This is a genomic window from Mariniphaga sp. (assembly GCF_041687215.1).
In the GTDB taxonomy this organism is placed as follows: domain Bacteria; phylum Bacteroidota; class Bacteroidia; order Bacteroidales; family Prolixibacteraceae; genus Mariniphaga.
On the sequence record NZ_JAWLCI010000043.1, the window covers coordinates 1 to 44184 of the forward strand.

37 protein-coding genes are annotated in these 44184 nt (G+C 39.1%); 7 read left to right on the forward strand and 30 right to left on the reverse strand.

The genetic code is table 11. The features are described from left to right. The first annotated feature begins 148 nt into the window (after nt 1–148). A complete protein-coding gene (locus ACESMA_RS14355) occupies nt 149–1675 on the forward strand; it encodes a DUF1846 domain-containing protein (protein WP_372949537.1) in 1527 nt (508 codons plus the stop codon). Nucleotides 1676–1684: 9 nt separating this feature from the next. Here the strand turns inward: ACESMA_RS14355 and ACESMA_RS14360 are convergent, their stop codons facing one another. The 8 genes from ACESMA_RS14360 to ACESMA_RS14395 form a co-directional block, all read right to left on the reverse strand. Then, a complete protein-coding gene (locus ACESMA_RS14360; RefSeq protein WP_372949538.1) occupies nt 1685–2956 on the reverse strand; it encodes a TRAP transporter large permease in 1272 nt (423 codons plus the stop codon). A 1-nt stretch (nt 2957) separates the two neighbouring features. Further along, a complete protein-coding gene (locus ACESMA_RS14365) occupies nt 2958–3410 on the reverse strand; it encodes a TRAP transporter small permease (protein ID WP_372949539.1) in 453 nt (150 codons plus the stop codon). After that, complete coding sequence (locus ACESMA_RS14370) at nt 3394–4395, reverse strand: TRAP transporter substrate-binding protein (protein WP_372949540.1); 1002 nt, start codon at nt 4393–4395, stop codon at nt 3394–3396. The genes ACESMA_RS14365 and ACESMA_RS14370 overlap by 17 nt, the downstream gene beginning before the upstream one ends. A gap of 183 nt (nt 4396–4578) precedes the next feature. Continuing rightward, nucleotides 4579–5295: an energy transducer TonB gene (locus tag ACESMA_RS14375; RefSeq protein ID WP_372949541.1), complete on the reverse strand. Its 717-nt coding sequence runs from the start codon at nt 5293–5295 to the stop codon at nt 4579–4581. Between the two features lie 292 nt (nt 5296–5587). After that, a complete protein-coding gene (locus ACESMA_RS14380) occupies nt 5588–6148 on the reverse strand; it encodes a hypothetical protein (RefSeq protein ID WP_372949542.1) in 561 nt (186 codons plus the stop codon). Nucleotides 6149–6337: 189 nt separating this feature from the next. Beyond that, entirely contained in the window at nt 6338–8404 is a 2067-nt protein-coding gene (locus ACESMA_RS14385) for a helix-turn-helix domain-containing protein (protein ID WP_372949543.1), read from the reverse strand. 34 nt (nt 8405–8438) lie between these two features. Then, nucleotides 8439–10490, reverse strand: coding sequence for a helix-turn-helix domain-containing protein (locus ACESMA_RS14390; RefSeq protein WP_372949544.1), 2052 nt, complete (start codon nt 10488–10490; stop codon nt 8439–8441). 18 nt (nt 10491–10508) lie between these two features. Beyond that, nucleotides 10509–12557: a helix-turn-helix domain-containing protein gene (locus ACESMA_RS14395; protein WP_372949545.1), complete on the reverse strand. Its 2049-nt coding sequence runs from the start codon at nt 12555–12557 to the stop codon at nt 10509–10511. Nucleotides 12558–12788: 231 nt separating this feature from the next. Here ACESMA_RS14395 and ACESMA_RS14400 point away from each other — a divergent pair, with 231 nt between their 5' ends. Continuing rightward, on the forward strand, nt 12789–13817 hold the full coding sequence (locus ACESMA_RS14400) for a glycoside hydrolase family 5 protein (protein WP_372949546.1): 1029 nt from the start codon (nt 12789–12791) through the stop codon (nt 13815–13817). Nucleotides 13818–13852: 35 nt separating this feature from the next. After that, nucleotides 13853–15580 carry a cellulase family glycosylhydrolase gene (locus tag ACESMA_RS14405; protein ID WP_372949547.1) on the forward strand — a complete coding sequence of 576 codons (1728 nt, stop codon included), beginning with the start codon at nt 13853–13855 and terminating at the stop codon, nt 15578–15580. On the opposite strand, the gene ACESMA_RS14410 is transcribed toward ACESMA_RS14405, so the two are convergent. Further along, the gene (locus ACESMA_RS14410) at nt 15536–16465 is read right to left on the reverse strand and encodes a hypothetical protein (protein ID WP_372949548.1); all 930 of its coding nucleotides are present in this window, start codon (nt 16463–16465) and stop codon (nt 15536–15538) included. The genes ACESMA_RS14405 and ACESMA_RS14410 overlap by 45 nt on opposite strands. Beyond that, nucleotides 16465–17073 (reverse strand): hypothetical protein, encoded by a 609-nt coding sequence (locus tag ACESMA_RS14415; RefSeq protein WP_372949549.1) that lies wholly within the window; start codon nt 17071–17073, stop codon nt 16465–16467. The genes ACESMA_RS14410 and ACESMA_RS14415 overlap by 1 nt, the downstream gene beginning before the upstream one ends. A gap of 102 nt (nt 17074–17175) precedes the next feature. On the opposite strand from ACESMA_RS14415, the gene ACESMA_RS14420 reads away from it, so the two are divergent. Together ACESMA_RS14420 and ACESMA_RS14425 are read left to right on the forward strand one after the other, a co-directional pair. Further along, nucleotides 17176–17475 carry a nucleotidyltransferase family protein gene (locus tag ACESMA_RS14420; RefSeq protein WP_372949550.1) on the forward strand — a complete coding sequence of 100 codons (300 nt, stop codon included), beginning with the start codon at nt 17176–17178 and terminating at the stop codon, nt 17473–17475. Continuing rightward, nucleotides 17468–17707 carry a DUF86 domain-containing protein gene (locus tag ACESMA_RS14425; RefSeq protein WP_372949551.1) on the forward strand — a complete coding sequence of 80 codons (240 nt, stop codon included), beginning with the start codon at nt 17468–17470 and terminating at the stop codon, nt 17705–17707. Before ACESMA_RS14420 ends, ACESMA_RS14425 begins: the two co-directional genes overlap by 8 nt. 160 nt (nt 17708–17867) lie before the next feature. Here the strand turns inward: ACESMA_RS14425 and ACESMA_RS14430 are convergent, their stop codons facing one another. From ACESMA_RS14430 to ACESMA_RS14440, 3 genes are all read right to left on the reverse strand, one after another. Further along, the gene (locus tag ACESMA_RS14430; protein WP_372949552.1) at nt 17868–20669 is read right to left on the reverse strand and encodes a M16 family metallopeptidase; all 2802 of its coding nucleotides are present in this window, start codon (nt 20667–20669) and stop codon (nt 17868–17870) included. A 54-nt stretch (nt 20670–20723) separates the two neighbouring features. Then, nucleotides 20724–21563, reverse strand: coding sequence for an HAD family hydrolase (locus tag ACESMA_RS14435; RefSeq protein ID WP_372949553.1), 840 nt, complete (start codon nt 21561–21563; stop codon nt 20724–20726). Between the two features lie 87 nt (nt 21564–21650). Beyond that, a complete protein-coding gene (locus ACESMA_RS14440) occupies nt 21651–22829 on the reverse strand; it encodes an alpha/beta hydrolase family protein (RefSeq protein ID WP_372949554.1) in 1179 nt (392 codons plus the stop codon). Nucleotides 22830–22937: 108 nt separating this feature from the next. Here ACESMA_RS14440 and ACESMA_RS14445 point away from each other — a divergent pair, with 108 nt between their 5' ends. After that, nucleotides 22938–23870, forward strand: coding sequence for a sugar phosphate isomerase/epimerase family protein (locus ACESMA_RS14445; RefSeq protein ID WP_372949555.1), 933 nt, complete (start codon nt 22938–22940; stop codon nt 23868–23870). On the opposite strand, the gene trxA is transcribed toward ACESMA_RS14445, so the two are convergent. The 7 genes from trxA to ACESMA_RS14480 all read right to left on the reverse strand — a co-directional run bounded on the left by trxA (nt 23867) and on the right by ACESMA_RS14480 (nt 31459). Further along, on the reverse strand, nt 23867–24172 hold the full coding sequence (trxA, locus tag ACESMA_RS14450; protein ID WP_372949556.1) for a thioredoxin: 306 nt from the start codon (nt 24170–24172) through the stop codon (nt 23867–23869). The two genes, ACESMA_RS14445 and trxA, sit on opposite strands and share 4 nt — an antisense overlap. Then, nucleotides 24169–24396: a DUF6132 family protein gene (locus ACESMA_RS14455; RefSeq protein WP_372949557.1), complete on the reverse strand. Its 228-nt coding sequence runs from the start codon at nt 24394–24396 to the stop codon at nt 24169–24171. The genes trxA and ACESMA_RS14455 overlap by 4 nt, the downstream gene beginning before the upstream one ends. Nucleotides 24397–24487: 91 nt before the next feature. Then, nucleotides 24488–25855: a serine hydrolase domain-containing protein gene (locus ACESMA_RS14460; protein ID WP_372949558.1), complete on the reverse strand. Its 1368-nt coding sequence runs from the start codon at nt 25853–25855 to the stop codon at nt 24488–24490. Nucleotides 25856–25915: 60 nt separating this feature from the next. After that, nucleotides 25916–27298, reverse strand: a complete 1383-nt coding sequence (locus ACESMA_RS14465) for a hypothetical protein (RefSeq protein ID WP_372949559.1) — start codon at nt 27296–27298, stop codon at nt 25916–25918. 243 nt (nt 27299–27541) lie between these two features. Further along, entirely contained in the window at nt 27542–27898 is a 357-nt protein-coding gene (locus tag ACESMA_RS14470; RefSeq protein ID WP_372949560.1) for a hypothetical protein, read from the reverse strand. A gap of 157 nt (nt 27899–28055) precedes the next feature. Next, nucleotides 28056–29687 carry a T9SS type A sorting domain-containing protein gene (locus tag ACESMA_RS14475; RefSeq protein WP_372949561.1) on the reverse strand — a complete coding sequence of 544 codons (1632 nt, stop codon included), beginning with the start codon at nt 29685–29687 and terminating at the stop codon, nt 28056–28058. 341 nt (nt 29688–30028) lie between these two features. Next, complete coding sequence (locus ACESMA_RS14480) at nt 30029–31459, reverse strand: S8 family peptidase (protein ID WP_372949562.1); 1431 nt, start codon at nt 31457–31459, stop codon at nt 30029–30031. A 417-nt stretch (nt 31460–31876) separates the two neighbouring features. Between ACESMA_RS14480 and ACESMA_RS14485 the strand changes: the two genes are divergently transcribed. Continuing rightward, complete coding sequence (locus tag ACESMA_RS14485) at nt 31877–32413, forward strand: 2'-5' RNA ligase family protein (protein WP_372949563.1); 537 nt, start codon at nt 31877–31879, stop codon at nt 32411–32413. 30 nt (nt 32414–32443) lie between these two features. Here ACESMA_RS14485 and ACESMA_RS14490 read toward each other — a convergent pair whose 3' ends face one another. The 10 genes from ACESMA_RS14490 to ACESMA_RS14535 all read right to left on the reverse strand — a co-directional run. Further along, nucleotides 32444–32926 carry a hypothetical protein gene (locus ACESMA_RS14490; protein ID WP_372949564.1) on the reverse strand — a complete coding sequence of 161 codons (483 nt, stop codon included), beginning with the start codon at nt 32924–32926 and terminating at the stop codon, nt 32444–32446. 73 nt (nt 32927–32999) lie between these two features. After that, complete coding sequence (locus tag ACESMA_RS14495; protein WP_372949565.1) at nt 33000–33470, reverse strand: hypothetical protein; 471 nt, start codon at nt 33468–33470, stop codon at nt 33000–33002. 195 nt (nt 33471–33665) lie between these two features. Then, nucleotides 33666–34847 carry a radical SAM/SPASM domain-containing protein gene (locus ACESMA_RS14500; RefSeq protein WP_372949566.1) on the reverse strand — a complete coding sequence of 394 codons (1182 nt, stop codon included), beginning with the start codon at nt 34845–34847 and terminating at the stop codon, nt 33666–33668. Then, nucleotides 34840–36543: a hypothetical protein gene (locus tag ACESMA_RS14505; RefSeq protein ID WP_372949567.1), complete on the reverse strand. Its 1704-nt coding sequence runs from the start codon at nt 36541–36543 to the stop codon at nt 34840–34842. The genes ACESMA_RS14500 and ACESMA_RS14505 overlap by 8 nt, the downstream gene beginning before the upstream one ends. A gap of 11 nt (nt 36544–36554) precedes the next feature. After that, a complete protein-coding gene (locus ACESMA_RS14510; RefSeq protein ID WP_372949568.1) occupies nt 36555–37340 on the reverse strand; it encodes a hypothetical protein in 786 nt (261 codons plus the stop codon). A 624-nt stretch (nt 37341–37964) separates the two neighbouring features. Beyond that, entirely contained in the window at nt 37965–39248 is a 1284-nt protein-coding gene (locus ACESMA_RS14515; RefSeq protein ID WP_372949569.1) for an aspartate aminotransferase family protein, read from the reverse strand. Between the two features lie 61 nt (nt 39249–39309). Beyond that, entirely contained in the window at nt 39310–42108 is a 2799-nt protein-coding gene (locus tag ACESMA_RS14520; protein ID WP_372949570.1) for a T9SS type A sorting domain-containing protein, read from the reverse strand. 44 nt (nt 42109–42152) lie between these two features. Further along, entirely contained in the window at nt 42153–42587 is a 435-nt protein-coding gene (locus ACESMA_RS14525; protein ID WP_372949571.1) for a hypothetical protein, read from the reverse strand. Between the two features lie 57 nt (nt 42588–42644). Further along, nucleotides 42645–43451 carry a thioredoxin family protein gene (locus tag ACESMA_RS14530; RefSeq protein ID WP_372949572.1) on the reverse strand — a complete coding sequence of 269 codons (807 nt, stop codon included), beginning with the start codon at nt 43449–43451 and terminating at the stop codon, nt 42645–42647. 179 nt (nt 43452–43630) lie between these two features. Further along, nucleotides 43631–44184 (reverse strand): T9SS type A sorting domain-containing protein (locus ACESMA_RS14535; RefSeq protein WP_372949573.1); only part of this gene is annotated, 554 nt, incomplete at its 5' end.

A 44184-nucleotide genomic window follows, 5' to 3' on the forward strand; every position in this document is an offset into this window, starting at 1 on the left:
TCTTCTCACCCCGACGAAATTGAAAGGACCGGCATATGATTGCCGGTTTTTTTATTTCTTTTTTCTTTACCCGAAATTTCCGAAACCTGATTTTTTTCCGATTTTTGCAGCTTCAATTTTAAATCGGGGAAAAAATCAAACAGGCAGCATGACAAACATCAAAAAACAAATGGGGTTCGACAACGAAAAATATCTGCAGGAACAAACGGTTGCCATACTCGAGCGGGTTCATCGTTTTAACCACCGCCTCTACCTTGAATTTGGCGGAAAACTGATGTTTGATCATCATGCGGCAAGGGTACTTCCGGGATTCGACCCCAATGTAAAAATGCGGCTTTTACAAAAGCTGAAAGACAAAACCGATGTTATTCTTTGTATTCATGCCGGCGATATTGAGCGCAAAAAAATGCGGGCCGATTTTGGCATTACCTACGACGTGGATGCCCTGAAAACCATTGACGATTTCAGGGAATGGGGAATAGAAATTACAGCGGTGGTTATTACCCGTTATCAAAACCAGCCGCCTGCCGAAGCATTTAAAAACAAGCTGGAAATGCGGGGAATTAAAGTGTATTTGCACTACCCCACCAAAGGCTACCCCACCGATGTGGATTTGATTGTGAGCGACCAGGGTTACGGAGCCAACCCATACATTGAAACCACCAAACCCATTGTGGTGGTTACCGGTCCCGGCCCGGGAAGTGGCAAACTGGCCACATGCCTCAGCAACCTGTATCACGAATATAAAAAAGGAATCAAAGCCGGTTATGCCAAATTTGAAACTTTTCCGATTTGGAATTTGCCGGTGAACCACAAGGTAAACATTGCATATGAAGCAGCCACCGTTGATTTGGATGACAAAGTACTGATTGACGAACACCATTTGAGTGCTTACAATGAGGAAGTGGTGAATTACAACCGCGACATTGAAGCTTTTCACTTGCTCAAACGAATTTTTGAAAAAATTACCGGTGGGGAATCCATGTACCAGTCGCCCACCGACATGGGGGTGAACCGGGCCAGTGCAGGAATTATCGACGACCGAATCATTTCTGAGGCATCGCACCAGGAAATAATCCGGAGGTATTTCAGATGTGCTGTGGAATATGCCATGGGACTGGCAAATAAAAACACTGTTGAACGGATAAAAAACATCATGGATAAGGTGGGTGCAAAACCTGAAGACCGGAGTGTAGTGCAGCCGGCGCGTGATGCAGCCAAAAATGCCGAAGCTACCGGAAAAGGCAATCAGGGCATTTACTGCGGAGCTTCCATTGAACTTCCCGACGGCACTATCATTAAAGGAAAAAACTCACCGCTGATGCACGCGTCATCGAGTCTTATTTTAAACGCCACAAAACACCTGGCCGGACTGCCCGACAGCATGTACCTCATTCCGCAAAGTATTATTGACTCAGTTACCCACCTGAAAAAAAATATACTGAACGGAAAAATGACCAGTCTGGATTTGGATGAAACGCTGATTGCGCTTGCTATTAGCGCGTTATCTAATCCGGCAGGACAAATGGCGCTGGAAAAATTGAAGTATTTGGAGAATTGTGAAGTGCACCTTACCCACATTCCCACTCCGGGAGATGAAGCCGGTTTGCGTAAACTGAAAGTCAACCTCACTTGCGATCCGGAATATTCAAGCAAAAGCTTGTTTATGAGTTAAAAAACAGTTCTAATCAAACAATCCGGGCAGAAACAGCGACAGTGCCGGGATGTAGGAAACCAGCATCAAAATAAGAATACTTACCAAAAGAAACGGGAAGCCGGCTTTAGCCACTTTTTCCATCGAAACTTTTCCGATGCCCGAAGCTACAAACAAACAAACGCCTACTGGTGGCGTGTTTAAACCTATTATCAGATTCAGTACGGCAATTACGGAAAATTGAATGGGATCAATTCCTACCGAAACCGCAACATTCAACAAAATCGGGTAAACAATTAACAGGGCAGCAATGGTTTCCATAAAAGACCCGATTATTATGAGCAGTATATTAATGAGCAGCAACAGCAAAAACTTGTTTTGGGTGATGGTAAGCAACCATTCGGCCAAACTCTGAGGTATTTGTTCGCTAATCAGAATCCAGCCAAATAAATTGGCAAATCCAACTAGCAGCATCAGCGAGGCGGTGGTTCCGGCCGAGTTGGTCATCACAGAAACAATGCTTTTCCAGGTGAGTGTCCGGTAAAACAAAGTTCCTATAAGCAAGGCATATAAAACAGCAACTACCGAAGCTTCGGTTGGGGTAAAAACACCACCGATTATTCCGAAAAGAATCAGAAAAGTCATCAGTAATGCCCAGAAAGCATGAATGAACCCGCTTCCTCGTTGTTTCCAGCTTGCTTTTGATTGTTTGGGATGGTTTTTCCGGATGGAGATATTGTACGAAACCACACCCAGACCAATGGCCAGCAATACTCCCGGAACGGCGCCTGCCAAAAATAATTTACCGATGGAAATGCCTGTGAGGGAACCTGCAATAATCATGGGCAAACTAGGCGGGATGATGGGGCCGATGGTAGAGGAAGCAGCAGTAACGGCACAGGAAAAATCAGCTTCGTACCCTTCCTTTTTCATAGCAGGAATCATAATCGAACCAATGGATGCCGTGTCGGAAATGGCGGTACCGGAAATGCCGGAAAAAATCATGGATGCTCCGATGTTGGCCAGTGCCAGCCCTCCCCTGATGTGCCCCAGCAGATTGTTGCTGAACCGGATGATACGGTCAGTCATGCCGCAACTGTTCATTAAATTGCCGGCCAGAATAAATCCGGGAATACTCAAAAGCACAAAAACATCAATTCCGGAATACATTTTCAGGGGAATAATAACCAACGGATATCCTTCGAATAAAATATAGGTGAATGTTGAAATCGCCAGGGCGAAGGCAATGGGAAAACGCAGGAGCAACAAAACGAAAAAAACTACAAACAACAGCCAAATCATACTATTTCCGCTTAAATGAGTGATAAAGATTTGCAAACGTGAAAAGAATTACCGACAGTCCGATTAACGTGATGCTGATAAACACAAAACCCATGGTGATTTGCAGGGCCGGCGAAAGTTCATCCATTCCAAGCTGTACAAATTTTACACTGTGAACAGTTAAAATGATCGCAAAAACAACAACCGCCACATCCGTAAAAAAATTCAGCCATTTGTTCAGCCATTCGGGCAAATATTTGGTAATCAGATCAAGCCGGATAAAATCGCCGTTTTTTATTCCAATTGCAGTACCAAACCCCACGGAATAAACAAAAAATATGCGGGCGGCTTCCTCTGTCCAGTGGGGTGCGCTTTCCAGGAAAAACCTGGCAAAAACCTGTATGGTAACAGCCGCAATCATGGCCACAAGGCTAATTAAGGCACCGGCTTTAAACAGTTTATAAATCAGATTCATCGGTTTCATTTTCAATTCCCAGTTCGGTAATTTTTTTATACAATGCCCCGTACGCTTCGGGCAGGGCTTCCAGCACAGCAGCTTCGGCTTTTTTCCTGAAAGCCTCCACATCCGGTTCAATAAATTGCATTCCCTTATCTTCCAGTTGATGCCGCAAAAGTTCTTCCTGCTTCACAAATTCTCTTTCATGATATTGCTGCATCTGTTTTCCGGCCTCCAGAACCTTTTTCTGCAAATCTTCCGGAAGCGACTGAAACTGTTTTTCGCCAATCACCACATAAATCCAGCTTGTTACATGGCGGGTGAGATTCAGGTATTTCTGCACTTCGAATAGGCCGGCACTATAAATGAGCGCAAACGGATTCTCCTGCGCCTCCACTGTTCCCTGCTGAAGGGCGGTAAAAACTTCGGAGAAAGTCATGGGTGTGGGTTTGGCTCCCAGGGCCTGCCAAACCTGCACAAACAGCGGCACATTGGGCACTCTGAGAATGATTCCTGCGAGGTCTTCGGGTTGGGTTATCGGCCGGTTGGAAGTGAGGTGCCGTGGCCCGCGTTCAAAATAGCCAATGGGCCTGACACCAATTTCACGGATCATTTCAGTGGCTATCTCCTGCCCTATTTCACCTTCAACCACTTGTTTCAGATGTTCGGAATCGCGGATAAGATAGGGCACTGCCAAAAGTGCCGTTATACCTGCCCAGTTTTGCATGCTTTCTCCGGTAATGGTCATTTCCACAATTCCGGCCCTGATGCTTCGTATCATATCCAGTTCCACGCCAAGCTGCTCGGCAGGGTGCACTCTTACTTCAATCCGTCCTTCGGAAAGTGAATCGAGAACATGGGCAAAATGCAGCGCCGAACGATGCCAGATATCCTGCTCATTAGCCTGGTGCCCCAGCCGTAAAATATACTCAGGACCTTCACCCGAATTCCGACAGGAGAAACAAAAAGTTAAAATCAGAAGAAAAACAGTAAAAAACTTCATACAGGTTTTATTTCACAGTTTCACTTTCCTAGTTTGTCAGAAGGCTAAAATTAGGATTTTTATTAAAACAGAACCACTCCTTCAATAAAGAGTGGTTCTTATTATCAAAAATAATCTATGGAAATTTGTTCAACAGGCCAATTCCCAAGCCCTTTTGTTTTCAGTATTCATGCTATTTTCGAATTACTGTATCACCAAATCCGATAATATATCGTAACCTTTAAATCCATAAAAACTTTCAGCATACTGCTGAAATTTAGACCGGCTGTTTTCAAGTGCTTTCATCCGTTCCCAGTCATTCAAGGCACCGTTTTCATCGCCGAGTTCGTAGCGGCAGATTCCTCTGAACATGAGCAATGATTCATCTTTTGGCAAATACCTTATGCCAGCATTAAAATGCTTCATTGCTTTTTTCGGCTTGCGATAAACCAGCAACTGCCTGCTGCCTTTATCAAAATGTAATTTTGCTTTCTCGTGGAAATCAGCAGTTTTCAGTTCCTTAAATTCATTCCATTTAAAAACAATGCTTACTTCTGATCGCATTGGAACAACATTGTTGTTGATTCTTCCAGGTGTCCACATGCCACTGGTTTTCTCCAATAAGCTGATAACATGGCCATCAATTTCAGGCGACAGGCTGTTTATCACATAGAATGCAGTCAGTTTCCCTTCGGGAGTAACCACAAATTCAACAACCTCGGTACCTTCTACTTTTTGCTTGATGCATTCATCGGGATAACAAGCGCAACCCCGCAAATAATCATTTAAAGATGCACAGGTTTTACCTTGTGTGAGCATCTCGAAATTCTTCCCGTTAAATTCGGGCTGGGTCAATTCTTCCTGGCCCCATGCCATGGCAGAAAATACCAGGCACATTGTAAATAAAATAATTGTCTTCATGGCTTTGAAATTTTTGTTAAACAATTGAACTATTTCCTTTATTCAAAGTTCCGGTAAAAAGCCATGCAACGCATAGCAACCATTTTGCAATGGGTTTAACTTATTTATAAAAGTTTGTACTTATTTTACAGAAATTGAAATTATTTGTCAGTATAAGTTTTCATGCATTTAAATGGTGCTTTAATTTAAAAAAAAAATCCGGAAACCATTTTTGGGAAATTAAATTTGTGTGTTTGGGAAAACAATACATTTTTAAAACATTTGAGATTCCTGGCTGGATATTGCTGCGTAATTAGTCGCTGAAAACCCAAAATCCTTCACCATACATTGTTGCAACGTTGGTTTCAAAATTGTACATTCCGGTTATGGCTACTTCGGCAGTACCCCCTTCAAATCTGCCAACACCTTCGTAAACGTTTATCACACCTGCAATTGCTCCGTTTGTAATATTCAGACTCAGAGTGCCGGTGTAGAGAAAATAGTCACCCCTCATCATGGTGTGTTTTCCCTCGACATGCTCAATAACCAGTAGTTTTTCGGAATCGAAATCACAACTGACAACATTCCAGATACTTTTTTCAGTGTCCAGTTTTCCGCCTTGCGCTTCAATTCCCGACATCCAGCCGCCTTTTAAAACTTCCACCTCAAGCTCTCCGGGGGTACATAAAACAGAACCCTGCGAAAAATCAGGTACGCTGGTAATCCAGCATTTTGCTGGTATGGGCACTTTGGCCTTTTTAAGTTCGGAGTTATTTTCCGGGTTTAAAAAATCCTGGTTGGTTTCAAATTCTGAACATCCGGAAATCAGAAAAGCAATCAGAAAAAAAACGAAGAAATAATTTAGTTTTTTCATGACATGTAATTTTAAGTTTATACTGAAGAAAATCTATCAATTACAATGTCTGGATTAATAGTCGGAAAGCGATTGAATCTTTTTTCAAATGATTACAATCTCTGGTCAATTCTTAAAACTATTTTTAAAATGTTTTAATTTTCTGTCAGGGGATTTATATGTTCAGTAAATGCTGGTATTTTTTATGAATTAATCACTTTCTTCCACCCATTTTTTTACACGCTCATGTTCTGCCAGGTATTTATTTTCCATTTGTACAAGCAGCTCGCTGAACCGTTTTTCATCCGCAATCTTTTCAAACAAAGGGTCATCTTTGGCCAGGTTAACCCACCAAAACGGAAACGTTTTATTTTTAATGAATTCATCGAGCAAATGATAGGCTTCTGCCTTTTTTCCCTGAAATGCATAAACGGCTGCCAAATCGTAAAATGCCCTGCTGTTTTGGGCAAAATCGCGCTGTTTTTCAATAGCCTCCAGACAGTAATTTTCTTCCAGTGCAAAATATTCATCAGCCTTTGCATGTTGCCCCGTTTTGTTGTATGCCAGTGCAATGCGATGTGCTTCACCCAGGTCGAGAATATTCAGCGAGTCTTTTTGTTGCATCCATTTTTTATAATAGTACAACGATTTTTCGTAGTTTTTCAGAAGATTGTAATTGCCCCCCAACCGGCGCAATAAATTCACATTACCGGAATCAAAACTGAGGGCCAAGTCCAGGTATTTTTCAGCCTTCATATAATCCCGGAAATATTGTTCAATTGTACCAACTGACAGGTAATAATTTAAGGAATCGCCAGTGTTGGTTAAATCAAATGAATTTTTAAAATGCGCTTTGGCCTCCTCTTTAAAACCTGCACAGGCAAAGGCAAAACCAAGCTGACTGTAAAGCTCTGCAAAACCAGGCCCCTGATTGAGCGATATGGCTTTTTGTCCGTTTTGAATTGCTTTTACAAAATCGGGTTGCCGCCAGGTATAAATGCGGGATAAAACCGAATAAGCTTCCCAAAAGTTTGGATTGATTTCCAGCGCATTCTGAATATCGGCCAATGCTTTGCGGTCGTCGTTCATTTCGTAGTAGTATTTTCCGCGAATTAAAAACGCCTCTTCCGATTGTTTATCGTAATCCAACGCACGCTGAGCCAGGTAAAATGCAGAATCCAGAAAATTCTCTTCAAAATAGGTTGTATTGTAGTTTTTTTCCCAGTAAATAGTTGCCAGTGCGGCAAAGGAGGGAGCATGTGTTGAATCAGCAGTCAGCGCTTTTTCGAAAAAAATTGCCGCTTTGTCTAATACTTCCCTGCGGCTGTTGTCCAGTTGATACATAAAAAACTGATTTCTTCCCTGCCGGAAAAAATCATGCGCCTCCACATTGGTTTCATTTACTTTCTCCAGCAACTGTTTTTCTGTTGGAGACAAGCGGACGTGCAGTTCATTCGCCACCAGTTGCGCCGCTTCATTTTGAAAAACAGAAGCATTTTCCGGGTTCTCCTGAAATTTTCTCTGCCAAATCAGTTCTTCATTTTCTGCATGATAGAGTTTTAAAAAAAGAATAGGGCCTTCTTCTGTTTTCTGAAAAGTAGATTCCAGCAATGCAGAAACTTTCAGTTCCTTCCCAATATCTTTAATTGATTGGGAAGTTTCGCGGTATTTTTCCACAGAGGTGCGTGAAATAACACGCAAATCTTCCAGTTTCATTAATTTGTCCAGTATCTCTTCCATGCAACCTTCTGCCTGATATTGATAAGCCGGAGGACCAATATATTTTACGGGGAGAACGGCTATGGATTTTTCAACCGGAACATCACTGTTAATACCGGAAATCCGTCCGGTTAAAAAAAAGTAAACGAGTGCAAAAACTACAATCAAAGCACCTGCAAAAAAGAGTATTTTGGGAATTTTCCCTTTTGCTGGTTGTGCTTCACTGGTTTTTATTTTTTCACTTTTTTTATACTCACCTGGCGAAATGCCAAAATATTCATGAAAACACTTATTGAAATAGGTTGGGCTGCTAAAACCCACTTTGTATGCAATTTCAGAAACTGATAAATTTTCATTCAGAAGGATTTCTTTTGCTTTTTCCAGCCGTTTTTCGCGGATGAACTGGCTGATGTTTTTTTGCAGGTTTTCTCTTATCCGCCGGTGGAGGGAGGAATAGCTCATTCCCATTTTGGCAGCCAACTGTTCCGGGCCAAAATTTTCATCGGACAGATTCGCAAGAATAATTTCATTTATTTCATCAATGAATAAATTATTCATAAACAACTAATTAGGTATTTAACAATCCACCCAGCTAAAATTCATACAATTTATTTTCAACAAGCCATTGCTTTACCTGCTCCTTTAAAACCAGATTTTTATATTCTACTTCAGCAACTATCTTCTGAAATTCAGCTTCATACCGGATGTTTTCAAAAAGAGGATCTACTTTTATAAAATTCCCGAAATATTCAGCCATGCTATATTCCGCTGAATTAAATTCATGCAGGTACTTGTAAGCAGAGTCCCTTTCATTCCGGAAAGCATAAACAGTAGCAAGATCATAATACCTTACCTTCCACCATGGCCGCTGTTCTTTAAGTACATCAGTGGTATATTTTATCTGCAGATCAAAACACTGATTGGCCATCTTGTAATCACCAGTCATCCAGTAAAGATATCCTAGCCTATGCGTAATATGGTGCATTAATCCCTCCCGATTTCCAAGGATTTTCTTTATGCGTAGAAAATAATATAAAGCTTTTTCATAATCTCCTGAAGCCTGTTTACAATAGGCCAGATGCTCTAAAACAGAAGTGCTGTTACTGTCTGATAAATAAATCTTCAACAGATCCTGCTCAAGTTTATCATCCCATTGCTGCATGGAAAAAGCCTTTGACGCCTTAAAAAATACATAACTTAAACTATCTTTATCCAGGTCAATAACTTTTTTATAATAAAACTCAGCTATTTCATAAAAACCAATTCTCATATAAACAATACCAATATTCCTGATAATATTTATCTTTTCTTTCGAGTTACAAAGACTTAATGCTTTATGGAAATCCTTCAATTGCAGAAGCCAGTCATATCTTTCAGACTGGCCCCTTCTGAAATAAGCCATCCAATCGCTGGGATTTAATTCAATTGCCTTGTTAAAATCATTTCTTGCCTCCTCCAGATGATTCTGGTACGCATAAACATCTCCGCGGCAACGGTATGCTTCGGCTAAAGTTTTATCGTGGTAAATAGCTTTATTGGCATAAAAAAGGGCTGAATCCATTGGATCATCAGCAAAAAACTTTCTCCACCAGTTATAATTCATATAAAGACTTGATATTCCAACGTATGCCGGAGCACAACAAGAATCAAGCTGTATTGCATTTCGCAATAAATTTCGTGCTTTATGAAAAAGAAGCGTATCTCCTGTAATTTCATAATTCCATACCAAATCTCTTGCCTGCATATAATAATCATAAGCAGTCAGGTTTAGAGTTGAAAATTGTTCAATCAGGTACCTTTCCCGTGGAGTTATTGTTGCACCTGTTTTATCAGCAATTGCATCAGCAACTTCACTGTAAATTTTAAATATTTCTTCTTTTTCCCGGTGAAACCTTTCGTTCCAGATAATCTGCCTGTTATCTCCTCTCATCAGACAAGCATAAATCAATATGTCTTGAGCTTCATTCAGATATGTCAGCTTTAAATAATAGCCTGCTGATATATTACGCATAAAACTCTGCTGGTTAAAAACAGAATCTGTTTCAAATACCACCAGGTCGTGTATCCTGGAAAGATGATTTATGATGTCGGCCCGGGCGCCTCTTCCCTGGTAGCTGAATTCAGGATGGCCAAGATACTCAACCGGTAATACTGCAACCGATTTTTCGAGTGGAATTTCTTTCTTAAACCAGTTGCCTTTAAAAATAACCAGGGCAATAAAAGCAATAATGACAAATGGAACGAAGTAGGCATAAACCGGAAACCTTTTTTTGTGGAGTTCCTTCGCATTAGAATCTTCTGAGTCTGGATCCGGATTATTTTCAGGTTTTTTTCTGTATTCTCCGGGAGAAACTCCTAAAAACTCATGAAAACACTTATTAAAATAAGTAGCACTTCCAAAACCTACTTTGTAAGCAATTTCCGAAACCGACAAATTTTCATTCAGCAGAAGTTCTTTCGATTTTTCCAGGCGCCTTTCGCGAATAAACAAACTAATGGTTTTGTTGTATTTGGATTTTATTTTTCGGTGCAAGGCAGAATGACTCATTCCCATTTTGGCAGCCAACTCTTCAGGGCCGAAATGCTCGTTGTGCAGGTTGGCATCAACTGTTTCCGTTAACTCCTGAATAAACTTGCTTTCCATAGACAATTTTTTTAAACCTTATAAAATGTTCTGTTCATCGAGCCATTTTTTTACGCGCTCGTGTTCTTTGAGGTATTTGTTTATAATTTCTGCCTCAATTTTTTTGAATTCTGAATCTTCCCGAATGGAATTAAATAAAGGATCCATTTTAATTAATTGTGAAATAGCAAATGTAATAACCTCAGCTTCACAAAATTTTTCAAGATTTTCCAGCGCTTTTTCTTTTTCACCAAAAAAAGCATGCAAGGCAGCCTCATCGTAAAAACTTGCTCTGTTAATTGCGTAAGGCCTGTTTTTTTGAGCTGACTCTTTGCTGTATTTTTGTTGTACGTACATAAATTCAAGGCCCATTTCTTTCTGACCTGCTTTCCAGTATGAATATCCAATTCTGTGGCTTGTGTTTAACAACATAATTCCAAGTCCATCTCTAAGGGCTAATTCAAAATATTCCAGCGACTTTTCATATTCCTCCATAAAACTATAGGAGCAACCTAAAAAGATTAAAAGTGTCTCATTTTCAGGATCGATTGAAATTCCTTTTAGTGCATAATATATCGATTTATCAAAATCACCTGAGTAAAACAAATTAGAAGTTAGATATACATAATAAGAAACAGAATCATTGTCAAGCATCAACTTTTGGTTCATTAATTTTTTTGCATAATCCACCATTCCGGCACTTGAAAAGACACCAATCAACTTTCTAAGGATGATTGAATATTCTTTACCTCTGTTTAAACGAGTGGCCTCATGATAATTTTTAACCGATAAAACAAGATCGCTTAAACGGTATAAGTCTCCCAAACCCAGATATGCTTTCCAGTCATTTGGATTGAGTTGCAGTGCCATCTCGAATTCTTTTTGTGCATTTTTTCCATCATCGTAAAAAAGGTAATAGTAACCCAATAATGTATGTGCTTCATTTATCTGGTTATCTATTGAGATTGCTTTCTCCAGAATAATTTTTACAGAATCGATAAAATACGCTTCAAAATAATTTTTCCAATAATAATTTTCCCAGTAAACAGAAGCAAGCCCTACATAAGCTTTAGCGAAAAGTGAATCAACTGCAATGGCTTTTTTAAAATAATTGCTTGCAGCTTCAATATATTCTTTATCGTTATAAATCTGAAAGTTTATAAATTCTTCATTTCCACGGCTGTAGAAATCATAGGCAGTCAGATTCAGACTGGGGATTTTCCCCACTCGCAGCTTTTCCTGTTCCGTCAGTTCAGCATTAAGCTCCCGGGCAACTGACTGAGCAATAATCCCTGGCAATTCAATGATATTGTTTAATTCATTTTTGTAATTAAATGATTTAATAACATTTTCATTATCAGCATCAACCAGGGTGAGAATCAGATTCATTTTACCATCTTCAACATATAAATTCCCATTAAGTATAAAAGAACAGTTTATTTTTTTTCCAATAACTTTATCTGTCTGATTTAAATACGGAAGTACGGACGTTGATGACATTACCCTTAACCCTTTAATTTGCGAAAGTTGATTTATTATTTCCATCATCATGGCGTTAGCGAGATAACTTTTATCAGTGTTCGCAGCCAAATAATTAAATGGGCGCACAGCAATGGATTTCTCCACCGGAGATTCATTTTTTAGCGTTGAAAATGTTCCATTCAGATACAAATAAGCAAATACCAGAATTAAAACCGAACCACCAATAAAAAAAAGTACTTTGGAGATTTTCTTATTTGACATTGGGATTTCGCCTGATTTTGCTTCTTCACCTTTTTTAAACTCACCTGGTGCTACACCAAAATATTCATGAAAACATTTATTGAAATAGGTAGCACTTCCAAAACCTACTTTGTAAGCAATTTCCGACACTGAATAATTTTCATTCTGAAGAAGTTCCTTCGATTTTTCCAGACGCCTTTCCCGAATAAACCGGCTGATGGTTTTGTTGCAAACGTTTTTCACTTTCCGGTGGAGCGCAGAATGGCTCATCCCCATTTGGGCAGCCAACTCCTCGGGGCCGAAATGCTCGTTGTGCAGATTGGCATCAACTGTTTCCGTCATTCTATGGATAAAGTCATTCTCCACCGGGTAATTTTTAAAGTCAGTTGTTTTTGCTGTAAATAAAATTACGTATTTTTTATTTATAAATCAACGCCTTAACCACTTAAGTTGTAATCACATTTTTTATTCACAACGATGGGTTTTTCGAAATGAAAGAGAACCAGGTTATTTCGATCTTCAATTTATATTAGGAGATTTTTTGCTTTATTTGTACTTCAAACAATTACGCTTTTGTAATATCTAAAACCAATTGAAATGAAAAACCTGATTGCAATTTTACTCCTTGCTGTTACCTTGGGATTAACAGCCCAAAACCGCGAAAAAGCTTTTGAAATAAACGAAAAGCTGGGCCATGGAATCAATTACGGGAATATGTTTGAATCGCCTTCAGAGGGAGCATGGGGAAACCACTGGCAACCGGAATATGCCAAAATTATTGCTGATTTGGGATTTAATCATGTGCGCATTCCCGTGCGCTGGGAACCGGCAAATCGCAGCCTCGAAAAACAACCGTACACCATTTATCCTTCCTTTTTTAACCGTATAAAACAAGTTGTGGATTCTTCCTTAAATAACGGATTGCACGTTGTTTTGAATATGCACCACCACGATGCGCTTTATAATGACCCGGAAGGACAAAAAGAACGATTTCTAAAACAATGGGAACAGATTTCCGGTTTTTTTAAAGATTATCCCGAAACCCTGGTTTTTGAAATTCTCAATGAACCGCATGATAACCTGACTGCTGAAATTTGGAATGAATTTATACCGGAAGCGCTGAAAGTTATCCGAAAGAAAAATCCGGAGCGGATTGTTATGATCGGTACTGCCAACTGGGGAGGCCTGGGTGGTTTGCCTCATTTGAAAATTCCCGACGATCCCAATATTATTCTTACCATTCATTATTACAACCCCTTCCATTTTACGCATCAGGGCGCAAGCTGGTCGGGCGAAGGCTCAAAAGAGTGGCTGGGAACAACATGGGACGACACGGAAGAAGAGCGCGAAGCAGTGCAAAAAGACTTTGCACCGTTAATTGCTCTGGAGAAAGAAAAAAACATTCCGGTTCATATTGGCGAATTCGGTGCTTACGAAAAGGCCGACATGGAATCCCGTATAAAATGGACCACTTTTTTAACCCGTTATTTTGAGGAATTGGGCTGGAGCTGGGCATACTGGGAATTCAGCGCCGGATTTGGCATTTATAATCCGGAGTCTAATACTTTTAAACAAGAATTGGTGGACGCTTTGCTGCACAATAAAATGCCTGAACCAGCAAAATAATTTTCAACCTTATAAGAACGGTAAAATAATTCAGCATGAAAACCATATTTACCAGTCTGTTAATCGCTTTCGCTATAAGTTTAACAGCCCAAAACCGTGAAAAAGCCTTTGAAATCAACGAAAAACTGGGGCGGGGAATCAATTACGGGAACATGTTTGAAGCGCCTTCGGAAACGGCCTGGGGCAACCAATGGAAGCCGGAATATGCCGGCATAATTGCTGAATTGGGATTTAATCATGTGCGCATTCCCATTCGCTGGGAACCCACCGACCGAAGTCTGGCAACTCCTCCTTATACCGTTTATTCCACCTTTTTGAACCGCATTAAACAGGTGGTTGATTCGGCGCTCAGTAGCGGATTGTATGCCATAATCAACATGCACCACCACGAGGCGTTGTATGAAAATCCGGATACCCAAAAAGAGCGGTTTATCGCCCAGTGGAAACAAATCTCAGCATTTTTTAAAGATTATCCGGACAGCTTGCTGTTTGAACTGATGAACGAACCTCACGGAAATTTAACACCGGAAAAATGGAATGAATTTTACCCGGAGGTGCTTGATAGCATAAGAATTGATAATCCTGAACGAATTGTATTGATTGGCACACCGGAATACGGCGGACTGGGCGGGCTACCCTACCTTGAACTTACCGATGATGAAAACATTATTCTTACTGTACATTACTACAATCCGTTCCAGTTTACCCACCAGGGCGCAGAATGGTCGGGCGAACAATCGCAGGACTGGCTGGGAACCGAGTGGCTCGACACTGAAACCGAACGCGATGTAATGCGACAGGAATTTGCCCCGTTAAAGGCTTATGAAAATCAGCACAAAGTTCCGGTTCATATTGGCGAATTTGGTGCTTACAGCAAAGCCGGCATGAAATCACGGGCCCGCTGGACCACCTTTTTATCGCGCTACCTTGAAGAACTGGGTTGGAGCTGGGCTTACTGGGAATTCAGCGCCGGATTTGGAATTTACAATCCTTCCAACAAAACGTTTTACACCGAACTTGTGGATGCTCTGCTGCACAACGAAATGCCGGAACCGGGCCGCTACGTGGGTACACCGGCTTATACTTCCAATTTTCAAACCGGCAACGACGGCTGGAGTTTAAACGCCCAACAAGGTGCTTCGGCGCAATTAACAAGAGCGGATAATACTTTGAATATTAGCATAAATAATCCCGGAACTGCCGGCTGGCATGTGCAACTTCAAAAAGGAAATATTTCGCTTCAGGCAGGCAAAAAGTACCGGTTTTCGTTTAAAGCCAAAGCCGAAGCTTCCCGAAGTATGACCACATACATCGGAATGTCGCGGGATCCATGGTCAGCCTACAGCGGTTACAACGGGGTAACCCTGGCCGACACTTTTGCCGTTTACACGTTTATTTTCGATGCAAATGCAACCGATAACAGCGCCCGAATGGTTTTCGATATGGGAAACTCCGGCATAAACATTTCCGTTACCGATATAAAAATTGAAGAGGTTACCTTTCAGCCGCCCACAGGAATTTCAGAAAATGAAAAACAAAACCTGAATATTTTTCCGAATCCGGTTCACGACCGGTTGTTCTTTTCACATAACAATGATTTTGAAAAAGTTACAATTTTTAATATTCAGGGGAAACCGGTAATCGAAAAATCAATCAGGGAAACGGAAAAAAGCATGGATGTTTCAGCACTTCAGCCGGGAATATATTTGGTTCGGTTTTCAGGGAAAGATAAAATGGTGACAAGTAAAATTGTGAAACGATGAATCATTTTTCCTTATAACCTTATAGTTCCGGTATTCAAACAACCGCACCCCGAAAGTTTTTTCGATGAAATGCAGCACCCGGTATTTGGGCTTCATTCTGATTTTGCTTAAATCCACATCTACCTGCCAGTTGAGGCGTTGAATACGATTTTTCATTACCGATGGATGCGTGCCTTCAAATTTCGCCAGCATATCGTATTTGCCACTGTAATTGAATTCCTGTTCTCCAACCTTTTGGCGTGCTTCGGCTGCTAAAATACCGTCGTAAAATTTCCGTACCTCGTCAATCTTTTCCTGCATAAAACGCGGGTGCCGCACCCAGCCGTAGTGATAAATTTCTGCATCCACAGGAACCACGTTCAGTTTTCTACCGTTTTTCCGAAACCCTTGCGCATCTCGGTAGGAACGAATGGATTTGTCGTTGCGGATAATGCGAATTTCATTGCGGTACCATTTGCGTGAAACCGCCACATAATCAAATGTTCCGTAAAAATGTTTGTATCGGAACAGCAGGCCTTCCACATCATTTTTTTCAAGATTTTCATGCATGGCTTTCTGAATGGCAGGCAGGTATTTTTCGTGCACTACTTCGTCGCCCTGAATATAAAAGCACCAGTCGTATTCGGGTGGAACGGCATCAAAAGCCTTATCGGTTTCGGAAGCGTAAACTGCACCGCCTTCCTGCAGGTTTTCATCCCAAACCGTATCAATAATCGTAATTTTTTCCGGGCTGATTTTTTTTATGATTTCGCGTGTGTTGTCATCCGAATTTCCAACGGCCACTACAAAATGGTCACAAACGGGCAAAACTGAAGTTATCGCTTCAACAATGGGGAAATCGAACTTTTCTGCATTTCGAATGAATGTAAAACCGCAAACTTTCATCAATCCGTTTTTCGTTTTTTGTTCCAGAAAACCAGGGCAAATTCGATGGCTGAAATGAGCATCAGCAAATCTCCCATCAGCTCCAGTCCTTCTTCAGTAGCTGCTTTGGCCATCCGGTAAATACTTTCATCGTATAGTTCGAGCCAGAATTTGGAACGGCCCATCAACCTGCTGAAAACATACGTCATAAGAATTCCGGCAAAAAACCAAACCGAAGCGGGCTGTGCAAAAAACTCCTGCGTGGCGTTTTTCAGCTTTTTAAAATCGCGCCAAACCAGCCAAAACGCAGTGAACAATACCAGCAATGCGGGCCACAACCACCATTCGATAATAAAATTTAACTCGCGTATAAATCCAATCAACAAAAACATCGCAACCAGATTGGAAACGGGCTGAACCGGCTTGTACCGTCTTCCAAGAAGCAGGTAAAAAATAACCAGAACAAGCAATATAAATTCCTGTGAAATTTCTGTACGGCTGATTTCGCCAAACAAGGCATCTTCCAGTGGAAACATGGCGTCGAAACGAATAAGTTCTGCTATTCCGAAAACAAAAAATGAATAGACAATTACCCTGATGGCGATTAAAAGCGGCGTAAAGTTCTTCATATCTCAATTTTGACGGGGCTAAATTACATTTTTCAGTAAGAAAAAAGCGTTGTGCCGATTGTAAACTTTCATTAACTTTGTTTAGTTATTAAAAAATATTCTATGTTGGCATCTGATGAAATATTGACCTTTTTAAGAAAAAACAAATTAACCTTAAAAGAAAAATTTTCTGTTACAGAAATTGGTCTTTTTGGTTCTTTTGCCCGTAATGAGCAAAATGAAAATAGTGATATTGACTTTCTTGTTGTGTTTGAACCTGATACTCCCGATTTATATTCAGTAGAAAAGGGGTTAAAAGAATATCTGAAAGATCATTTTAACAAAGAAGTAGATATTTGTGCAAAAAAATGGATTAATCCAATTTTTAAACCACTAATTTTAAACGAAGCAATTTATGCTTAGCAAAGATTATTACCTTCTTCTTTCAATCCTCGAAACGATTAATAAAATATTTCTATACACCAGGGACTACAATTCTGCAGAGGATTTTTATAACAGTCAACGCGATTTTGATGCTGCCATGATGAATTTTATTGTTCCTGGAGAAAATGTTGGAAAACTATCTGATGACCTTACTTTTAATAATCAACATATTGAATGGCAAAAAATATATGGATTCCGGAATAAATGTTGATGTTGTCTGGCAAATCATTCAGGAGGATCTGCCAAAATTGAAAGAAGACATTCAACAAATTATTAACAAGTACAAATCCTTATAAAAAGATAATTAAACGCTAAAGCCAGAAAAAAAAGCAAATAAAAATAACCACCAGGCTAAAGCATGGTGCAAAATATTATTCCGCCGGCATGAGTGAAACGCTTACATAATTTTTGAAATCGAAATATTTTCCGAATGCTTTTTGAACTGATTCAACGGAAAGGCTTTTAACCATGTTTTCATACGAGCCAAACTCTGAAAAGTCACCATCTTTAAAAAAATAAGTATTGCTGAGAATGTTCAGCCAGAACCTGTTTTCGCGCAGGGAAACCTCACGTTCGCGCAACATTTTTTCTTTGGCTTTAGCCAATTCTTCCTCACTTGGGCCATTTTGCACAAAATAATTAATCTCATCAAAAATGGCCAGTTTCAGTTCATCCACTTTTTCAGGATCGGTACCGTAGGAGATGTTAATCGTATATTCTTCATCGGGATATTTTGATGAAGACGAACGTGCGCCAATAGAATAAACGCTACTCCTTTCCTCACGAATTTCTTCCATCAAACGGGTATCCAAAATTCGACTCATAGCATCAAGTTCAATGGCATTTTCGGAAGAATAATTTAAAGCACCATGAAAAACGATGTACTGAATACTTTTGTCCTCCTGACCTTTTCTAACCGTTTTTTCGACCACTCCTGCAGGTGGATCGATTTCCAGATTCCGCCAGTTTTCGGTTTCATCGAGATAAGGAATACTACCGATATATTTTTCAATAAGGGGTTTCAATTCTGCTGTATCAATTTTTCCTACAAAAAAGAATTTAAAATCGGCTGCATTGCGAAATCGTTCTTCACCAATTTGACGGATGCGGTTAAAGTCCGCTTCCGAAAGTAATTCGGCAGACATTGGCCTTGCACGTTCGTGGTAATTGGCCAGAACAATACTTAATGAATCCTGAAAAACTGCCTCGGGTGATGCCGAACGATTTTGAAGAATTCCCTGCATGCGTGACATGTAGGCCTGGAAACTGGTTTCATCGAACCTTGGTTGTGTAAAATAGAGGTAAACCATTTGTAACAGCGATTCAATATCTTTTACGGCAGCATTTCCGTTAAAACCTTCCCTTATTTGACTAACATAGGGCGACAAACTGAAAACTTTTTCCGACAACATTTTATCGAGCGTAATTTTATCGAACCCTGCAATTCCACTCATTCCCATTATAGCAGATGCAAAATCGGCTGAAACACCGTCTTCTTTTTCATAAAGCCATGTACCGCCTGGACTCCATGCGTTAAAAAGAATTTCATCCTCTTTGAATTCAGTTGGTTTAATTACCACAGTAGCTCCGTTTTCCAGAATCCATTCTATTGCATCCACTTTTTCCAGTTTTTTCTCATTAAGAACTTTACCGGGCCAGGGTTCATCTGAAATCAAAGGCACATCGGCAACTGCATCGTCGTAAGGTTCAACTTCAGTTTGCTCCACTTCTTCAAGTAATGTAAAAATCTCCTCCTTATCCGGTACTTTCATTCCTTCAATTTCCGGAGCATTTACAACCACTACACGGTTTTCATCCGTAATCCACTTTTCAGCAAGTGCATTCACATCATCCAATGATATTTGGGGCAAAAAAGTCTGGTAATATTCATATTCATTTTCAATTCCGGGAATGGGTTCTTCGGTCATTAAAAAGTTACGCATGTATTCCTGTGCATAACTTATCGATTTTTGCTGCTCACGCTCGTTGTAGGCTTTTTCAATAGTATTTAAAAGTGATTTTTTTTGTCTTTCCAGCTCGGTATCAGTGAATCCGAATTTTTTTACCCGTTCGTTTTCCAGCAAAACAGCTTTCAGTCCTTCTTCAATTTTTCCGTTGTGACAAACGGCTACCGACTGGTAAACACTGATTGGTCCAAACATGGAAGAAAATGCCGATTGCCCCACAATAAAAGGAGGCTCAGCCAGTTGTGTTTTTTCTGCCAACCGGTTATTTATCATGGCATTGTACAAACCATGGAGAATGGATTCTCTGTACTCGCCCAGTGTTTTCGCCTTTTCCAGCGGATGTTTATAAAAAACAAAGGCTATCGGGTATTGTGCTTCCTTATCGGTAACAATACTCACCAAAGTTTCTTCATGTGGCGGAATATCATAATATTCTTTTGTTCTGGGATTTTCGGGCGTCGGAATTTCAGCAAATTTCTGCTTTACTTTTGCCACCATTTCTTCCTGGTCGAAATCACCCACAACAATAACGGCCATCAAGTCGGGGCGATACCAGTCGTTGCGAAAACGGCGTAAATTTTCAGGTGGGGCATTTTCAATTATATCCTTTTCCCCAATAATGTCGTGTTCAGCATATTTTGAATTATGCAGGAAAACCGGCAGCCATTTTTGCTGCATCCGGAAATTAGCATTCCGGCCTCCGCGCATTTCCTCCAGAATTATTCCACGTTCTTTTTCAATTTCTTCATCCGAATCGGTAATCTGGCTGGCCCAGTCGTACAAAACTTGCAACCCTTTTTCTAAATAGAGTGCAGAATCAAGTGGCACTTTCAGCATATACACCGTTTCATCGAAACTGGTGTAGGCATTAATTTCGGGCCCGAATTCCATTCCAATCGATTCAAAATATTTTATCAGTTCATTTTTGGGAAAATTTTCTGTTCCGTTAAAAGCCATGTGCTCGGCAAAGTGTGCCAGTCCTTTCTGGTCGTCGTCTTCATCAATAGCTCCGGCCTTAACAACCAGCATTAGTTCGGCCCGGTTTTGCGGCTCGCTGTTGGAGCGCACATAATAAGTCATTCCGTTTTCCAAAACGCCTTTGGAAATTTTTGGATCAACCGGAAGCCGATCATTTATATTTAAACTTTGTTGCGCATTCAAAAGTGAAGTGCATAAAAGGAGTACTACAAAAAAAATATTTCTCATGTTTTTTGATTTTATCACCATAAGTATCTTTAAAATATCAATCATTACAACAAATTACTGAAGCAGGGGTTTTACCGCGTATGCAAAAGCATCGTTTTCGTTTGAAGGAACGGGGGTGAATTTATTTTTCAGTTCAGGAGGCGCGTTTTCAGTTAAAAACGAAAAAGCTGTAAAATACAACAAATCAAGGTCGTTGTAGTCATTGCCAATGCCGATTGTTTCACGCTGATTCACCCCAAGTAAATTGCAAAGATGGCTAACCCCGTGCCCTTTGGAAACATCGCTTTGAAAAACCTCCACCCAAATGTACCCTTTTGTAACCGGCGACGATGACCGAATTACCCTGATTTCATCAGACTGAGCTTCAATTTCGGTTTTCAGGCTGGCAAACTTTTCTTCATCTTCGGGAATAATGAGCATAAACTGGCACAGGCCATTTTTCAATTCACTGTTAGTGGGTAACTGTTCTGAGAAGGAATTATGAAAGGAAAAGTAAAGGTTAAACTCCTCGCACTCCTGTTGTCCTCTATGAAACCACAACCGGTGGTTTTCCGGCGCCTCATCGAATGCATAAAAATTATAATCTTTTTTTCTGAAATATTCGATGAGCAAGTTTGATGTATCCCGATTGATGTTTTTGTGGTAGATGTGTTTTTTATCTGTCCAGTTGTAAATGCCTGCTCCGGAGGAATAAACAATATAGTCGAACGGAACTTCAACTGGTATAACCTCCATCACTTTTCGCAGGTTTCTTCCGGTGGCAACTACCCTCAAAATTTTCTTTTCACCCAAAAGTTGAAGGGCTTTCAGGTTCTCAAAACTAATTGAACGGTCGTTTTTTAAAAATGTACCGTCCAAATCGGTTGCAACCAACTTTATGTTTTTTAAACTCATGGCAGGCAAAATTAGTATTTTAGAAGGAATTAACCCGATCGGTCTGACTGCAATTCAATTATTTGAACAGAGGAAATTTCAGTTTTTTTACCACTTCAAATCGTCGTTTTTCAAAATAGCGTAGTGCGGACGAGGATTGGCTTCCGAAAAAACCTTGAGCATTTCGTAAGGTTCAATTACAATTCCCTCTTCCGTAATTTCACCGTTTTTATCTGTTATGGTTTTTAAATTCAGTTTCAGGTGTTCTGCCAGAAACGGATAAACCGCTTTGCGCTTGGGCAATTCATAGCCGTGACCTTCTTCCGGGAGATGCACATTTTTCACTTTGTTCTCCACTCCCATCAATTTGTATATGTATTGAATGTGCGGAAATTCCACTTCAGGTGTATTTTTAGTCCAGTCGGCGCCATCGGAAACCATCAGCATAGGGCGCGGTGCCGCCAATGCAGCTATTTCAACGTTATTGGTTTGGTGATGTTCACTTTTATGAATGGGCATTCCGCTTTCGCAAACGCACCCGCCAAAAAAATGGGCAGAAACCTGCACAACCGGAACTGTAACTTTAATGCGGTCGTCAACTGCCGTGAGCAAAAATGCCTGCGTTGCGCCGCCCGAGGCTCCGGTGACGGCAATTCGCTCGGGGTCAACATTTTCCAGCGACAGCAAAAAATCAAGCGCCCGGATGCTGTTCCACAACTGCTGTTTCAATGCCAGCGGATGTTTGTGTTCCCAGCCCCATTCGGACATTTCGCCGTAACCCACCATATCGATAGAATAAACCGCTGCGCCCATTTTGGCCAGCGCGGTACAACGTTTTTGGGCATCTTCCCGAAAACGTCCGTAATCTTCCGGTTTAGCCCAGTGGCCATGTGTGTTTAGAATTCCGGGAATCTTTCCATTTGGTTTTTCAGGAAAATATAAACTACCCGTTACAAATACGCCGGGCAAACTTTCAATGGCCACATTTTGTACAGAATAACCTTCGTATTTTCGGGTTGCTGAATAGCTCGGTTTTAGTGGTGTTTTTTCGGGAAAAGGAACAAGATCTGCGCCTTTTAAAATTCCCTGCCGGATGATTTCTGCACGCTGAAGCCACTCATCCTTTGTTTGATACTGCAACTTCAGATTTTCGATTACCTCTTTTGCCTGTTCTTCGGTATAATAATGACCAACGCAAAGATTCGATTCATTTTGGTTCTGCGAAAAAACAAGATTAAAGGGAATCGAAACTACCAGTAAAATTACAATGGAGAAAATTCGTTTCATTTTTTTCAGTTTTGCATTATTCATGGTTAAAGATAATATTTCAAAAGAATTGATCAGAAATCTGCCTGAACTTTAATTTCTGAATGTTATTTTTGAAAAAACAAAATTATGATTTCAAGAAGAGAAGCTTTAAAAGGACTGGCACTGCTTACAGGAGCAACAATTCTGACCAGAAAAAATGTTGCCGGAAATACATTTGCGCCGGAAAGTCATTTTTCATATTGCCTGAACACAAGCACCATTTCAGGCCAAAAAGTTGGGTTTCTGAAAGAGTTTGAAATAACCGCCAAAGCGGGTTACAACGGCATCGAAATCTGGGTCCGCGATCTGGAAAAATATGTTCAGGAAGGCGGCAGTTTAAAAGATCTGAAAAAATATGCTGGTGATTTGGGCCTGACCATTGAAAATGCAATTGGTTTTGCCCAATGGGCGGTGGATGATGAGAACACGCGAAAAGCAGGCATGGAGCAGTTAAAGCGCGAAATGGAAATGCTGGCGAAAATCGGGTGCAAACGAATTGCAGCCCCACCTGCAGGAGCAACCAGTCCACCACTGCTCGATCTTTTTAAAGTGGCCGAACGTTACCGCAAAGTTCTTGAACTGGGCGACCAGACCGGTGTTTTGCCCCAACTTGAAATCTGGGGTTCGTCTGCTAATCTTTATCATATTTCGCAGGCCCTGTTTGTGGCATCGGCAACCAGCCATCCCAAAGCCTGCATTTTACCTGATGTTTATCACATGTTCCGGGGCGGAAGTCCTTACGAAAGTTTGAAATTCATGTCGGGAAGCTCCATCGAAATGTTTCATTTTAATGATTTTGTGAGTTCAATTCCACGTGAAGAGCAGAAAGATTCTGACCGCGTTTATCCGGGCGACGGTGCGGCGCCATTCAAACAAATTATCAGCTACCTGAAGGAATCGGGAGGGAAAAAAGTACTTTCACTGGAGTTGTTCAATTCGGAATACTGGAAAAAAGATGCTTTGGAAGTTGCAAAAACTGGCTTGGAAAAAATGAAACTGGTGGTTGCAGAAAATTCCTAATTTTCATCCATCCGGCTGCGTAACACGGATTTTAATTTTTCGGGGCAAAAAACACCTTCGTGAGTCCAGATGGGTTCTCCGTCTATAAAAACAATGAGGGTGGGCAGGCGATTTACTTTAAACCGGCTGGCAATAAACGGATTATTATCTACATTGACTTTTACAATACGAACACCTTTCACCTCCTTTTTCACCTTTTTTAAAATGGGAGGAACCTCTTTGCACGGCCCGCACCAATCGGCATAAAAATCAACCAAAACCGGCTTCGACGAATTGATAATATGTAAAAAGCGCTGGTTCATTTTCCTTCTTCAGCTTTATTTTTCCGTTTTTGAACAAAATCATTAATAAAATCTCCAACCAGATAACCCACGGCAGCGCCCCACAATGTACTCCAGTACCAAACCGACTGTATGGGACAGGTACCACTTACACAACCCACAAATCTCCAGTACAAAAATCCTCCAAGTGCTCCTGCAGCTAAAAAAACAAGCGATATACTTTTTCCTTTCAGAAATTCTTTCATAAATGATATTTAAATGGTGAAACAATGAAAATTAAGTCTGGTTCTAAAACCAGTCATTTAATTTTATGATGAGAGATAGATAAAATTGAATTTATTCAGGCAATGTTTTAATCACTTCGCGTAAAAAATCGTTCATGCTGAAGTTGCCCATACCGTAGCCCATTCTAACGGCAACCAGCTTTTTGGATGGAATGATATAAATTCGCTGCCCCAAAAAACCATCGGCAAAGAATATATCGTCCGGAACCTCAGTTAGCTTGTTCCCTTCTTCGGGCTCCTGCAGCCAAAACGTGCCGGCATACTTTCCGTTTGAAGGTTCCACCGGGGTTTTCATAAAATCCACCCACTCTTTTGAAAGAATGGTATCACCGGCAAAAACTCCCTCATTCAGAAACAACAAACCAAACCGGGCCCAGTCGCGGGTGGTGCCGTAACTGTATGACGATGCCACAAACAAACCGTTGGCATCGGTTTCCACTTTTGTGCTCAACATGCCAATTGGATACAATAATTTTTCATACAACATGGTATGATAAACTGATTCGTTATTTATCCGGTTTCGAATTATTCCCGAAAGCAAATTGGCATCACCCGATGAATAATTCCAGTGCTTTCCGGGAGGATAATCCAGTTTATTATCAGTAACTGAAGCCAGCATGTCTTCGCTTTGCATGAGCATCACTGTGGCATCGGAAATGGTGAAATAATTTTCGTACCAGTCGAGGCCGGTGCTCATTTGCAACACATTTTTCACGGTAATCTTTCCCCGTTCATCATTTTCCCATGCTTTAATTCCAACCGGTTCTTCAAGGCTCAACTGCCCTTTGTCAGCCAGTAATCCAGCCCAGGCACCGGTAATACTTTTGGTCATCGACCAACCGTGAAACATGGTACTGTGGTCGTAACCATCCAGGTATTTTTCAGCAATTATCTGGTTATTGTAAACAATGGCAATTCCAAGTGTCTTTTTGAATGGCTCACTGCCGGGTGCATCAAAACAGGTGTCAATCAATTCGTGAAGCCGGGCCACATTCACTCCGGCAGGCAGCGTATCGGCAATAATATCACCTTTGGGCCAGGGCAGTATAGCTTGTGAATAGGCTGGTTCAGGAATACGAAACCCGGATTTTTTTAATTCCTCTTTTGGTGTTTTCAACACAATAACAGCTCCGAGTCCTTCGCGGAAAACTGCTTTGCGTTTTGCCAGTCCGAAAACGGTGGAGGTTGCCGATTTTTCTTCAAAATCAACTCGTGTTAAAGCCAGATTAATAGGGAAAAAGGAAAGGTCTTCGGCAATTATTCTGTTAGGTTGTTTATTGGCCAGAAACACACTGGAGCACATTCCTTTGGCAGCAAATGCCGTAATGATTGGAAGCCTCGGCCACACAAACCAGATTCCACCAGCGATAATGATTAAAATAACCAGACCAATTATTCCTTTAAGTAGTTTTTTGTTCATAGCTCAGTTCCTGATTTAATTTTCGATTCAACCTGATAAATGTAGAAACTTTTTCCCTATTTAATAGGCCCGCTGAAAAACAATCTCGCTCAAACCTGCCACACGGTTTTCTTCTTCATCCATGTAAATTCTGATATTCAGCGTTCCGTCGTTTATTTTTACCACCCGTTCGCCGGTCCAGTAAGTTTCGCCAGCGTCCAGCGATTTGGCAGGTGAAGCAATTCCTTCAAACTCCAGCTTCTGCCAGGAGGGCAAAAACAGATCGCCCACCTTTGCCCGAATACGGTATGTTCCGTTTGGAGCAGTAATCTGATATTCAAAATAATTTTTTGGATTTTTACATTGGGCGGGCGTTCCTTCAAACAACACTTTTTTCAGGCGGACATTTCCATCGTTTCTGCCGGAAACCCATTCAACCCTGTCGGCTACGTTCCATTTCCCCAGCAGCCAGCCTTTTCCCGAATAGGGTTCAAAAGCCATGCTGTTTTTTTGGTTGTTGTTTGCATGGCGAGGTTTTCCAAACTGAATCCGTCCACGCGAAAACGAGCGTGCTGCATATCCATTGTGCTGAAAATACAATCCGAATACCTGGGGAAATCCGTTAATGGCATAGTGCCTGCATTCCTCAAGTGTTGGCTCGGTTTGCGATTTAACCACGGTAAACTGAAAATGACCCCAGGTATTGTCGCCCCATGCCGTACCAATGGCATCGCCACGGACCAGATTCTGCCCTTTTTTAACGGCCAGGTTTTTGGCATAAAGGCGACTGTAATAATAATATATTCCGGGCTGCGACTCACTTTCCAGTAAAACGCAAGCCTGGTTGCCGGCTTCATCTAATCCTTTGGATTCCACCCAAACTACCCGGCTGTTTTCCAACGCCACAAGCCAGTGTTTCATCATTCCGCGGGCATTGTGCAGATCGAATCCGATGCCGGCGAAATTGCTGTAAACAGGTTGTTTACTGGTTTCATCAGTGTTGTAGAATGAAAACATATAGCTTTCCTCATCGGCGCTCCAAACAAATCCGTCGTTAAAACTAACCGGGAAAATGTATTGTGAAGGGTCAAGGAGGGGAATACGGGAATCGCTCAGGCAAATCAGTGCATCTTTGGTTAACAGACTATGAACAGGAGAATCTGAACTTAAAGCTTTTACTTTTTTGTTATCGGCCACAAAAATCCGGACTCCGCCCAACTGCTCAGGCACCGTGCGACGGGCCACTTTCAGCCAAAGGGTGTCCTCCCCTATTTTCACCTTGTTGAAATGGTTTTCAATTTTTAAAAGTTTTACTTCAACCTGATTAAATGTAATGCTTTCACCCACGTTTAGATTGTAGTAAAACCCGTTTCCCCAAAGGAAATCGGCAGAATCGGCCTGCTGCGCGTTGGCATAAAACAAAACTGCAAACAACACCAAAAATATGAATAACTTTTTTTTCAAATCTTTTCAGCTTTTTTTTCGAAAAACAAAGCTACCAGATTTTTTTGAAACTAAAGGAAATACAAGGAAATAAGGGAGTAAACTTTTTCTTTTGCTACTGGTTGCAAATATTTATACTCATGTTGCAAAGAGTGAATTTCATCTGCCTGGCAAGGTAAAACTTCCCGGTTTGATGAAGATTTCCGGCTATCCAACATGTCAGCCAAAAATTGTATTCGCGGCAATAATTTAAACAAAAAACTTCTAATCGAGCCTCATTTCCCTTCTCTTGTTCCATGGCATTTGTTTCAGTGCCAGCGCAATGCTGCACTTTCCCAGGAAGGTGACCATAAAAGTACCAACCAATAATAAAATGTAAACGTAAAACCGGCCTCCGGGCCAAAAGCTCAGTAAGGTAACGGCAAAATAAACGAACCTGATTTGTGAAGGAAATGCTATCAGGCTCTTCTCTTTTAACAGACAGTTCAGTAAATTTAAAAGACTGAGAATCATGGTCAGATAATAACCGGGTGTCCAGCCTGCAATTGCGGCTACTATAAAAACCAGGCTGATAAACCAAAACCACCAGTTTAAACTTTCGATGTTGATTTTTGAATTCATGATTTTTGGTTTTGGATGAACAGATAATTCAAGAAGTTGAGTCATACCCTCACCCTAAGAGAGGGCATGACTTTTTTTAATGATTGATTTTATAAAAACTTTTCAGTTAACTCATTCTATTTTTAGGCAAAATTTGCGTGAAATTCAATTACTCTGCCTATTTAAAAACGATTAACTTTTCAACTGAGGTCGTTTCACCATTCAGCACAATGTTGTAAATCCCGGCATGAAGCGGTTTTACATCCAATTGTATCGTTTTATCGTTGCATATTTTATCCAAAACCAGCCTTCCCTGCAAATCGTAAAGGCTCACTCTTGAAGTTCCCGGCAAAGCTGCAGGCAGTTCAATAAAAACCACATCCTTTGCAGGATTGGGGTAAATTTGCAGATTTTCCAATTCAACAACTTCATTGAAATATGCAAGAAGTTCCTTGTTTTGCATAATTTCTTCCTGGTAAGGAAACTGGTCAATATTTAGCACTGCATTGGTAAATTCAGGCAGGTCTTCATCTGAAGCCGATTTCAGCAGACTCAACAAATCAATTCCGCACGGATTGGCACCCGAGGCACAATCGAACTGAATTTTTGCCAGAAGTAAAACAAATGGCGCACATTCAGCATGTTTAAAAGGGCCAACCGGTAAAACCGATACTTTACTACTCCCTTTTAAAATGAATGAAAGATAAGCCAGCAAAGAATTTTCATTGGCCACCAGTTCGTCGCAGGTGCAATAGTAAAGGTGCAGGTCGCTTTTGGGTTTCCAGTTTATGACATCGTTTTTACGCAAGGCATAATTTACCGGATGAAAATAATCGTACTGGATATTCCACAGGTATTTCGGAACAAACATGGTTTTCCAGTATGCAGGCAATTTGAGGTTAATTTCATCCACCGTTAGGGAACCATCAAACCAACCCGGAATATCGGAATTGTAAGGTGATACAAATACCTGACTCAGATTTCCATACAAATTTCCGTAAACCTGCTGGTAACCGAGCAGCAAATAGGGCAGAAAGGAAGGACTTGGATATGCCGGATGTTCAAACAGGTATTTTTTCTGAATGTAAGATAAACTGTAAGCACCGCTTCCGGCAACTGTTTTCCGCAGAGTCAGCTCGGGAAGTGGGTTAGCCTGCAATTCGTTTTGCGTGGCAAGCGCAGCGTGGGCGCCCTGCGAATAACCCGCCAAATAGAGGTCGCCGTTGGGTTTTGCATTCACTAACTGATTTGTATTGCAGAAAAGCATAGCAGCCTTTAACATATCCACACTGGCCGAAGCCTCCGTTTCAGCATGTTGGTATGGATGAATTCCGGAATATAAACCAGGATCCATACCGGGAGGTTCCTCACCCAAGCCAAGATAATCGGGCAAAACAGAAATGTATCCGTCCATGGCCATTATCCAGCCAATAACCGATTCCAAACCTTCCAGGCCCGAAGGTGTTTCAGCATCACTGGTCAGGGTACCGTGCAGGTAAGAGAACACTGGCATACCAGCAACTTCTGGTACTGCCGGTAAAAATACCACACCCGAAGCAACCGTGGTTTTACCTTTGCCATCGATGGTTTCATAAAAAATCTTTACTGCCTGAACAGGGTATTTTTTGTAGGTGAACAGATTGGTTAATGCGAATGCCGTTTCGTCCATTTGCGACTGCAGTTCCGACATTATCAAATCAGGTGTCAAAATTGGTCCGGGGATAAAACTTACAATGTTTCCACGCTCTGCAAACACATTAATTTGGAGCGCCAGAAACAAACCGAAAAAAAGCGATGTAAATTTTTTCATAGCGCTAACTTTTAAGTTAATTTTTAATGATATAAGTTACAACAAAAATTAATGCAGTGCATTGCAAGTCTGTTGCGAAAAGTTTAAATTTTGTTGCAAAACCTGGTGTTGATTTACATAGATTGCAAAATATTTATTCAGGAAATATTTATAGGGTAATTATTTAAAAGATTAAGAAGAATATGTTTTACCCAATCCTTTAGTACTTTGTAAATGAGTCTTTTAACAAACCTCTTAAAGTAGAATTAATAATTACAGACAAAAGAAAAAAGGCTGCAAACGAAATCTTCGTGCAGCCCTCAGTTCATATGGTTGAAAATGAAGTTTTTTTATGTCATATTTTATTCCGTTACCGCCCGGTAAGCATTTACCCTTCCTTTTCCCAGATAGGATGACATTCCATTCCGGTCAGCATGATCAGCAGTTTTAAGAAGCTGTCTCACAACCGATTGCGGTTTAATATTGCCGTTGTTTTTGGAAACAATTAATGCAGCAACTCCGGCAACATGTGGCGAGGCAAAACTGGTTCCGGCAGAAAACCAAATTGAATTGTTTGGTCCTGTGCCGATTATCATGTCGGTAAAACCAAAATATTCCTCATAGTAATCAGTATCACCTCCGGGGGCTGCAATGTCAACCAGTGATTTTCCAAAATCAGTATAACTTGCAGGAATATCCCAAAGTGGCTCCAAACCGTTTAAAAAATCACCGTACCAATAATTTGGTGCCGTGGCCGAAACTGAAACCACGTTTTGAAGTTCAGCCGGGATGATTATTACCGAACCATTGCCATCGGCATTTAACCCGCTATTTCCGGCTGATGTTACAACTACCGCACCTTTTTTCCAGGCATAATTAATGGCTCGCTGTTGCGCCCTGATTAAATTCTGAATATAAACTGCCGGAATTTTTACCAGGTTGCCATCTTCATCGTAATAAAAACCGTTTTTGTTGAACCGGGCTCCAAGGCTCATATTAATCACATCGGCACCATTGTTGGCCGCATAAACAATCCCATCATTAATCCAGCTAAATGCGCCGGAACCATCTTTTTCAGAGAGGACCTTAACTGCAACAATTTCAGCATCGGGTGCTACACCTATTACGCCAAAACCGTTATCAGCGGCGGCAATAATTCCGGCAACATGAGTCCCGTGGCTAAATACGGAGGTATTTTGCACATAAAACTCTTCATCGGGAACAAATGAAGTGCTTAATTCGGTATTTACGTTGGGAAACAAATCAGAAATTGTGGGATCTATCCCGTCATCCAGAACAAAAACCCTTGCTTTTTTTCCTGTAAATCCGGCATTCCAGGCTTCCGGGGCATCAATGGCATCCATTCCCCACTGGTAAAAAAAGAGTGATTCATCACTTCCAATGCTTGCCGGATTTGCTTCTTTTGTAAATTTTTCCGGCTCAATCCATTGGGTCTTTAAATCAGGGACAACGGCTGTGATTTCCGGAAAACTTGCCAGTTCTTTTTCAAGGTTTGGAGAACCTGATTTAAGAACTACTATGCCAATTTCAGGAATTGAATTTACTACGGTTCCGTAATCTGCAAGTTTTTCTTCCAAACCCCTGGGAAGCGTTTCCGATTTGGTAATTACCATAAAATTAGTGATTCTGCCACTTTTAAGCATTAGTGGTTCAGATTCTTCCACATTTTCTGTTTGAAGCAGTTCCTGTTGGCAACCAAAACAGAATACCAAGACTGTTATTCCCAGAAAAAAGTAGAATACTTTTAAGTTGAATTTGGTTTTTTTGATCATAATAAAAATTTTTGACGATTATTGAGGAACTAAAACTACGATAAAAACAAATATGATTATTCATAACAAGCTTAAAATCTTACTAATTTTTTTGGTTACAGGACAAAATGATAACAAGCGGGTATTGAGTGGTTTTTTCAAATTTGCAAGTCAAAAGCAGTAAATATTATTGTTGCCCCATCAACCGGAACATTTTCCAGTTGCCGTTTTCCAGTTTTTTGAAAGCTAAAATCCAGAAAAAATAGGGTTGAATTCAGCATTCAAATTTTTCACATATAAGCTACGCTAAAAATGGATACGATACATGGCAAATTTGTTGCAAAAGATTTCAATTTTTTGGCCGGAAGAAGTTATTTTTGAATGCTAACATTTTTCAATTTTTACAGGAATTTCAGTGTAAACCTAAATTCAAAAACGATGGCACTGGCAGTAGTAAATTATCCAACCTTAACCGAAAAGGATTTTCAATGGATTCAAACTGTTCGTGAAAAGTACGATAAGTTGTTTTATGATGTGGTAAATCCGCATTTCACATTGGTTTTTCCAACCGAAAAAATCGCTTATGAATTGCTTTTCGAACACATTCAAAAAGTGGCTGAAAATTTTGAACCTTTTGAATTTGTTATCCAGTGCGCAACGTTGGGGGATGCGGATTTTATGGATCATGCCCACCTGTTTTTGATTCCTGATGAAGGCTTCAGCAAAATTATAAAACTACACGATGCATTTTACCGGGGCCCGCTGGAACCGGAACTCCGGCTTGACCTTCCGTTTGTTCCGCACATTGGAATAGCCAGTTTGCCCAAACCGGAAGATTGTAAAAATCTGGCGGATGAATTAAACGGACAAAATTTTGAAATTCGTGGAAAGGTAGAAACACTCGATATTATCCGGTATGACGGGTTGACAACAGAAACGGTTCGGAAGATTAGACTGGGTTACCCCGCTTACTAATTATTTAAATTGTATAGCACAATAATAATATCATGCACTCAACGGAGCTCCAATTATTTGCAATATTTTAATTAAAATAATTGTAACCGGTATTATGAGAAGAGTAGGAAGCCACACTAAATAGAATGATTCACGATTTAATTTACTGCAATACTTCACACTTACAAAAATACTTATTGAACCAACAAGGATTACTCCAACAATTTGAATTATACGAACTAATGGAGAGTATGTTAATTGTTGGCCTCTGTCTGCAGCCACCAAATATTCATTGAATTCAACCGCTGAATATCCCAGTACACCGCACATGACAAGAACTCCAAAGATCGTGAGGAAACTGAAAAAAAATTTATACCTGTTTTTCCCGTCAATTAACTTCAAATAAAAAATTAAAAGCAGGATTATGCCAACCAAAAAAGTTACCATTGCCAGTAATCCTAGAAAAGGGATATCCAAAAATGCTGCACTAGCTATAAGGATTGCATAGCCTGTAATACCAAGTGTCTTGTTCATATGCAGAAATTTTTAATTTATTTTTATTTTTGAAATAATCTTTTGAATAAAAATCAAAAAGTTGTTAATTAAATCACTGGTCTTCAGGAATATACTTCTTAAAACTTTTATATAATTGCTCTAATTGAGCTTTATTCAAATCATGCTGGAATCTTACACATTTTCCATCTTTATTCAGAATTAACTCTAAAAAAGATTTATCTACATTGTAAATTTTATATTTAGAGTCATTGGTTTCAGTATTAATAGTGGAATATTTCCAGTTCAGATGAGGTTCCCGGTTGGCAATATCACCTGAATAATTAAAAGTAAGCCTTGATTTATTTGGATTATTTACCATTCCTTTGCTGGGCAATGCATAAATCAGTTTCTTTCCACCATCAGTAGTTCGTTGTGTTTCAGTTGGCATTCCTAATCTGTTGTAAATAATATTCTCATTTTGTCCTTCAACTGCGTGATATATAGCTTCATTACTCAATCTGTTTATTGATGTACAAGAACCAACCATGATGATCAGCACTAGCAGGAAAATTGAATTTTTCATGACCCTGGATTTTTGGTTCAACATACAAGTTACGAATAAAACTATGGATACCAACAAATAAAATAGTGCCAAACACCCGTTTTTAAGTTCTTTCCATTTTTTTATATCTTGAATCTGGGCTTATAATTTCTGAGAACGATTTTGATATTCAGAATATATTTAATCGTTGCCACTTTGCGCATTCATTTAAGGTGGTTAAAAAGAACTCAAAGGAAATTTTTGACATCCATTATTTCTGAGTTTTTTGATAGCATCTTCTAAAGGAACATCTAACGCATTTCCTACCGGATTTTGACAAAAAGGACATGCATGAATGTCGCCTTTTGAGTCGATGTACATGTAACGATTTCCAGCGCCCAAACACCCGACTTGCCTTTGATCGAAGCCTGGAAACATTACAATAGGCCAGGTTCTGAATCTATCATCGTTATATGATTGCAAGTAAAAATCTGTAAGCATTTTTATTTGTTCAGGAGTCAGTGTAACATCTTTTCCGGTGAAACGACCAACTTTCCTCGCTTCTAAAATTTTTATAAACCCCACATTCCATTTTTTGGCAAGTTCATAATATTTCAGAATATCTTCCTGAGTTGTAAATTCTTTTGTGGCACAAAGAGCAAGAGAAACAATAATTCCGGCCCGGTGGCAGTTTTGAACTGCTTCTTTAACCCAATAAAAGGATTTTCCATGGTTGCGAAAAGTATTGTGCGCCGTTTCTTCCCAATGATCTAAACTGATACTTGCTCCCGTAAGTCCTGCCTTTTTCAGCTCCAATGCTTTTTCCAGGGTCAATCCAAATCCCGATGTAAGCAACCAGCAATCCATATTTGTTTTTGCTTTTTTAATCAGTACCAAAAGATCCTCAAACCTGGCCAGTGGTTCACCTCCTCCAAACTGAATATGTGTGAGTCCCAGGAATTTCAATTTCTCCAATATTATGATCAGTTGGTCTGGTTTTAAATGTTCCTGAGAACTGAGATTATCCCACTCAAAACAATGCGTACAATTCAACGGACATCGACTGGTTATAGAATAAATAACGGTATTCATCATTATTTTTCGCTCCCTGTTGCCTTCTATTCTTTTCAATTCAGCCTCGAAAAAACGGTTGAATGTACCGGAAGGAAAACCCGGAATCTGGTCTGCAAAGTGATACTTTTGACCACTCTGTACAAACCGGGTAATTCTTGAATACCCCTGAATTTTTGTTCGCTTTTCAGCAAATCTTTTGAGGTTCCTGATTACGGCTAATGGATTATTTTTCGTCTTTAAAGCATGCAGAAAAATGCTAAGAAATATTCTTTTGCTCACCCACGCTGCTTTGTTTCCGTTTATAATTGTGCTGGGTTTTATTCCATCCAATGGTTGATTATTCATTGGAGTTCATTTTCTGTGAAAGAGAAATAAATTCCTCATAAAGTTCTCTTGAATATTGTGCCATTCTTCCCGGGTCACGGAAGGATTTTAATGTTTTCCAGTCAGCGCGGCCTTCCTGCTCTCTGATAATTTTGTAATACCCTTTGCTGTGCAGAATAACTGTACGGTTTTCATCAGTAAACTCAGGTACGGGAAAAATAAGCGTGGCTTCATTCCCAATTTCGGGTTGTGAATAATACAGAAGGTCATTATTTTTTATGGCATCAACAACATCAAAACCATTTTCATCCATGGCTTCCAATGCCGTTACGGTTTTTACTTCCAGCGGAATATTTTCCGTAAAATCCATGGCTGCAAAGTCCATTTCCCAGAACATCAACCCCGTTTCGAGTTTAATTTTTAAGGTATCGCTTTTCACATCTTTCAGGTCAATGGCCAGAATATCATTTTTCATGGCCATTGGACCGGCAATTTCATAAAAATCCTGCAATTCCCATTCACCCTCATTTTCCAGATAAACCGCCAATGGAAATCCCTGATTGAACATTAATTCACGAAGTTTTTCTGATGATTTTTTTTCTTCTCTTTTATTAAATTTATAATACCTCCCGCCAAACATATCGTGAAAACTGGAGAACACATGCTCTACCCATACTGAGTTTTTAGCGCGAATCATTAATTTTCCATTAGTGGCGTTTTCGGGTTTGATAAAAGTGAAAACGACTCCGGCAAAATGTTCATCTGAAACGGATATGTCATTAAAAATAAAGGCATTTTCATCTTTTTCATTAATCAGGAATAAAACATCCTGACCGTCAAAAGCTTCTGCTTTTTCTGGAAGAACAGGTTCAGAAAAAGTCTGCACCTGCCCGTATTTATCCATTAAAACATTTACATTTTCAGGATGATCAATCATGGCGAGCTCCAATAGGTTAATGTGCTGAATTTCCTTAACTTCATTTGTAACTTTCATGAGATACTGCCCTTCTACAGGTTTCAAATCGGACAATGCCAAATAATCATGCCTTTCCAGGCCGGGCTGAATCGCACCGCTGAAAATTTCACCTGCAAATTGGTACGAATCACCATCATACGCATAGATAAACGGACAAGATTCCTTAAAAATCAAAACGAGAATTACCAGAATCACAAATGCTATCGCACCGGCACCCAAAACTCCCAACACCCATGACCCTGTTGTGGTTGCGGTATCTTTGTCGTAAATCTCCACTTTACTTACTGAACTTAAAGGGATTGAAACCATTTTATTTCCAAGATCAGCATATTCATTTGTATAAATGTGTACCTCGTTGAGCAAATAAGTCTGCCTCTTGCTTAATTTTTTATAATACCGGTTGGGCTTGTCGGGTTTGACCTGATAATTGATATAGTTATCACCTAATTCCCCGATTTCTCCCAGCAAGGTGCTATCCCGAATTTCAACATTCGCTAATCGAAGTACCTTTTCATTAAAATGAAGATAAAAATTCTTACCCTGACTTTCAAGACTGGAAATTGTTTCAGCAGAAGGATTGCTTTTAGCATTCACTTTAAAATAATAGCACCCTTGGGTGAGGTTGAGCGTAGCAGCAGCTAAAAATACTGCAATATACCGGGTCACATTCCATTTCTGGATGGTCAAAAGACTGGGAAGTTTTTTCCAGGCTTTGAAAAATCTTTTCTTTTTGGTTTTCATTTTATTCAGGTTTAAAAAATAAATGATGCTTCAATTTCGAAAAAACTTGAACGAAACTTTGGATTGGAATATAGCGGAATATCCAATCCTGTATTAAATTGAAAAAAGTCAACGGGTTGCCATAGAAACTTTGAAGAAAACAAAATGCCATTCATTGAATTATTGGTATTTTTCGTCACAATATACCATGGCTCCTGGTCTAAATCTTGATACTTTTGGGTAGTATATTTTCCGGTAACCCAGTGCACACCGCCGGATATCCTGAAAGGCCCGGGATCAAAAATATAGGCATCAACGCCTGCCCTGCCATTCCAGCGCAGGTATCGCATTAAGTTGCTATAATTTTCAGCGACATACTGTTCCTCCGTCCACAGATTAAAGGGATTCAGGTTTTTGGAAAAGGAAGTATAGAGCCCAAGGGTGCCATCTCCCAACAAATATTTATAAGACAATTTAATATTTTTGTAAAAAGTGATAGCAGCAAAATCTAAACCCAAAGAATTCCGTTTAAACTGTCCTTTTTCCTTTTCCTGAATTATTGGCTCGGGCAGAATTTGTTGAAAATCAGTTTTTGTTCCGTTGGCATAAAGAATACTGTCAATAGCATTTATACTGATAAACCGAACAGTTCCTTCTGCATCACCCGGAAGGTTATACGATCGGCTTTTCCCTGTTGTAGTAAGATTAAAAACCTGAATTACTTCGCCATTTTTTTTGAAGATTACATCTTGTGCATTGGCCTTCAAAATTGTTCCACAAAAAGAGACTATTAGAACAAAGCACCAATTTACTCTCATTTTAAAAATGTTAGTTATTAATTTCAGTCCTTTTTAAATAAAAAGTTACGGAAAAATTATACACAACGCTTTACTTTGGATACAATAAAACTTCTGATCAGGTAATATTTCTTGTTTTAGGGGTTGATTTTATTCGTTTGCTGGAAAATTTGAAAGATGATATTTGCGGATAATTTTTTCGTTACAACTTTTTTACCTATTTGCTGCTTCCGTACCTGATTTTTATATCGCGAATACTCGATGTTATCAGGAGGTATAATATTCATTTTATTAGGTCTGCTTTTAATTCATCTATTCACAAAAAACACATCAATTCTTGCCTGTGGAAATGATTTAAAGTAAATTAAAAAATTATGGAAATTTATGTTCTCAGCAACTCACAAATCTGTTGTAAATTTCATTCTCATTTTGTCCTGCAACTGCGTGATATATTGCTTCATTACTCAATTTGTCTATTGATGTACAAGAACTAAACATAATGGTCAGCGCTAATAATATCACTGGATTTTTCATGATCATGATTTTTAGATGTTCCATGTATGTTATGAATAAAATTGTTGAAATTCAATGATTAAGACACAACAATAAAGCTCCTAAACAACCATTTTAATTATATTGAAATTTTTACTGAGCCAGCTTTTTTAATTCATTCTCAATAATTTTTAATGCGGTTTCAATTTGACCCGAAGAGATATTCAGTGGCGGACATATTAAAATAATTTCAAAATTCCATGATTCACAAATCATAAGTCCGTTCCTTACTAACCCCAACGATAATCTTTGTATTAACCGGATAAATGGTTTTTTCTCTGTATGATTATACACAAGTTCAATACCGATAAGCATTCCTACTCCTCTGATTTCTCCTGTATTATCAGGCAGATATTTGTGGAACATTAAATTCAACTGTTCCAGTAAATATTTTCCTTTTATCATGGCTTTTTCAGGTAATTTTTCCTTTAGCAGTAAATCAATATTTGCTTTTGAAACGGCACATGCTAAAGGTGTCCAGGCAAAAGTGCCTGAGACATCTTCATATTTTGAATATGCTTCAGATAAGTTCTCATTGAGTAAAGCCGCACCAATGGGAACTATTCCGGCACCCATTCCTTTTGCAAATGCCACTGCGTCCGGTACAATGTCATATAATTCCATTGCCGTTACTGCTCCCAGTCTTCCAAATCCGGTGATCACTTCGTCAAATGCATATGTTACACTATGAGAATTACAAATTTCTTTCGCTCGTCTCAGGTATTTTTCAGGAATAACAATTACTCCGCCACTTCCAATCACAGGTTCAATAAAGAATATGCCTATATCAGGGTGTGTTTTTAAGGATGTTTCAATAAACGATGTACACTCAACATCACATGTATCTTTGGTTTTATTCAGCGGACACCTGTAGCAATAAGGTGGAGGAATTTTGTAATATTTATTTTTGGTAGAGGTTGGAGGAAACCGAAAGTTTTTGTTATCACTTAAATTGACTGCGAATTTTGATCCCCCATGATATGAATGGTACAAAGACAAAGTCGCCGGTTTTTCATTATAAATATATGATGACCTGTTTATAATTTCATTTGCTTCCGTCCCTCCTATTGCCCTTGCGCATTTTGCGAAGTTATTGCCGGTTATTTTTTTTAAAAGTGTTGCAAGTTCAACAGCCTCTTTTGTCGGGAACCACGGCGGACTATAATTTAGTTTTTGTAGTTGATTAGTGGCAATTTCAATTAACTCTTTTCTATCCCAACCTGTGTTTGCAACTCCATAACCGCTTGTAAAATCAATATATGAGTTCCCTTCAACATCAACCAATTTATTATCCTGGTATCCTGCTATACAAATTGGCAAAGCAACTTCGGCTAAACAACTGCTTTTATATTCCCGATTAACATCGACATTTCTCATTGTGAAGTATTAAAATTTAAAATGATTATATTCATCGTTGTATTCATGTTTTGAATCTTGATTAGTGTTTTATAAGTTTTTGATTGTAAACAATCTTATTCCCGTTGTATAACTGAATTATATACATTCCACTTTTAAACTCAGCCAGGTTTATTTCATTTCTAACTTTATCTAAACGGCAGGTCATTATTTTTTTTCCTGAAATATCAAAAATGACCAGTTCCATTTCGTTAGAATAAGTTTCAACAACTAATTTTTCATTAAAGGGATTTGGATAAACACGGACATCTGTTTTTTCATTTGTTTCCGTTAAAATTCCTGTTGGATTTAGTTGATGGGTTGAATAATAAAAATAGTATTTCTCAACAGCCCTCCATTTTAAGAGGTTTTCATCCCACTGAACGTATTCATACAAAATCAAATTGTTGTTATCATCAAGCAGGTAATTATATTTGGTATAGAACATTATATATTCAACATCCCATTGTTCAGATGAATTATTCCAGTCGTAATAAACACGTTTCGTTCTTTCGTTTTCATTGTCGTAATAATATTCATCTTTATAATCCGGAATCCATTTGTTTGCAGCCTCATTCCAATATATGAGGGCATCACTCGTTTTATTGCCATTTTCATCGTAAGAGGTTTCCCTTTTTCTGTCGCCAACCCAATCTTCTTTTTCATTGTCCCAGAAATATCGGACATCGCTAATTATCCTGCTGGAATCATCATAAGTCCTTTCAGTTTTAGAATATAGTCCTTGCCAGGTATTTAAATAAAAATTCCACTGAAATTCTGCATAACTCGTCTGATTACCGTTAGCATCATAGGATATATCATACTTTGTTTTTGAAGTGACTTTTAACGTATCAGCATTAAAATCTAGAGCATAAACATTGGTAAAGACACGGCTGCCATGGTCATCGTAGATATTTTCAGTCCTGGCAGTAATTTTCCAAAAGGCAGTATCTTTAACCTGATAAGTTCCCAAATTGTCTAAAATTAATGCACCCGAAATATTTTCTTCTAGTAAATCGTAAATAAGAAATTGCACGGAATCAATGCTATTTAAATTCAAAATTCCGTTTTCTTCAGATTCATTTTCAACTAATTCCAAATCATCGAAATTTAAAAAAGATTTTTTCCATGATTGAAATGGGTTGCCTAAAATGTGCATGCTTTCAGCCATCCATAACTCGCCACCAGATTCTTTAAACAATACTACAAATTTGGCATTTGTAGGACTTATAATTTTCGAGTTAAAATAAAAACCTTCATCATTAGTGAGGTTCGCCTCATTTTTTATCCCAATTTTGCATCCCTCTTCCCATTTCAATAATACCCCGATATGATATTCCCAAAGTATGGAACCTGTTCCCTCCACATAATCGGAGTTTTGCAGAACAATGTTTTGTTCAGAATTTGTTCCGGTAGGAATTAAAGAAATCAAACTGTCCGAGTCGAAACTGAAAATCATAGTATTTACAGCTTGTAAATGTTTTTCTTCAAAATCATAATAAACCGTTTCCGTCCGGTCACCATTACTATTGTAATATATTTCTGTTTTGGAATCACCTTCCCATGCTTTAAAACTGTCATTCCAAATATAATTTGCTTCTAAAATAAGTTGGTCATTATCATCAAATCCTAATTCTGTCTTTTTATCCAGCTCCCAGTCATTTATTTCCGTGTTCCATCCATAAATAATTTTTGACGGAAAAAGATCGGGTTTGTAATAAATATATTCTGTTTTTGATTTTTTATACCAAACCGTATCTAAAAAACTCCATTCATAATCAATTGTTATCGAATCCTGACCATGTGAATTAAATTCTCGTTCTTCTTTCCGGTATCCATACCATTGTGACAATTCATCATTCCAAAAATATATTTCCGAACTGCTTTCTGTTTCACTGAAAACCCTCATTGATTTTTGATGATATTTCCACTGGCCATTTTCATAGTCCCATGTATAATACCAGGATAAAATTCTGTTTCCATTTTCGTCAAAAATAACCTCAGATTTTGATGTCCCACGCCACTGTCCCTTTTCCTTATCCCAACTATAACTGGCATCTAAAATTTTATTGCCGTATTCGTCAAATTCATATTCATACTTATATTTTGGTATCAATAAATTCGTTTGCCAGTCCCTTCCGTAAAACACATCAAAAATTTTATTCCCCCGGGAATCAAAGGCATATTCATGTTTTAAGATCATATCCCATTTATTGGAATCATTGTCCCAACTGAATATTTCCAGGAGAAGTAGATTGTTTTTTTCATCGTAATTTCTCACGGTTTTACTGCTTCCAATCCAAATATTTAACGAATCGTTCCACCGGTAAAATGCATAATAGGTTTCATTGCCGTTGTAGTCGAAATTATACTCGGTTCTTGTGTCATGAACCCACGTGTTGTTTGTTGTATCCTTTACGTCGGAAATCAGAAGACTATCATTCCCCCAATCATAATAATAGTATGCATCCTCGTTAATATGTATCCATTCCCCTGATAAACTATCCAAAATAAACCGGCTAAGCAATATTTTATTTTCATCGAAATAGTAATTTGCATATTGTTTTAAAACAAGGACAGAATCGTCCGGAGAATAAAAATGATAGGTGTAAGCTGAATCAAGCAATACAGTATCAGTAACGGATTTTTCTATTTTACCAAAATTTGTTTTCAAAATATCAAACCAGTCCGGGTGTTTTTCCTGTGTTAAAGCATTTGAGGTCTCAATTGAATCAATGCTGTTTTTTAGAGTAATGGAAGTAACCAATGTTTCTTCAGTTAGAACTTGCGAAAAAGTACTAATAGAAATTAACAAGATTGATAAAGAAATGAGATTTTTCACGGTTGTTGAATTTTGGTTTACATTTCTGGATTTTGAATAAGTAATTAAAATTTAACGCTAAGAGTAAGTGAAGGTACCGGCTGCGCGTTAAATGCTGTTGCGCTGCTTTTTAGTAAATAACCATTTTGAAAATTAAATGTCAATGATGCCTTCCTTTTATTTGCACCGGCGGATATAAAGAAAGGAATACTTACTATGTCAGCAACAGCTCCAACTAAAAATATATAGGAGTAAACATCAGCCCTCCTGTTTTTAACTGAATTACCACCCCAAAGGTCAAAATTACGCATAACTCCAACTGCACCAACTACTGCCAAAGTTGTTCCTCCCGCACATAAAATTTTACCGGTTGCAGCCTGGGTTTTATATTTTGAATAATAATAGCCATAGTTTTTATTTTCCGGCTGATTAATCGGGTATTGGCCAAATACATTAATAACCACCAGCAAGGACAAGAATAAGATGATATTCTTTTTCATGAGTGTTAATTTTTGGTTATTAATAAGTTACGAATATTACACAGAAAAGGTTTTGCGCTATTTTAATTGATTTTTAAATTCCTCATTGGAAATCATGGCGAATTCTTTGTCGAAATTTTCTGTATCTCCCAATGTTTTATAGCAATTTGCAAGAAAAAAATGTGCCAGTTCTTTGTTGGTGCATTCTTCAGCACTCCCAACGGATTTATTGAATTTCTTTAGAGCTTTCTCGGGTTTTCCGTTGCAGACATCATTTAACATTAAATGTATTTCAATGTCTTGTTCCAGGTCAGGTGCAGTATTATATTTTTGAGATTTTTTAAAGAATTCCTTATCCCTGTTTATTAATTCGCTTCTCAATTCATCATGAGTAATTTTAAATGCGAGACGTTGAAACTGTACGGCAATATCATAGGCAAATTTACTGTCTTTACTCAAGGCATTAATGTCGTAAAAACAGTTGTATAATTCAGATACATCATTGGGAACTGCATTTAGAGCTTGTACAAATACTTCTTTATCCCTGTAACCAACTTGTTGCCATAAAACGCTACCATCGGCCATGGCAATTACAACCATTGGAATTCCCTGAACGTTAAAAATTTCAGCAGTATTCCCATCTTTTGTTACATCAATTTTTACGGCTACAAAATTCTGGGCATTTAGCTGCACATCAGGATTATTCCAAAGTTCTTTCTCCATAACTTTACAGGGTTGGCACCAATCTGCCCAAAAATCGATTACCATGAGTTTACCTGATTCCTTACACCTGGACTTTGCTGTATCAAAGTCGGTTACCCAGTTAATCTGTGCTGATGTTACAAGTGAAATGAATAATAATGTAATAAGAATCGAATTTTTCATTTTTATCCTTTCTTTTAAATAATGTTTAATGATGCTTGTTCATATTTTCTTTAGTTGCTCATCAATTTTTATCATTTTTTGAGCCTGGCATGCAAAAACAAAAAAGAATAAAAGAATGGTAATTGTAAGTAGTTTTTTCATTACAAAGCTTTTAATGTTTTATTTAAAATGTTCAGAATTTACCGTATAATTATTTTTTTCACAAAAACATCCTTGTCGGTTGCAAAGCGCAGCATATAATTTCCGGCTGGCAGGTCATTTACATTGATGTTTGTGACATCACCAACTGTTTGAAGTGTTTTAATCTTTTGGCCATTGTTGTTAAACAAACTGATTGTACCATTTTTTAAATCTGACGCTGTTTTTACACAGATATAGTCAGTTGCAGGATTCGGATAAACTTCCACGAACCTGTTATAGGTTAAAACTTCCGGTAATCCGGTAATTCCGCGCGAAGACCAGAAGTAATAATGTTTTTCTATGGGAAGCCATTGGTGCGCCGTTTCATCCCACGTTGAAATTTCATACGCGATTACATTTCCTTCTGAATCGGATAAAAACTCTGTGTGCCGGGTGAAAATAACATCCTGCACGCCCCAGTTATTTAAATCAAAATCCCAGTTGTAAAATATGGTTTTTATTTCTTCACCAAATTCATTAAAAAAGGTTTCATTTCTGTAATTGCCAACCAATTGCCCCTGTTCATAATTCCAGGAATACTTTGTTTCAGAGG

Bases quoted from the DNA above. Each gene is read 5' to 3' on its own strand.
- ACESMA_RS14475 (WP_372949561.1), bottom strand. From the start codon at position 29,687: ATGAAAAAATTTACATCGCTTTTTTTCGGTTTGTTTCTGGCGCTCCAA.
- ACESMA_RS14490 (WP_372949564.1), bottom strand. From the start codon at position 32,926: ATGAACAAGACACTTGGTATTACAGGCTATGCAATCCTTATAGCTAGT.
- ACESMA_RS14530 (WP_372949572.1), bottom strand. From the start codon at position 43,451: ATGAAAAATTCGATTCTTATTACATTATTATTCATTTCACTTGTAACA.
- ACESMA_RS14420 (WP_372949550.1), top strand. From the start codon at position 17,176: ATGTTGGCATCTGATGAAATATTGACCTTTTTAAGAAAAAACAAATTA.
- ACESMA_RS14390 (WP_372949544.1), bottom strand. From the start codon at position 10,490: ATGGAAAGCAAGTTTATTCAGGAGTTAACGGAAACAGTTGATGCCAAC.
- ACESMA_RS14440 (WP_372949554.1), bottom strand. From the start codon at position 22,829: ATGAAACGAATTTTCTCCATTGTAATTTTACTGGTAGTTTCGATTCCC.
- ACESMA_RS14485 (WP_372949563.1), top strand. From the start codon at position 31,877: ATGGCACTGGCAGTAGTAAATTATCCAACCTTAACCGAAAAGGATTTT.
- ACESMA_RS14415 (WP_372949549.1), bottom strand. From the start codon at position 17,073: ATGAAGAACTTTACGCCGCTTTTAATCGCCATCAGGGTAATTGTCTAT.
- ACESMA_RS14400 (WP_372949546.1), top strand. From the start codon at position 12,789: ATGAAAAACCTGATTGCAATTTTACTCCTTGCTGTTACCTTGGGATTA.
- ACESMA_RS14445 (WP_372949555.1), top strand. From the start codon at position 22,938: ATGATTTCAAGAAGAGAAGCTTTAAAAGGACTGGCACTGCTTACAGGA.
- ACESMA_RS14430 (WP_372949552.1), bottom strand. From the start codon at position 20,669: ATGAGAAATATTTTTTTTGTAGTACTCCTTTTATGCACTTCACTTTTG.
- ACESMA_RS14495 (WP_372949565.1), bottom strand. From the start codon at position 33,470: ATGAAAAATTCAATTTTCCTGCTAGTGCTGATCATCATGGTTGGTTCT.
- ACESMA_RS14375 (WP_372949541.1), bottom strand. From the start codon at position 5,295: ATGAAGACAATTATTTTATTTACAATGTGCCTGGTATTTTCTGCCATG.
- ACESMA_RS14460 (WP_372949558.1), bottom strand. From the start codon at position 25,855: ATGAACAAAAAACTACTTAAAGGAATAATTGGTCTGGTTATTTTAATC.
- trxA (WP_372949556.1), bottom strand. From the start codon at position 24,172: ATGAACCAGCGCTTTTTACATATTATCAATTCGTCGAAGCCGGTTTTG.
- ACESMA_RS14405 (WP_372949547.1), top strand. From the start codon at position 13,853: ATGAAAACCATATTTACCAGTCTGTTAATCGCTTTCGCTATAAGTTTA.
- ACESMA_RS14365 (WP_372949539.1), bottom strand. From the start codon at position 3,410: ATGAATCTGATTTATAAACTGTTTAAAGCCGGTGCCTTAATTAGCCTT.
- ACESMA_RS14380 (WP_372949542.1), bottom strand. From the start codon at position 6,148: ATGAAAAAACTAAATTATTTCTTCGTTTTTTTTCTGATTGCTTTTCTG.
- ACESMA_RS14385 (WP_372949543.1), bottom strand. From the start codon at position 8,404: ATGAATAATTTATTCATTGATGAAATAAATGAAATTATTCTTGCGAAT.
- ACESMA_RS14355 (WP_372949537.1), top strand. From the start codon at position 149: ATGACAAACATCAAAAAACAAATGGGGTTCGACAACGAAAAATATCTG.
- ACESMA_RS14505 (WP_372949567.1), bottom strand. From the start codon at position 36,543: ATGAAAACCAAAAAGAAAAGATTTTTCAAAGCCTGGAAAAAACTTCCC.
- ACESMA_RS14360 (WP_372949538.1), bottom strand. From the start codon at position 2,956: ATGATTTGGCTGTTGTTTGTAGTTTTTTTCGTTTTGTTGCTCCTGCGT.
- ACESMA_RS14410 (WP_372949548.1), bottom strand. From the start codon at position 16,465: ATGAAAGTTTGCGGTTTTACATTCATTCGAAATGCAGAAAAGTTCGAT.
- ACESMA_RS14480 (WP_372949562.1), bottom strand. From the start codon at position 31,459: ATGATCAAAAAAACCAAATTCAACTTAAAAGTATTCTACTTTTTTCTG.
- ACESMA_RS14425 (WP_372949551.1), top strand. From the start codon at position 17,468: ATGCTTAGCAAAGATTATTACCTTCTTCTTTCAATCCTCGAAACGATT.
- ACESMA_RS14455 (WP_372949557.1), bottom strand. From the start codon at position 24,396: ATGAAAGAATTTCTGAAAGGAAAAAGTATATCGCTTGTTTTTTTAGCT.
- ACESMA_RS14500 (WP_372949566.1), bottom strand. From the start codon at position 34,847: ATGAATAATCAACCATTGGATGGAATAAAACCCAGCACAATTATAAAC.
- ACESMA_RS14470 (WP_372949560.1), bottom strand. From the start codon at position 27,898: ATGAATTCAAAAATCAACATCGAAAGTTTAAACTGGTGGTTTTGGTTT.
- ACESMA_RS14525 (WP_372949571.1), bottom strand. From the start codon at position 42,587: ATGAAAAAGAATATCATCTTATTCTTGTCCTTGCTGGTGGTTATTAAT.
- ACESMA_RS14435 (WP_372949553.1), bottom strand. From the start codon at position 21,563: ATGAGTTTAAAAAACATAAAGTTGGTTGCAACCGATTTGGACGGTACA.
- ACESMA_RS14370 (WP_372949540.1), bottom strand. From the start codon at position 4,395: ATGAAGTTTTTTACTGTTTTTCTTCTGATTTTAACTTTTTGTTTCTCC.
- ACESMA_RS14510 (WP_372949568.1), bottom strand. From the start codon at position 37,340: ATGAGAGTAAATTGGTGCTTTGTTCTAATAGTCTCTTTTTGTGGAACA.
- ACESMA_RS14515 (WP_372949569.1), bottom strand. From the start codon at position 39,248: ATGAGAAATGTCGATGTTAATCGGGAATATAAAAGCAGTTGTTTAGCC.